Genomic DNA, 46,972 nt, shown 5'->3' with positions numbered 1-46,972 from the left:
CAAGATGCTCCGAAAGCCCGAATAGCGACCTCTGTTCCATCGTCCCGCCTCCAAATCATGACGGCCAGATTGAATCACGAAATCACCAACCGCGCGAGGTTAATGCGGGCGTCCAGCTTGCCGGGTTCGATGGTACCCTTGATGTCCTCCTGGAAATACTGCCACGCCGCGTTGACGGTGATGGCCTTCATTGCGTCCAGCGGATCGATGCGCTGTCCTTCGCCGATTGTGTCGCCGCTGGTGGAAACACGATTCACCGACGACCAGATCATCTGGATACCGTCAATGGGAGTGACCCAGGTGTCGGTGTGGGTGGTTGGGATCAGCTTGTGTTCAAGTGCCCCCTTCATCGGGCTGATATGTTCTGCCCGCGCCTTTCCGAAGAACACGTTCTTGTGTCGGTCGCCCCAGTAGAATGTATGACCGATGAAGAAGCTTGGATTGACGTTCAGCGCCGCCATCTGGACAAGCTGGTCCGGCCGCGTGAACTGCGCATGCTGGATCGTGTGCCTGGCATCATTGCGAGGATAGGTCCGCTGCGCCGCCGAATAGGCATCGAGAATGTCCTGGATGCCCTGATCGCCATTGGCATGCGTCGTCATCTGCCAGCCGTCGCGGTGCAGCCTTTTGACGAAGGAGAAGAAGGCCTTGCGGTCGTCCCAGTAGGAAAAGCCCTTGTAATCGCCGTGGTCATGAGCGCGTTGCGTCATATAGGGCTGGGAGAAATGCGCCGTATAGCCCTGGGGCGAGCCGTCGATGACCAGCTTGAGCGGGCCCTGGTGGATGAGGTTGCGCCCCTCGCTTACATCGGTTCCCGATTTCACCGTGGGGAATTTGCTCGCCGCTTCGATGGTGGTGACGCGCGGCCAATAGGTGAGGCGGACCTTGAAATCGCCGTCGTCGATCGCCTTCTTGTAGGCGTCGATTATGGCCGGATCTCCGAACTGGTCGTTTGCCGTGGTGAAACCGGCAGCCGCCCACATTTCCGAACCCTTTCGGATCGCGGCAAGCTCGTCTTCCTTGGTGTCCTTGGGGATCAGCTTGCGCAGCAGTGCGCCCGCATTGCCTTCCATGACTCCATTCGGTTGGCCATTTGCATCTTTTGCGATGCGGCCCCCATCCGGATCCTTCGTCTCTGCCGTAACGCCGGCCATTTCCAGCGCTTTTGAGTTTCCAACCGTGACGTGGCCGGAAATATGCGTGACAACCACAGGGCGCGTGGTGCTCACCTGATCGAGGTCCTCGCGTGTCGGGTGGCGATTCTCCGCGATCAGCGTGTCGTCATAACGGCTCCCGCGGACCACGGCGGCGTCCGGGTTCGAATCGCCGTGCTCCTTGAGCTTGGCAATCAATCCTGCCATGTCGGTGACTTTCCCCATTGGCGGCGGATTGAGATCCGCCTGGCTCAGCACCGCTGTCCCCGCCGACATCATATGTCCATGCGGATCGATGAAGCCAGGCATGAGCGTCTTGCCCTGCAGGTCGACCCGCTCGGTTGCGTCGTCGGCCAGTGCCTCGATGTCTTCCTTGGAGCCGACAGCTACGATTCGGCCCTCGTCCACCGCAATTGCTTCGGCAAACAGGGCGGAATCTTTCATCGTAACAATGGGGCCGCCAAAATATATCTGCTCTATTGCGATAGCTTGAGAGCAGATCAACGAAGAAACTGCAACGCTGCTGGCAAGCGTTATTATTTGAATTGACTTCCGCATTTCTCCTCCATTGCAAAAGCTTATCCGAACGTAACGATCGAAACGTAATCACCCCCTTTTACGACACAGCCATATTCAGTTCTGGGGACAGCAACTCATATGTCCAGTTTCTGAAATCATTGATTCCAGTTTGCCGATAATTGGTGAGGCCGGATTTTGCGATTTCGGCGCCGGGCCGGGTATCTCGCTGGCAGTCGGGCCGGGCCCCTATATCCGCCGAAAACCCTCGACGATTTCGGCCATGTCCGCCGGCAGCGGAGCCTCGAAGCGCATTATCTCACCGGTGGAGGGGTGGCGGAATGCCAGCAACCTTGCATGAAGCATCTGGCGTGTGAGCCCGGTCACCATCGCCTTCAGCGGTTCGGGCAGGCGGTTTGCCTTGGTGCGGAAGGACAGCCCATAGGCCGGATCGCCGACCAGCGGATGGCCGATATGGGCCATATGCACGCGGATCTGGTGCGTGCGGCCGGTCTCCAGACGGCACTCGACCAGAGCGGCAGGCGCGGAGTCTTTCCCGCCGGCCTGGCCATAGCGTTCGAGCACGGTGTAGTGGGTGAGCGCATGGCGCGCGTCCTCACGCTCGCCCGGCACCACGGCGCGCCGCGTCCGGTCGGCGGCGCGACCCAAAGCGGCATCGATGGTTCCGGTCAGTCGTACCGGAATGTTCCAGACCAGCGCGACATAGGCGCGCTCGAGGTCGCCCTCGCGGCCATGGTCGGCAAAGGCCTCCGACAGGGCGCGATGGGCGCGATCGGTCTTGGCCGCCACCATGACGCCGCTGGTGTCCTTGTCGAGCCGGTGCACGATGCCCGGCCGCTTCACCCCGCCGATGCCCGACAGGCTGTCGCCGCAATGATGGATCAGCGCATTGACCAGCGTGCCGGTCCAGTTGCCGGCGCCGGGATGGACGACAAGCCCGGCCGGCTTGTCGATGACGATCAGATCTTCATCCTCGTAAAGAACAGCAAGCGCGATGGCTTCCGCCTGAGGCTCGGCCGGCTCGGCCTGCGGCAGTTCCAGTTCTATCACGTCGCCGGCGGCCAGCTTGCGCTTCGGCTCGTCCACGACCCTGCCGTTGAGGCGCACCGCACCCTGGCGGATCAGCGCCTGCAGGCGGCTGCGGGAGAAATCTCCGCCGAGTTGTGCGGCCAGCCACTGGTCGAGGCGCGAGCCTGCGGCATCGGCTTCGGCGCGCAGGCCTTTCAAAGAGCTGCCGGCTTCGCTATCAGGTTCGCGCATCATCCCTTCCGGACCAAGGACGCCATGGCCACGCAAATACCAGATGACGCCGACAAGCCGCTCGACCCGGCGGTGGAAAAGGTTCGCCGCAAATTGCTGCGCTTTGCCGTCATCAATATCGGCCTCTTGTTCGTCGCCCTTATGGCGGTGCTGGCGGCCGTTGTCTACAAGACCAGCGGCGATACGCCGGTTGCGGCCAATGGTGCGACCGTACCGTCCTCGGCCGAGGATTCCTTCATCAGCGGCGACATAATGCTGCCGGCCGGCGCGAAGGTGTTGTCGCATGCGCTGGCGGGAAACCGCGTCTCGATCGATGCCGAGCTTGAAGACGGCAGCCGCGCCATCTTCCTTTATGACATGAGCGAGCGGCGTATCGTTGGCAAGCTGACGCTGAAGACGCAGTAAGAAAGACAGCAGCCATGGCAGGCCGGTTTGGGGTTGATCCAACGGATTCAACCGGTAGCGCAGAAAGCCGGTTGCATTTTCCCGATGGCCAGCCTATATCGCGCCTCTCGGCTGCGCCCATCGTCTAGCGGTCAGGACGGCGCCCTCTCACGGCGCAAACAGGGGTTCGATTCCCCTTGGGCGTACCATTCCCGAACAAATGAGAGAACTTTAGGCGGATTTCCTGTCGCACCGTGAGATACAGCGCGTGCCAGGGCTGCTTTTGAGCCTTGTACGGATTTCCTTGCCCTCGACCTAACCTGCTGGACGACGAGCCGGGCATAGGCCAGCTTGAGTTCGGGTGGGTCATTACCCAGCTTATCGAGAAAGCAGGTTCGGTCGGCTGGGTTTCATCGACAAGGACATCGCCCACAGCCGCCTGAAGCGGCTTTGCGGTGAAGCCGCGAATGCGGATCTCCGTTCTGCCTTCATTATCGCAAGGACCGGAAGGATGATCCAAGCATTCGTGCGTTCACCGCATGGCTGCGAGAAGACGCCAGCCGCCGTTCGCGCGCTTGCCCCAGGCACTCCTGAAATGCATCGTGCGCCTCCGCTTCGATCGCGTGGCGTGGATCGATCGCAATCACTTCAGCCATCCGTTCCCTGCCTCTTGATGATCACAAGTCACTGACGAAGGCGCAGCCAAGCCTATTTGGAATCCGGTGCCCAGTTCAGAAAAAAGCCGACATCGCCGGGAATACCACCTGGGAAGGTTACGATCATGGCCTTGAGCTTGAAGCCTTGTGGTTTCCCGAGTTCGAGGAATCGATTATAGAATTCCTTCGCCTTTCCCTGCAGCGTGTCAGCCCATCTTGGATCACCGCTGTTGATGGCTCGTCCGCTATCGGTGCAGAGGTCGGAAGGGAAACTATAAACCATTGCCTCGAACTTGCCGGCCTTGCCGGCGTTCATGACGAGACGGCGAACCACCGCGATCTCGTTTTCCGTGACCTGATTTTTCAGAAAGTCCTCAGTAAAAGCCGCGAGCTTCTCCTGCTCCTTGGCTTTTTGCTTTTCAAACTTGTTCGCTTCCTCCATCTGCTCCTGAAGCAGCATCATCCGAAGCTGCTCGGCGCTCGGCGGCGTATCGGTCTTGTGGATGTCCGGCATTTGAACTTCCTCCGTTGGAAAGAGAGTGGAGCACGGGCTGATCATCGGAACTCGCGTACTCCAGCACCTCCGGCACCACGCGGCGCGGATACGCGTCTTCCACGAAGTCGTCGGGTCGCTTCTGCCGTTTACCCAGCTTAGGCTTCTGGAACTCGACACGTTGATAGGGGATCGAACTGAGCAGATGCGCGATGCAGTTGACCCGGGCTCGCTCCTTGTCATCGGAGGGAACGATCCACCAAGGGGCATGCTCCGTGTCCGTTGCGCGGATCATCTCGTTGTAGGCGCGCGTGTAGTCCCACCAGCGCCGATATGATTCTATGTCCATCGGGCTCAGTTTCCACTGCCGCAGGGGATCATCGATCCGCTGGCGGAAACGCTTCTCTTGCTCCTCTTCGCTCACGTCCAGGAAATATTTGAGCAGGGTTATGCCGCTTTCGACGATGGCAGCCTCGAAACGCGGCGCCAATTCGAGGAAGCGGCGTGCCTTCTTCTCGCTGCAAAAGCCCATCACGCGCTCGACACCGGGCCTGTTGTACCAGGAGCGGTCGAATATCACGACCTCCCCGGCAGCCGGCAGTTGGTGGATGTAGCGCTGCATGTAGATCTGGCTCTTCTCCCGATCCGTGGGCGCCGGCAGCGCGACAACCCGGAACACGCGCGGACTGAGCCGCTCAACGATGCGCTTGATCACCCCGCCTTTCCCGGCCGCATCGCGTCCTTCGAAGATGATCACGATACGCGCCCCGGAGGACTTCACCCAGGCTTGCAGGTAAGCAAGCTCGATCTGCAACTTGGCGAGCTTTTTTCCATACCGGCCACCCGATTTCTTTTTCTTGACCGGCTGCGATTGGGCGTCGGCCTCCGCAACGGCAGAAAGCTCGCGATCGGCACTGCCGTCATCGTGGTGATAGTTGTTCCTTTTGTGCTCTTTGTTGCTGCTCATGTCTCTCTCCCGATCACCTGATGCCGCTGCGGATGCGATCGTCTGTGTCAGCGGTTGATTGCTTGAGCTCAAAGGCCCTCTGGGCATCCTCAAGACTGTCGAAAACCATCGCGGAACCAATCCGCTCGAGCACACCTGCCCGTTCGAGCAGCGCGCGCGCCTCCGCATGGAGTTCCGCCAGGCCGAGGGCTATGCCCTGTCTGCCCAACTCGGCGTGAAAATCCGTAAGCATTGCCGCCGCCGAGCTGTCCACCTGCGGGATCGAACCCGCGTCGATCAGCAGGCAGCGAGTATCGGCCGGCAGCCCGTCGGCGATGGTCCGCAAGCGTGCCTTCACGTAATCGGTGTTGAAGAAGAGAAGGCTGCCCTGGACCAGGCATATGGCCAATCCGGGGATGGGGTGCGCTTCGGCAATTCGATGCAGCTTGTAAAACCCGTCGCGTCCGGGGACGCGACCGAGCATCGCGTCGCGCGGATACATGAGCTTGCGCAGAAGATAGACGAGCGTGGCGCCGATCGCGATGACGACGCCGTTGAGGACGCCGAGACCTATAGGCCCCCACATGGCAATGAGTGCGAAGGCGAACTCCATGCGGCTGATCCGCCAGAGCTGTCTCAAGGCAGCCAGGTCTATGAGATTGAGTGCCGTGGCGGCCAGGATGGCACCCAGCGCTGCGACCGGCAGCACGCGCAACGCGGGCCCCAGGAAAAGCACAGTGGCTACCAGCGCCAAGGCCGCCACGAGGCTTGCCACCTGCGAGCGCCCCCCGATCATCATGTTGACCGCGGTGCGGGAATCAGAGCCGCTCACGGGAAAGGCGGCGAAGAGGCCGGCGGCGATGTTCGCAGCGCCGAATCCGACCAATTCCCGGTTCGGATCGACCGAGTAGCCGCCTCTGGCGCCGAAGCTTCGCGCTGTGACTACGCCAGACCCGAAGCTCACGAGAAAAACTGCCGCCGCCCCCAGCGCGAATGTGTCGGGAGGGAGATTCGCGATCCACGGCCAGGAGAGCGAAGGCAGGTCCGAGGGGATATTGCCGACAACCGCGATGCCCCGACCTTCGAAGTCGAAGGCTGCAGAGAGCGCCACGGAGATGATGACCACCAGGACCGGCCCGGGAACCGGGAAATGCCAGAACCGCGCTGCCTGCAACAGTACGAACATCGACAAACCGACCAGCAGTGTCGGCCAATGTATCGACCCGAGCTTGCCGGCGAGCTCGACGATCGGGCCCACCAAGCCGTCGGACTGGATATCCAGCCCGGTAAACCGGTTGATCTGGCCGATCAGGATCGAAAGCGAGATGCCGGCAAAGAAACCGATAAGGATCGGGCGGGACAGGAAGTTTGCCACGACGCCAAGCCGAAGCAGGCGTGCCAGCAGGCAGAGCAGCCCTACTCCAAGGGCCAGGGCAGCGGCAATCGTAGTCCGGTCTGCAACCGTGGCAGCGGGCAAGCTTGCCATGATGGCTGCCAGGGCCGCTGCCAAAACGGTCATCGTCGCCGCGTCCGGGCCGACAATGAGCTGTCGGGAGGGGCCGAAAAGCGCGTAGGCGACGAGCGGCGAGATGCTGGCGTAGATCCCTGTCTCCGGAGGTAGGCCGGCGATCGCCGGGTAAGCTATTGCGCTTGGCAGTCCGACCGCCGCAATGGCAAAACCCGCAGAGACATCGTTGCGCAACCAGCTTGCCTGATACCCTGCAAGACTTGTCAGCACCGGGAAACGCCACGCGGTACCGTTCACGGCTTTGCTGCTGGTCGATACTGTTTCGGCCTTACTCATTGACCTGACCTGCAGAGCGCTTTTCTTGGGCGCATCCGGCACCGACGTGGCTTATTCGCGGCCCGCTCGGCGTCCCGTCCTTTCAGTCGTTCACGACACTCCAGGCCTCGTCGGGATTGAAGCTTTCGATGTATTTGACGGTCGCTTCTGTCGAGGGGCCGAGATCGGCCTGGTAGACCGTGCCGTTATGGTTGACCAAAAAGGTGCTGACGCCGGTCTCTTCATATGTGACCGGCCAGGCGAGGAGCGCAAAGCCTCCGATCATGTTGCCGTTGATGACGTAGTCGTAACTGCCACCGGCGACGTTGTCGCCTTGTCTGGTCAGAATGCGGAACCTGTATCCGAAGTAGCCTTCGCCTTGCTTTGCCTTGTCGAGCGCTGCCTGGTCTGCGAAGCCACCAGCCGGGCTATCATCTTCATCCGGTCCTGCCGGCCAGTATAATCCGTCAGTCTTGCCTTCGCTGCTGACCAGTTTCTGCGCGTATTCCAGGACACCGTCGCCGTCCCGGTCCTGCGCGGCGTATTCCCTCTGTGCATCGACATATTCGCGCAACGTCGCGATGGCCTGGAGTTCGTTCTCTCCGATGCGCCGGTTGACGATCTCCTCGAGCCCCGCGGCGGTATCGAAGGCCCACTTTCCATCGTCGCCCTTGACTAGCGGAAAGGGAAAGGGCCACAGCTTGGGACCCAGATTAAGCAGCTTGCGATCTTCAAAATCCTGGACCTTGAATTGCTTGGTGGCGGCTTCGCGGATCTGCGCATAAACCGAGATAGTATTCTCGTCGGCCTTGAGCTTCCCGGCATCGAGCCCAAGCAGCCTTGCAAGGGCGTTGACATCGTCAGCGGCAAGCGCTGCCTTGAACGCGTCAATCGCCGCTTCGGAACTGTCGAATGCTGGCGGTTGATCGGTCGCTGCGTAGGAGGAAATGCCGATCGGCTCTCCAGGCGATATATCAGCCTTTTCCTGGGCCGACACCACGGCCGCTGGCAATATCAACGCGACGACAAGACCGGCTACGCCTCGATGCAAAGTCATGAGAGAGCGCCTCATTGTACTGTTTCCCGTTGAAGTCAGCGCCGCCGCCCGCCACCACCACCGCCGCGCATCCCACCGCCGCCGCCAGGACGCCCGCCGCTGCGCATGACATGGCCGCCACCTCGATGGCCGCCGCCCCGATAGCCGCCACCCATGCTCTGGCGCCCGCGGCTCGAGCTTACCTTGGCCACTTTACCGCGGTTCACATTGCCCAGTCCGGAGGGCTTGCTCGGGCGACGATCAACACGGGCGCCGGCTTTCGGCTTTCCGGACGCACGGCTGGCAACTTTCTTTCCGCTCGACCTGGTGGCTTTCTGAGTTCCAGACTTTGAACGAGCTTTCGCCTTGGACTTCTGCACATTGGCCCTGCTCAGATCGCTCGATCTCCTTTGGGGATCGGCCAGTGCGCTTTTGCGTACATCCTTGCCCAGCTCTGCCTTGCGGGACAGATCGCTTGCCCGCTGGTTCCTGACATCCGATGCCTTCGTCCGGATCGAGTTCCGGCCGTCAGCCTTGATGCCATTTCTGATCGACGTGCGATCGAGTTTGGCCAACTGGTCCCTATCGATCTTAAGCTTGGAGCGGTCGACGTTTTTCCAGTCGACATCTTTCCAGTTCACCTTGCCGTTGATGTTGTTGAGACACCCGTTGCAGTCGATGTCGACGTCGCCGTCCCAGTCACCGCCCCAGACGCCCCAGTCGTCCCAGTCGACGATCGCGCCAAAGAAGGCTCCGGTTACCGCGCCAGCCCAGAATCCGGCAGTTGGGTAGTAATAACTTGGATAGGGCTCAGAGTAGTAGGAGATCGGGGCTGGCGCATAGCCGGTCTCATAGAGCATCTCAGGCTCGTAGCGCGGCACATAGATGGTCTCGGCGTTGACCGGCTGTATAACGATGTTGTCGCCGCTCCCGACCACCTTGATCTTGTCGTCGCTCTTGATGATGTCCTTGGCGACGGCTTCCTCGCGCAGCTGCTGGATGGCGATGAGGACGTCCTTTTGCTGATTGGTCAGCGCGTCCGCCAAGGCCTGCGTCCAATCCAGGTCCTCACTCATCATCTTGACGACCTCGGGATAGTTGAGCAGCGAGATCACACTGCCGTCCCAACTGTCCTTGGGTTCCAGCGTCTTGTCCTTTGCCCGCTTCTCCAGGAAGCGTTCAGCCTCCACGATCTGCAGCGGAAACAGCGAGGCCGCGCAGACCAGAGCGACCAGTTCGTCCGGATAGAGCGCAAATCGGGCGACCAGGACTTCAAGTTCGTCATCAGACAGCGGTTCCGGCGCCTTGGCCGGGGATGCGGTCGCCGCAGCGGTGGCCGGCTGCGGCTGCGACTGCGCGGAGGCCGTTGCCGAGATGGCTGCCGTTAGCACGAGTGCGATCGCGACTACTTGGGCTGCGCTCGAGCGGGACATAAGCGACATGACACTTTACACCTACGAGGTAGCGAGCTCGCCGGGGCATATTTGCCACCGCCTGGACGGGTCAGGCATTTTGACGGCGACGGTGACCAGCGCGGATTCCGCAACCAGTTGTTCACTCAGGCCGATTGTCGCCGGTCAGGGACAGAGTTCAAGGGTCTAGGGGTAAGTTACCGTAGCTTGCTCGCCAATCTGCGGCGGAGACGATGGTTCGCTTTGTCCGACTCGGCGCCAGCACAATACTAATGCCCCCCGGACAGTCTGCTGAGGACATTACCAAGTCTCGGGCGTCGATGTCTTGCGGCAGGGTTCGGCGTCAGTCAGAACCTAAACAGGGCACCGCCGAAGACTGCCTGGCCGTCCTCGTATTCGCCATTGCTATCGTCGTAGTCGTGATCTCGCCACAGGAGCCATAGCTTGAGGTTTGCCTTGTCTATGTTCTGGACCGCGGCCAGGCCGAAGGAACGGCTTTCGGAATCGGCGGCTGCGATATCCTTTCCAAGATAATAGTCGATCGAAAAAGCCGTGGAACCGATATCGAAAAAGTCCCTCTCGTAGCCGAGTTTCGCATAGCCGTAATAGCCTGAAGGCGCGTCCGTATCCTCCTGGCCCGCGGCAAGCGTCAGGCTGATCCCGGTCGGTTTGTGCAGTCCGGAAACCGACGCGGCGAGCAGATCGGTATCGCTCGCCTCATTGTGCGACCAGCTGACTGCACCCTCCAGCGCGACAGCGTCAAAATCACCCGTGTAGGTAGCGGCTACATCGTACATCCCTTCCGGATCGTCGGCGAGCCAGTCGACGCCGTAAGAGGTGCGCAGGCCGAACCCGTTGAATGTCGGCGTATCATACCGGATCCGGAACTTGCGTCCCAGCCCATCGAAGTTCGAGAAGGCGTCGCCAACCTGAATGTCCGACAGACCATCATCTTGGAATCGGAAGAAATAGCCTCCAGAAGTATCCGGAATGCTGGAATAGGCGATAATACCCGTTCCCGATTTATCGACTTCGGCGGTGCCGTCGCTGGCCGTGCTTCCCTGACCCAGCCAGATCTTGCCGAAACGCTCATTGGCAAAGGCGATCTCAGCCTTGCGGATATTCCGTTGCCCGAAGTCCCAGTTCGGCCTGTGGTTGAATTGGCTGACGTCGTTTGATGCCAGCGGCTGGTATTCGACCTCGAAGGTGGATTCGAATTTCCAGTCACCTCGGACTGTAAAGAGTTGCAAACGGGCTCGCGTACCGGAGTTGTCATTGTCTACGAAATTGGTGTCGACTTCCTGACCGTCGTCGTATCTGAGCACACCCATATTTATCTGGCCGGACAATCTGATAACCGTCCCGTCGCCGAATGTGTATTCAATCGGCTTTAAACCGTCGGCCATCGCCGATCCGGACGAAAATGCAATCCCTAGCAGAATCAGCCCCGTGATCGCGGGCGACTTCGCGGCGTTATCCCTCATCACCGACTTCCCTCTCTCCGAAATAACTCGGTAGACTCAAGCAGGAACCCCCGTAGCAATTACTATCACCGTTCCCCACAGAGTTAAAAGTATATTGGCAATGGGATATGCCGGTGTGTAGCCCAACACAGCGACCGGGCTTTGCGACTGTGTCTGGACGGCAGCCATTGCCGCCGTCATCGTCAGTGCCCCTGCGATGCCGCCCAGAAGCAGCACAGGGTTCATTCGCAGCACGTAACGGCCAAAGAGCAACCCGACGAGCAGAGGCGTCAGCGTCACCACTGCGCCCCCGAGCAAGAGGCCGATCCCGACCTCCCTGATGGCCGAGATGAAAACCGGCCCGGCATGCAGTCCGGTCATCGCGACGAAAGCTGCCAAGCCTAGCGAAGTCATGAGCGCAATGGCGCCGTCCGGAATTCGCCCGAACAGCGGATGACGGGTCCTGAGGTGCCCGACCACCAAGCCGGCGATCAGGGCGCCGACGCTCGTCCCCAGCGAAACGACGACACCGCCCATCGGAAACCGCAAGAGCGTGCCTACCAGGCCGCCGAGGAAAATTGCCAGTCCAAGTACGATGAAATCCGTCGCCGTCGTCTGAGCGATCACGGAGCCGAGATGCGAGGCGGCACGGGTCACTACAGGCTCGGGGCCGACGAGGGTCAGGATATCGCCCCGCTCCAGCGCCAGGTCCGGCGCGAGCGGCACGTCGACGCCTCCTCGACTGATCGAGCGCAGATAGAGTCCGCGCGCCCAGTCCTGGTTTGCTGCCTCCTTGATGGTCTTGCCAGCCATCTTGGTGAGGAGAATCCGGCTGACGAGGAACGGGACCGTCAGCAGCTCGCTGTCTTCGACCTCCTCGGCGCGGGCTCCTATCAGCCTTACGATCGCTTCATGACGACCGGTCACGGCGACGACGTCATCTGCTTCCAGCACCAGGCCGGGATGGACTTCGATGAGTTCGCCGTGGCGCCTGATGCGCATGATGAAGACGCGGGCCTGTGGAACCAGGTTTTCGGCTTCCGGTACCGACTTGCCCACTGCCATACCGTCAGCTGCCACTCGATAGGCCCGGATCTCGAACTGGCGATAGCCTGATACCGCGCCCGGCGTCTCACGCTCGATGCCGAGCTTGCGCTCAAGCTCCTTGGCCTCCGCCACGAGGTCGACGTTCAACAGCTTCGGACCGACGACGCTGCAAAACCAGATCGCTCCTACGGCGCCGAACAGGTAGCAGACAGCATCCGCCACAGCCACGTGAGCGACGAGCTGGACGCGATCTGCCTCAGCCATCGGAAGGGCGCCGATGGCTTCGGTGGCAGTGCCCATGGCAGCGCTTTGCGTCAGGGCGCCGGAGAGCAGGCCGGCTGCAAATCCGGCGTCAAGATCGAGGACCTGCGCCACTGCAAACGCCGTTGCCAGCCCCGCCAGCGTGCAGACCAGTGCAAGCAGCACCGACTTCAGCCCGTCCCTCCGCAACGTCTGGAGGAACTGGGGGCCGACCGAGTATCCTATTCCGAACAGAAAGAGCAGGAACAGGAAGGACTTCGTCATCGGCGAAGCGGGCACATGGGCAAACTGACCGATGAAGATTCCAGCGAAGAGCGAGCCGGTCACCGGGCCGAATGAGAAGGTCCCGAACTTAATATTGCCGATATAGTAACCGATGGCGATCGCCAGGTAGAGCGCCAGCTCGGGATAGCGGACCAGGAATTGCTCCAGCCAGGGCAGCATCAGAACCTACCACCCGGCCGGAGTGTCGCGCGGTAGGTTCGAAACGGTTCGCTCACTGCTTTGCCGCCGCCGTCTTCGCCGCTTGGTAGGCATCGCGATAGCCGCGCGCGATCGTTCGTACGCCCCGGCCGATTGCGTCGTATGCCTCGTCGGGCAGGTTGGCGAGCGAGACGCGCAACGACCACTGCGGCGCCTCGAACCCGCCACCGTTCAACAGGACGGTGCCATGGTCTTCGGCGAGGCGAAACGCAAGGTCAAGCGGATGGACGTGCTTTTTGAGGTAGTCCACCGCCTCGTCACCGATGTTCTTGCGCGCCCAGAACTCGAAGTCGATCAAGCCATAGTAACCGTTGTAGTGGGCATTTGGCTCCAACTGGAGCCCGAGGCTTTCGATCAGCGACCGGAACCGCTTATGCACGATCTCCATGCACGCCTTCTGGTACCGCTTGTCCACGTCCATCAGCTCGTAAAGCGAAAACATGGTCATCATCACTTGCTGAGGCAGAGACAAGCCGGCGGTATGATTGAGGCCGATGTCGCGGCTATCCGCGACGATCCGATCGATGAATTTGAGTTTGCGTGGTTCCAGTGTGATCGGCCCGTAGCGCTTGTCCAGCGCCTTTACGTATTCGTCCCGCAACTGGGCGATCTTCTCGTCGAAGATGTTGTCCTCGTGGATCGCGATTGCGCCAAGCCGCCAACCGGTGCAGCCGAAATATTTGGAGTAGGAATATACACCGATCGTATTGCGGGGGAGTTCGCCCATAAGCGAGCGGAAATCGTCGACGAAGGTTCCGTATACGTCGTCGGTCAGAAGCATTAGGTCCGGACGCTTTGTTTTGACGAGATCGGCGATTTTCGTGATCGTCTCCCGGTTCATTCCCATACCGGTGGGATTTCCCGGATTCACGATGAAGAACGCCTTCACCTTCGGATCCTCAAGCTTTTTCAGTTCCTGGTCCGTGTATTGGAACCGGTTCTCCTGCGGCGCGGCAATGTTCACCACCTTGAGATTGTAGTCTTCGAGGTGGGTCATCTCGAGATAGGGCGTGAATATCGGCGTACCGAGCGCAATCGTGTCGCCGGGAAACAGCAGGCGATTGGCCTTGAGCGACTTGAAGATGTAGCACATTGCCGCCGTGCCGCCCTCGACGGCGTAGATATCGAACTTGCCGGACGGACGGGGCTGGCCACACATCGCCCACATGAGATACTCGTGCACGATCCGCTCATTGTGGACCAGCATGCGGTCGGGGACGGGATAGTTGTCGCCGATGATGGAATCGACCAGTTCATGCACGAAGGCATCGCGGTCGAACGAGAACTTCTCGATCGCGAAATTCACCATCGCGGACAGGAAGGCAGCACCGGGCATATCGTCATGCTTGGTAAGCCATGCCTCCAGACGCGAGGCGATGCCGTTCACCCGCGGCATACCGCCGATGCCGGGGGCAATATCCATCACGCTCTTGCTCTCGGTGATGGCGAATTGACCAAGCAGGAAGAAACTTTCTCGCGGCTCGGTAGCGATCCAGTTGGGATTGCCGCGGCCTGCGTTCAAGAACGATGACTGGGCGAGACGGGACGCGGCCTTGGCCAAGCCGATCAGTTCGTTCTTGATCTCGAACGGGCCGAGAGTTTCGAATTTGCGAAGGGTCAGCAGTTCAGTCATGGCTCACTCCCTGGGTCCAGTGGGGCATTGACAGGGTGATGATCATCATCAAGCGCGCCGATCAGCGCCTATGTCAGCAGGATGATGATCACCATTCCCCAGATTGTCAGAAGCGTATTCCCGACCGCGTAGGTGACGGTGTAGCCAAGGCCAGGGATCTGGCTCTTGGCACGGTCATTGACCATCCCGAGCGAAGCCGTGGTGGTGCGTGCCCCCGAGACAGCACCCAACAGGATGGCGTCATCGAAGCGGAACAGATATTTGCCGACATACATCGCCAGAACGAGCGGTAGAGTCGTTGCGAAAATACCCCACAGGAACAGGCCAAAGCCGAGTTGCTGAAGCCCGGCGATGAACTTCGGACCGGAGGCGATGCCGACGATAGCGATGAACACGTTGAGACCGACCGAATTCATGAACCATACGGTAGGCGAAGGTATGCGGCCGAACATCGGGCGCACCGAGCGAAGCCATCCGAAGAAGAGGCCGGCAATCAAGGCTCCCCCGGAAGTGGAAAGGGTGAGGGGCACGCCGCCGATATTGTAGACGAGTGCACCCAGGAGAGCGCCGATCGAGATTGCCGCGCCGATGAACATTACGTCAGCGACGTCCGTCGCCCGGTCTGGATAGCCCAGGGCCTTGGTTGCGCGCGTAACGTCCTGGATGCGTCCGACAAGGGTGAGGATGTCGCCGCGGTTGATCTGCGTGTCAGGGAGGATAGGAATATCGGTCGCAGTCGCTCCGCGCGTGATTTTCCGCAGAAAAACACCACGCGCCCAAGGGGTCTGCGCCAACTCGGCCAGCGTCCGCCCGTCAGCTTCCTTGCTCGTAACATAGACGTCGACACCTTCCGTCTGTACCGCCAGCAATTCGCGGTCATCGACTTCCTCGGCTGCCGTACCGATCAGACCAACCAGGATCTCGCGCCGACCGACCGTCGATACGATGTCGCCTTCCTGGATCACAGTGTCCGAAGTTGCGTCCATCACTTCATCGCCGCGCCTGATGCGCTGAAGATAAATCCGCTGTTCGGGCAGGAGCCGCTCCGCCTCAATGACCGTCTTGCCGGCTATTTGTCCGTCCTTCCGCACGCGGTAAGCTCGCAGCTCGAACTGATGCCACGCAGTGCCGGGACCGCCGACCGCCTTCTTTCCGCCGTGACTTTCCTCGTATTTCCTGCATGCGGTTTCGAGATCGATGCCGAGCAGAGCCGGGCCTATCAACGCGATGATGACGGCTGAGCCGATCGTGCCGAAGATGTAAGTGACGGCGTATGCGACCGGCATCGCATCGAGCAGGTTCCTGGTTTGCTCTGCAGGCAGGCCAAGTCGATTGATGGCATCGGTCGCGAGACCCATCGACGCCGAAATCGTCTGGGATCCGGCATAGAGCCCGGCCGCTGAGCCGACGTCGTAACCGGCGAAAATGGCGGCGAGATATGCACCGAGCAGGCAGAACACGCATACGATAACCGCAAAAATCGCCTGCGGCAGTCCATCCTTTGCGATGCCTCGGACGAATTGCGGCCCCACCCCGTAGCCCACGGCGAACAGGAACATCAGGAAGAAGAATGGCTTCAGCGGGCCGGCAACCTCGATTCCAAGTTGCCCGATGATCACGGCGGCGATCAGCGTCGCTGTTACCGCTCCGAGGCCGAGGCCCTTATAAGTAAAAGAACCAAAGTAATATCCCAGGGCCAAAGATAGGAAGATAGCAATTTCGGGATATTGGCGAAGCGTGTTTGCAAACCATTCAAACATGATCCCCTCCTGCGACGAGGCTGCGGCTTGCGTGGGTTTTCGGGTTGCTGGGGTCCATTTTCATCTAACCGTCTTCGCCGCCACGATTTGGGGCTTGATGAGCTTCAAGCCCTTGGTCCGCTCGTAGCCATGGATCTCCTTGACATCGAGCTTGCGCATGAAATCGATCGTTTCGCCGGTGATCACCTGGCCTGGCACCATGATCGGAAAGCCAGGCGGATAGGGGATGACGAAGTTGGCGGAAACCATTTCCGGCCCATCCTTCAGCCGCCGGTCGCACGCCTCGGAGTTCAGCGGCACATATTCGCAGGCGGCCGGGTTGTAGCCGCCATAAAAGGCCGTGCGCATGTCGCCTTCGGGCGTCTTCTTGCCGGCATCGCCCCTGAAAGTCTGGTGAAACCGACTGAAGTTCGGCAGTTCGGGGACATCGTGCATGAGCGACTTCACGCGCTTGTCAAACGCTGCGCGACCGGCCTCGCCACCCTGCGCGAGCTGCGTCTCGATGCCATGGCAAATCTCAAGCAGGACACGGATCAGGTGCGCGATGTCGCTGCGCGTGTTGTTTATGTTGGACTGCAGCAGCACCGAATTGCGGGACGTCTTGTTGAGCTGAATGTCATAGGTGTTTGCCAGCAGCCCCTTGAATTCGGTTCCGTCGAAGCCCGCAGTTCCGCAGACGAGCGTCATGCGGGTGGGATCGAGGCAGAATTCGTCCTCGTGCATGCTGCGCACCTGGTCCACCCAGGTGACGCCTGGGTGCAGGAAGTCGACGAATCCGCTGCTACGGAACTCGGCCGGGATCATTGCGTCGGCGCCGAGCACCTTGAAGTATTTCGAGATCAACGGATGCGAATTTACCTCGCGGCGTATGGCGAGCGCGATTTCAATCGCATTGGCGACGAGGCCGTATCCCTCCAGTTCCATCTGCCGCCGCGCGACGTCCAGGCTCGCGATCAGCTGCTGGTTGGGGCTGGTGGAGGCATGTGTGAAGACGGCCTCGCGAAACTGCGATTCCACGGTAAAGTAGTCGACGTCCTTCACCAGGATCATCGATCCCTGACGCAAGGCCGACATCGATTTGTGCGTTGAGTTCGTCTGATAGACGCGCAGGCGAATCTGCCTCGGATCGGGAATCAAGCGGGTTGCGAGCAGTGTTTCGCGCGACGGCGACTTTCCGAGCCCTGCCTGCTGGCGCTCGTAGTCTTCGACCGATTTCGGATCGCGCATCCAGCTCTCGATCTCGGCCGCAGCGCCCATCGCCGTCCGGGTTCGCAGGAAGGGCGAGAAGCGGGCGAAGCCAAACCATGCCTCATCCCAGAGGAAGATCAGGTCGGGCTTGATTGCCAGACATTCCTCCATGACCCGCCGGGTGTTGTAGATATGCCCGTCAAAGGTGCAGTTGGTTAGGTCAACCATCTTCACGCGATCGAGACGGCCTTCATCCTTCAGGTCGAGCAGCGCTTTCTTGACGCTCGCCAGCGGGACCGCGCCGTACATCGAGTATTCGGTCATGGGGAACGCCTCGACATAGAGAGGCTGCCCGCCGGCCAGCACGAGACCGTAATGATGGGATTTGTGGCAGTTGCGGTCGAGAATGACGATATCGCCGGGCGCGACCAGCGCCTGATGCACCATCTTGTTCGAAGTGCTGGTGCCATTGGTGACGAAGAAGACGCGGTCGGCTCCGAAGGCGCGCGCAGCCATGTCCTGCGCCTGCTTGATATTGCCGGTAGGCTCAAGAAGGCTGTCGAGCCCGCCCGTCGTTGCGCTGCTTTCCGCCAGCAGCAGGTTCAAGCCGTAGAATTCGCCCATGTCGCGGATCCAGTCCGACTTCAGCACCGACTTGCCACGCGCGATCGGCAAGGCGTGAAACGTGCTTATCGGGCGCATCGCGTATTTCTTCAGATTGTCGAAGAAGGGCGTGCGAAACCGTGCTGCTATCCCCTCCATGACGGTGAGGTGGAGCTCCAGCAGTTCTTCCACCGAATAGAGCACGCGGCGCACCGCTGCGGCACGTGGGTCGCCCGCCACCGCTTCCACCCGACGATCCGAGAGCAGATAGATGTCAAGCTCGGGCCGGATGCGTTTCAGGGCGTTCGCCAGTGCAAGAGGCCGGTCCCGCTCGCCCACTTCGGGGGATCCGAAACCCGTGGCGCCAAGAAAGTTGCGCAAGGTCTGCGCGTCATGCAGGGATTTCTGGGCGAAACCTTCGTAGATGGTCACCGCCGCGATCGCCGGATTGATAATTGCTGCGCTTATCGCGTCCTCGAAAGACGCGACCTGTACGGCTTCATAGATGAAGGCGTCTTCTGGCCGCCGCAGCCGCCGCATTTCGTCGGTTAGTGAACTGCGCATCGCGGCTTCGGGCGTAACCAGAAGCATCTCGAAATATGGACGCCGGCTTCCACCGCTCTCTAACGTTTCGACAAACGCGTTCTCCGACGCGGCGGCAGAGTCATCGCTGCGCCAATCGGCTGAATCGTGCTTGTACTGGCGGGTGACGACCGATCTGGAGAGCCGACGGGCAAGTTCGGCAAAAGATTCGGCAGAGCCTGCATGCAGGCGCTCGGCCAGTTTGGACATAAGCCGACGGCCAGGAAAGGCGTGGTACTCCTCGATCGCGCCGAGAGCACTGAGGGCCGCTTCGACCGAAGATCGATTGGCCGCGCCGGCGGACCAATCGTTGGCGATTGCGGTGAGATCCCGCCACCTGTCGGCACGCGCCGCAGGCATTGAGAAGAAATGGTCGATACGCTGCTGGCGATTTTCCGTCTCACGGCCCTTGACCATGACGTGCTCCCTTCCGAGATCGCTCATCGCGCCGTATGTATTGGTGCGGCGTCTGTAGCGGTTCTTTCCTCGCCTTCGCGTCCAAACGGAAACGTGGCGTCAAGGCGAGCCCCGGGCACCGCGGTTCTCGCTGAGAAATGTGTAGGGAGGACCTGACCGGATCAAGAATCAGGAGAGTAAGTTACCGTAGCTTCGGCGCTGTGGCGCTACCAAGGGCATAGCTATGCCTTTCCCTTGCAAGGCCGGCGTCACCGAGCGCTTCTGCGACCCTGTCAGCCAGATCGGGGTGCAGATTGCCACCGCCTAAATCAGGCAACACGTCCTCACCATACTGTGAATCGATGTCGAGAATGCACCTGACCGCATCGGCTGCCTCTTCCCTCCGGTCAAGGCGTACCAGAGAGATGGCTCTCAAGGCGTGACCATAGGCGACAGGCAGAGGAATTTCCCTTGCTGAGGCAAGGGCTTGCTCGAAGCGCTCGGCGACGAAATGATCGAGGCAAAGCCCGGCGCAATGAGTTGCGCCGTGGACAGGGTTCATTAACGATACGTTATCGAGGAGGGGGAGCGCTCGCTCCCACACGCCAAGCAACGACCAATGGAGGCCGAGGTCAGCTGCCACCTCGGCGGCATTTGTGTTGAGCGCAAGAGCGGTCTGGGTTGCCCGAAGGCTCGCTTCCACGTCCTGCTGGAACCAATATGCCAGTCCCAGTGCGTGATAGCCGCAGCTTGAATCGGGCGCTATTTCGATGGCCTTGTGAGCAAGCGCGGTCGCGCGTTGGCGCAGTCCGTCAGACGGTTCTTCCGACGCTAACCCGAACCGATGGCCGTCGGTGTAGAGGTGGGACAAGCAGGCGAATGCCTCGGCGCAATCCGAATCCGAGGCAACAGCGCGTTCAAGGCTCTCGCGAGCCGACCAGTAGAGCTTCCTGCGATACGACCGGCGATACTGGTGGAACAGAACCATGCAGTCGAACGTGGTGAGGGCCGGGCGTTCCCTTCCGACGGCTTGCCGGGCTCTATGGTCGAAGATCACGCCGAAAGGTTGTGCCAACGTCCGCACTATCAGGTTTGCCAGGTCGTCGCGGACGTTCAAGATGCCCTTCGGCTGCAGTTCCCTCTCGAAATTCTGCCCCCAAAGAACACGACCCGTTCTGGCCTCCAGAAGCACTGCATCGACATGCAGCCTGCCGGCTGCCACCGCCTTGCTGCCAGTCAATATGTAATCGACATTCGGCCCTGCCAGCAGCGTCGACTCGTCGAGCGCAAGTCCACTCGGCGAGTGCGACCTTGATCCAAATACGCAGAGGTGCGGGTAACGACAAAGCCCGATCATGAGCTGACGCGTCAGCCCGTGCCCGTAGCTCAGGAATATGGACTGATCGCCTTCGACTTCGAACTGCTTGACCAGGACGGATGCGACATAGTCGCTGCTGTGCGGCGCGGCGGAAGAGTTTTCCACTCCGGCCTCTGCCAAGGCCATCGAATCATGGAACTCCGGCACATATCCGCCTTTGGGCACGGTAATCCTGACCGGGCCATGCTCGCCTTCAGTCAGATAGAAGCGTTCAAGCGAGCGGCGCAGCCGCCTGGCCTCCATGCGCACGACGGGGTCCTGTTGGGGATCGAAATGGACACCGCGCCCGAACACCACGGTCGCGATGGTGTAAGCCTTGATGCGCTCCGACCGGCCCGCCAGTTTTTCCTCGACCACGTATTCGAGGAAGCGCCGATTGCGCTCGGAGGCATTGAACTGGGCCGAGCAGAGGATTCGTTGCACCTCTTTCCGGATTTCCGCCGCCGAAACAGCTTCGAAGGCCGTCGTTTCGGCGCAGATGACCGCTTCAGAGCCATCTCCGGAAGCCGTTATCACGCGAAGTTCTGCACTGGACGTCATGCTGACCCTCAGCAGCGCGATCGAACCAGCGGCGGATACCGCCGTTGACTTGCCTAAGAACAGGCGCAAGCTTAGCCTCGCGGGAGGACTACTCCTATTGGCTAAATGTACGTTGTCCGCCGGGACATTGTACCGACGTACATAGTAACATCGCCAGGGGGCCGATAGAGTGAGAACAATCTTGCTTGATCATGGCCGAATTTAATTCGCTTGCGAACCATTCACGGCTTACGGCGTTCGCAGATAGGTTTGCTGTTGCAAGCTGGAAGCAATCATTCCGACCACGACTAAATGTTGTGAACGGAACGGTCCTCATTTGGATGATCGGCTGCTCCATCGCATTCTTTCCGTCGGCAGTTTCGGCCGCCGAGCCACGAACACGATCAATCCTGGTCCTTGAGCAATCGGATGTGAGGGGGCCGTTCTATGCCTCGATCTTCAACGGCCTGCGCTCGGAGGTAAACGATCCCGCGACGGCGCCGGTCACCCTTTATGTCGAGAATCTGGACCTCAGCCGTTTCAGCGGCGAGGAATATGAGCAAAGCCTGGAGAGGCACTTCAGCGCAAAATATCGAGACAAGCCGATCGGGGTCGTCGTCACGGTTGGAGCTGGAGCACTCCACTACGCTCTCCGCTGGCGTCCGCATCTGTGGCCCGGCGTCCCGGTGGTGTTCGCGTTCGTCGACGAAGCGACGATCGAGAGCTTGTCCCTGCCCGGTGACGTCACCGGCAAGATGACGCGGCTGCGATTGGAGGACATGGTTTTGGCCGCGCGCGCGGTCGTGCCCAATCTCAGGCACGTCGCTGTCGTTGGTGACAGTTTCGAGGACCAGCTGGTATTCAAACACTTTAAGGATGAGGTGCCGGCCGTCGCGCGCGAGCTGGACCTGATCGACCTGACCAGTCTGCCCATGGCGGAGTTGCGCAATCGCGTGGCATCCCTTCCGAAAGATTGTGCCATACTCTACACGGCCGTCTATTCTGACGGGGCCGGAACATATTTTCCTCCAGCCGACGCGCTCGGCATGATCGCTCGAACGGCAAACAGGCCAATTATAGCCCCGGTGGAGAGCTATATCGGCCGGGGGGCCGTTGGTGGATATGTGGCTATCCCGTCGCTTATTGGAAAAGAGGCGGCGCAACTCGCACTTCAGGTTCTCGACGGCCAAAACGTGGCCGGCATCCCTGTCACAATGGGGAACTCGTTGAGGCTCGTCTTCGATTGGAGACAGCTGCAACGCTGGGGCGTGGACGAAAGCCGCCTGCCGGCGGACAGCGATATCCGGAATCGTGTCCTGCCCATCTGGCAGCAATATCCTTGGGAGATCGCGATCACCATCGTCGTGCTTCTATTGCAGAGCGGTCTCATCGCCGGTCTGCTCTATGAGCATTGGTGGCGGCGAAAGGCGGAAGTCGAAGCGCGCGCCCGGTTGAGCGAACTGGCGCATGTGAACCGGCGTGCGACGGCGGGCGAACTGTCCGCATCGATTGCGCACGAGCTCAACCAGCCGCTCGGCGCGGTCCTCGCCAACGCGGAGACAGCCGAATTGCTGCTTCGCTCTTCCACGCCCGATATCGAGGAAATCAAGGAGATACTGGCCGATGTGAGGCGCAACACCGAGCGGGCGAGCGAGGTTATAGCAAGGCTGCGCCGCCTGTTGAAAAAGGCGCAGGTCGAGATGCAGGACGTCGACTTGAACCATGTGGTAGAAGAGGTTCTCAAATTCGTCTCCGTCCAAGCGTCGGCGAGCGATGTGAACCTGATGCAGCACCTTGAGCCGAAACCGCTCAAAATCCGGGGCGATTTGATCGAGCTGCAGCAAGTCGTCCTGAACCTTGTCATGAACGGCATCGAAGCTATCCGCGACGCACGGCAGGGATCGCGGCGCGTCACGGTCGGCACGGCGCGGCTCAACGGGGCGACCGCACAGATTGCGGTTTCAGACTCCGGTTCCGGCATCCCGTCGGATAGGCTGGGCCATGTCTTCGATCCGTTTTATACGACAAAGGTGCACGGAATGGGGATGGGACTGTCGATCGCCCGCACGATCGTCGAGGCCCATGGCGGTTCGATACACGTCGAGAACCAGAGTGGCGGCGGTAGCATATTCCGAGTTCGGCTGCCCTTAGTTCAAGCAGATGGCACAATGTGATGCGCCAATTGATCCACATAGTAGACGATGACCCGTCATTTCGTGCAGCGATCGGCCGCCTGCTGCGGGCGAGCGACTACGAGATTGCCGAGTATCCGTCTGCCGACAGTTTCCTGGAGCAGGTTCGCACCGGCATCGGAACCGGCTGCATATTGCTGGATGTCAGCCTGCCCGGTCTGAGCGGACCTGACCTGCAGGCGCGGCTGGCGGAACTTGGGTCTTCTCTTCCGATCGTCTTCCTCACCGGCCATGGGGACGTTCCGACGATAGTGCGGGCAATAAAGGCAGGCGCCGACGATTTCCTGACAAAGCCGGTATCCGGGTCAGCCTTGGTGGACAGCATCGAGCGCGCGTTCCAGCGCTACTACGCCGACCAGACGCAGCGGGAGTGGCTCAGCGACGCGCGGTCATTGTTTGATAAGCTGACCCCGCGGGAGCGCGAGGTGTTCGATCATGTCGTTCGAGGCAAGTTGAACAAACAGACGGCACACGCGCTTGGAATAACGGAACGGACGATCAAGGCCCACCGACAGCATATCTTTGACAAGCTCGGTGCCAGAACAGTCGCCGAGCTAGTGTCCTTGGCAGAGCGGCTCGGGGTCTTGCTTCACGAGCAGGCGACAGATAACCCGCCTGTCAGCTCGCTTTCGCCCTCAGGCAAGCCGCATCACGGACGTCCTGACCGAGGCTGATACATCGGCCGACATGCCTTGAGGCGTGGCAGCAGCCTGTCCCCCAGGACAATATGCATCGACGAAGATGAGCTTTATCTAATTCCCTGCGAAGGGTGCACTGCTGGTGCGTCATGCGTTCATATGTCGAGGCAGGCGGATCGCCATGTTGGAAGGCAAACTCATCCATGTAGTCGATGACGATAGCGAATTTCTGAAGGGGATCGCGCGCCTGCTAAAGGCACACGGCCTGGAAGTCAGGACCTTTGCGTCGGCGGAAGAGTTTCAGATGGATGCGGAGCCCGCGGAGGCAGATTGCCTGGTCCTGGACATTCATCTCGGAGGCATTTCAGGGATCGAGTTGTTATGCCGGCTGTCCAGCGCCGGAATCCGGGTGCCAGTGGTCTTGGTGACTGCGGATGACAGCGAACCAACACGTGGAGCAGCCGCTGCCGCAGGCTGCAGTGCCTATCTGGAGAAGCCGGTTTCGGGCAAATTGTTGATGGATGCGATCAACGGTGCTGTAGCCTCTGCCGGCATCCAGCCGAGTTGATCCCGACGTCAGCACCTCCAAATATTCCCGAGCAGACAAAGCGATTGCAGGCCCTATTGGCGGGTAGCGTTACGGCCCTTGCCTTGCGGCTCACTGTCATCTGGCCGCACGGTTTGTGGGCATCTTCCGGTTACAGTAACTTACTTGCGCCGGGAGCGGGGAGGTCCATGAATGGATGGACCAACGTGGTCAATGGATTGACGACCCATGGCGGATCCGAAGAACCGGTCAATGCCGCTGACAGCCGCTTTGGCTCGGTTCGTGGACGTTGCTGATCTCATCAAGTCCCGCATGGCCACGGACGACGTTCTGCGTGATCTGTGCGAAGATTATCGCCTCGCGCGCGAAACGCTGACCAGGTTGAAGAAAGAAAGGCCGAAACGTCCGGCCGAGATTGTCGAGTATACCTCTTTTGTCGCGGAACTCGAGGACGAGATCATTCGGTATTTATTGGGTGCGGAGAGCACAGAGGCTGACGGATGATCATTGTAGAATTTCGTCCGGTGTCTTGCGCGGCGAAAAACGGGACTGCCAGTCGTAATTGGCGTAACCCGAAAGATGAGCGGTGATGACGAACGCGATACATCCAGCAGCCCCTCACCATCTTCCTGTGTTCATAACGGCGCCGGGCGAATCAGACGTATTCTTGATCGGCTGCGCAATCTTCCTCGTCCTTGCGATTGTGGGCTTGGGCAGCCTGTACTTCAGGCTGCATGCGCTGCCTGAGCACCTTGCGCATGGCAACGCCAACAAGCTGCAATTCGAAGTCGTGGCCGTGCTGGCATTACTGGCGCTGTTCACCCACAACAACTGGTTCTGGGTTGCGGCCCTGCTTCTCGCACTTGTTCCTATCCCCGACCTCCATGCACCGTTGGCCGGAATGGCCGACTCGCTGGCCAAGATGGCCGGCTGGCGTCGGCCAAGAATTGAGGCAACATCGACCCCGGCGCGGGAGGAGATCGCGTTGGGTATGTCGCCCGCTGGTAGTCTACCGCCCGGCCCGGGCGGGACGGGCGGCAGCCACCACAATGATGCAAGCTATCAAGCGGGCAGCGATAACGAACAGGCGCCAAGCGGGAGTGCCGCCGATAAACGGCCTCATCCGGAGCTCAAGGAGAAACTTGAGTCATGATCGAGCTGCTTCTCTGTTCGGTAATAACGGTCCTTCCCGATTTTCTTTATCGACGCTTCGTCCAGGGAAAGAGGATAGGCCATGAGATCACGCTGTATTCGGTATGGTTCGAACTGCGATACGGGATAACGACGTGCCTCGCCCTCACGATCACGCTCTTCACGCTTATCCTGTATTTCCACCCATCGACGTCGAACGCCGTGTCGTTCTATCGGACCGTGCCGATCCTTCCGGAAGGATCGGGCCGTGTAGAAGAGGTTCTCGTAAAGGTCAGCGACAAGGTCACCGCCGGCCAGCCCATTTTCAAGCTGGACAGTTCGGAACAGGAGGCGGCTCTGGAGACCGCGCGCCGCCGCCTTGCGGAGGTCGACGCTTCGGTGGTGCTTGCCAAGTCGCAACTCGTGGTCTCCGACGCCCAGATAGGGGAGGCGCAGAGCTCATACCAGCAGGCAGTCGACGAACTCGCCATGAAGACCGAACTCATGAGGCGCGATTCCCCTTCCGTCGCTCGGCGCGAGATCGAAAGGCTTCAGAATGTCGTCAATGGAAGGCAAGCCAACCTGTCGGCAGTCATTGCCAACAAGCAGACGATTGAGACCCAGATCTCTTCGATTCTGCCGGCGCAGAAGGCAAGTGCCGAAGCCCAGCTTGCTCAGGCTCAGGTCGAGCTTGACAAGACGACCGTGCGCGCCGGTATCAGCGGCACGCTCGAGCAGTTCACGCTTCGAAAGGGCGACATCGTCAACCCGCTGATGCGTCCGGCGGGTGTCCTGATCCCCTCGGAAGCGGGACGGTGGGGGCTGATAGCTGGCTTCAACCAGTTGGAAGCTCAGGTGATGTCAGTCGGGATGGTGGCCGAAGTCACTTGCATTTCCAAGCCTATGGCCATCATTCCGATGGTCGTGACCAACGTTCAGGGACTGATAGCGACAGGACAGATTCGTGCGTCCGATCAGTTGATCGATGCCCAGCAGGTGGCCCAGCCGGGGACGATCACCGTTTATCTCGAACCGCTGTTCGAGGGCGGCTTCGAAGGCGTTCCGCCCGGCAGCAGCTGCATCGCCAACGCCTACACCAACAATCACGACATACTCGATACGCAGGACTTGAGCACACTGAAGCGATTCTATCTTCATCTCATCGATACAGTCGGAATCGTCCACGCCATCGTCCTCAGGATCCAGGCAATCCTTCTTCCCGTGAAGACGCTGGTCTTCTCGGGAGGCCACTAGCGGGGAGTCTCCGGCCAGCGGCTCGGCATATGGTTTGGCAAATGGACGAGCTGCCCGGCGGGCCGCACAGAGATCAATTGGCGAGGGTGCGGTCAGGGTCAGTTTGACGCTTGCACAGGTATTCGCAGCCAGGATGCCCAAACGGAGATCGCTCGAATGATCACATTGTCTTCCCCGGAAACTGGCCTGGACTGGCTACGGCAGAGATTGACCTCGATTGGTGCCGCCAGTTGCTCGCTTGCCGTTTTGTCTGCGACGCCGGTCTTCACCGAAGACTTGTCATTCAAGGACTTCCCATATCTGATCTACTGCGAGGTTCAGGGCGTCGATCATGCCTTCTACTTCTCCAGGTTGGACGCCAACGGAGTTGCTGTCTATCTCTCGCCGGGCAGACAGGCAGGTATCATTACAATTGACGGCGCAGCCCGCAGAGTTGGCGACGGGCAGTCAGGAACCTGTGCTAACAAGACGCTTGATGACCTGAGAACGTCCGGCCAAGCCTATGATTTATCGAAGTAACCGCACTGCTTCAGGGAGAGCAACGGTTTGCTGCGCGATATCATGTAAAGGCCGTCGCACTGATGCTTGGCCATTGCGTTAACTGCCGGATGGCCGTGAGTACGATGTCCAGTGTGCCGGGATCATGACCGAAAGGTTCGGGTGGTACGGCTGAGGGGTCCGATGCTCGTCGGAACTGGGAGGTTCGATATGATGCATGTCCAGCAGGATATCGGCCGATTGACCCTCACCGTTCTGTTCATCGGCGGGCTGCTCGTCGCAAGTTTCTGGATAATGCAGCCCTTCCTGCCGGCGATCCTGTGGGCGACGACCTTGGTCCTCGCCACGTGGCCGTTGATGCTCTGGGTGCAGCGCCGTGCCGGCAACCGCCGCTGGGCTGCCGTGGTCGTCATGACGCTTACCATCCTTCTGGTGTTGATCGTCCCGCTCTGGCTGGCCTTGAGCACTATCGTAACGAATATCGATGTCATCCGCGGTTTGTTGCGCACAGTCCTTTCCATGCGTGTGCCGCCAGTGCCGGATTGGCTTGCCGGTGTTCCCGTGGTCGGCGCGAGCATTGCGAATGTATGGGCAAAATTCTCCTCGACCGGCATGCAGGAATTGGCGCCCAAGCTGTCACCCTATGCTGGTACGCTGACGCAATGGGTCGCGTCGGCCGTCGGAAGCTTAGGCGGCATGTTGCTGCAATTTGTGCTGACCGCCGCGATAGCGGCGGTCATGTATGCCGGCGGCGAAAGATCCGCGGCCTATCTCATTCGCTTTGGCCGACGGCTCGCTGGCGATCGCGGGGAAAGAGCCGTGTTCCTGGCAGGACAGGCGATCCGCAGCGTGGCGCTTGGTGTCGTCGTTACCGCATTGGCCCAGAGCGTCATCGGCGGGATCGGGTTGGTGATTGTCGGCTTGCCCTTCGCCGGCCTGCTGACTGCGCTGATGTTCGTCCTGTGCCTGATCCAACTCGGCCCCGCTCTCGTCCTGGTTCCTGCTGTGATCTGGATGTACTATACGAACGACATCACGTGGGGGTCCGTGCTGCTTGGATTTACGATAGTAGCCGCAACGATCGACCAGTTCATACGTCCTATCCTCATAAAGAGAGGGGCGGACCTGCCTCTGCTGCTCATTCTGGCTGGCGTTATCGGCGGCTTGATCGCCTTTGGCTTTCTGGGCATCTTCATTGGCCCAACGGTCCTGGCCGTCACCTACACTCTGCTCACCGCCTGGATTTCAGAGGGAACCGAGCAACAAATTCCGCCTCGATAGAGCATGTTGCAGCCAAGTGGAATCACTTGGCGCCACATACATGCGGTAAAATCAACTAGATAGACCATGATGTCGTCCGAAAACCGCTTCCCGCTTTTCGGCATCATGGTCTAGTTGGCCGTCGGTTCACCTTGCGCAGCCTGAGCGGCCTTCTGCTGGGCAAGCGAAACCACGGTGTTCGCCGCCATGGCCGCCTCCTTCTTGTCGCCGCTTCCCACTTGCACCGTGGGTTGCGCAAAGTGAATGCCATTTTCTGCGAACGCCTGCTGGATCATGGTGTAGGCGCGACGCCTGATAACGGACTGATAGCCGGGTTTGGTCATTACGGAGAAGCTCAGCTCCATCCCGAAATCGCCGAACTGTTCAACGCCTTTCATCTTCACCGTCTCGATGATCTGCGGCGCAAGTTCGGGATCGGCGAGCATTTCCGCTCCGATCCCCTTGAGGAGTTTCTTGACAACCCTGACATCCGTGTCGAACGGAACGCGGATCCTGAACTTGTCGATCACCCAATCGCGGCTCATATTCTGCACCGCGCCCAGTTCGCCGAAGGGAACGGTGAATACCGGACCACGATGATGGCGCAAGCGCACCGAACGAAGGCTGAAGGATTCAACAGTGCCCATATAGCTGCCGCTCTGGATGTATTCGCCAACCCGGAACGCATCGTCCAGCATGTAAAAGACACCGCTGATCACGTCCTTGACCAGAGCCTGCGAGCCAAAACCGATGGCGACGCCGAATATGCCTGCCCCGGCGATCAGTGGGCCGATCTGCACGCCAAGCCCCGACAGCACCATCAGCACCGCCACGGTGCCGAGGAGGACGGCCAGCATGTTGCGGAAGATCGGAAGCAAAGTGCGCAGGCGACCCCTGCGCGCTGCCTCGGCAGGGCTGACCGTATCATCGACCGTGGACAGTTCCAGCCTCCGGCCGATATAGGCTTTCGACAAATGCCAGAGAAAGTCGGCCAGCAGCAGGATCACGGCACCCTGCAGGATGCCACGCATGATCCGCGTCATCGGGGTATTGCTTTCGGCCAATGCGCTTGGGTTCATGCGCCAGATCATCGCCAGCCACAGGACCGCAAGCAGGATCACCAGCGCGCGAGCGCCACGGTTGATCATCACGGTCCGAATCGAATTCGCCGACGCGGCTTCCTGTTGCCGCGTAGTTAGAGCCTCCGCTGCCTGGCCTGCTATGATCAAGACTTTCGGCAGCAGCAACGCATAGATGCCGAGCCACAGGAGGCCGCTCAGACCCGCAACCCACAACCCCCAAAGAACGATCAGATAGATGGTAAGGAGCCAGTCCCTAGCGCTCAGTCGCTGCGTTGCAGCCGCCCGGTCCGGACGGCGCCAGACGATCTCGATGGCGAGGAGCAGAAGGCCGATGCCCAGCAGATAGGCTATGAGGCGCGTCGAGGGGGGCGAAAAGCCGAGTGCCGGAAGCAGGCTGGCGGTTGCCCAGCCTGCCATCAGGTAACCGGCGAAGATGGTCAGCCGACGATACCAGAAATGGGCCTCGGCATCGCTTGCCGGAACCAGTCGGAGATGTCCTCGCTCTTCCGACGGGCTGGGGGCGCCCACCGGAGCGAGGAGAATCCTGCCAAACGCCATCACCAGCCGCACGACGATGAAGGCAACCAGATATGTCAGGATGACGAGGCGCAGCAAAGCGGGCCATTGGAACGCCAGGAAGACCCCGGCGCTGACCAGCGAAAAGACGGCGAGCGGCACCAACTCCGCAAGCAGCCGGACGGCACGGCCATCTTTGCTTTCGGTTTCGGCTGCCTGGCCGGTGGTGGGTCTCACCCGCTCTATCGCCCGCTTGAACAGCCATTCGGCCGCGAAGCCAAGGGCGAGCAAGGCCGCGAAGAGACCAACTATCGTGGCAAAGCCGCGATTGTTGATTTCTGATTTCACGGTCCTGGCCGCGTTTGCGGCCTCGCCCGGGATGCGCGGAAACGCATCGCGCATTGCCGCCAGATGGTTGCGGATCGTGCCCTCCCATGTGGCAATCGGGGAAGCGGCCGGCGCATCCGGCTTGTTGGCCGGGGGCACTGCCATGGCTTCCAGCTTTGCGCGGATATCGGGATCGTCGAGCATCTTGATGAATGTCTGGAATTTCTCGTCTACCACCGGCACAGTTGCGGGTTGCGAGGTCTGCGCCATCGAGGCTGCAGACATTGTTGCCACCATGACAGACGCCAAAAGCAGCACATGAACTAAATGGGCTGGGGTGGTGTATCTCATGATTGCCTCGCGCTTTTCCCGCGCCCCCGATCTGGGCAAGCTGGCGTGCCAGGGCAGCGCCAGTTCCGCTTCAACAAGCTCCTCGCACCTGTCGGCAAAGCCTCACTCCGGTCCAGCAATCTGCGGATCGCCAGTTCAAACTGCGAAAATCGGCGCAGTGCCGCCGAAACGCTTCTCGCTTGCCTGTCGCTCCACTTTCCGGGTCATCGCGCGCCTGCCGGTTTCACCAGACTAAGCCCGGGCCGCTGATGGTGCCAGCGAGGGGGTGTAAGTTACGCGGGCAACAATGTAATTGCCGAAGAATACGCGTACAGACGTCGCATCATTTGCTGAACAGCAAGGGGCCGGTGATCCAGCTGGATGCATCCGCCCTTGCGGGGCACGATCTCGTTGGGCGTACCGCCGAAACGGGGGGGCAGGCATCAGCCCTGTACCGCTTGCTTGGCTTTCTCGCGCGCGATCTCGGTCGCCGCCGCTGCCGCCGCGGAAGGCTTGTCGTCGGCCCCCACCTGGACCGTGGGCTGGGCGAATTCGATGCCGTTCTCGATGAAGCTGTCACGGATCATGTTGTAGGCCCGCCGCCTTATGTAGGACTGATAGCCGGGCTTGGTCATGACCGAGAAGCTCAGCTCGATGCCGAAGTCGCCGAACTGCTCGACGCCCTTCATCTTCACCGTCTCGATGATGTAGGAGGAAAGCTCCGGGTCGGCCAGCAACTCGGCGCCAATCTCCTTGACCAGCCGCTTCACCTTCTTGATGTCGGTGTCGAACGGAACGCGGATCAGGAACTTGTCAATAGCCCAGTCGCGGCTCATGTTCTGCACCGCGCCAAGTTCGCCGAACGGGACGGTGAAAACCGGGCCGCGGTGGTGGCGCAGCCTGACCGAGCGAAGGCTGAAGGATTCCACGGTACCCTTGTAACTGCCGCTCTGGATATATTCGCCGACCCGGAACGCATCATCCAGCATGTAGAAGATGCCGCTGATGACGTCCTTGACCAGGGTCTGCGAGCCGAAACCGATGGCGACGCCAAAGATGCCGGCCCCGGCAATCAGCGGCGCGATCTGCACGCCAAGTTCGGCCAGCACCATGAGCGTGGTAACCACGGCGATCAAAACAGCCAGCATGTTGCGGAAGATCGGCAGCAGCGTGCGCAGGCGGCCCCGGCGCGCCGCCTCTGCCGCGCCGATGGTGTCGTCAGCGGCAGCAAGCGCAAGTTTCCGATCGATATAGCTTGCCGCCAGATGCCAGAGCAGGTCGGCTGCAAGCAGGGTGATGATACCGTGCAGGACCCCGCGCATTATCTGTGTAGCCACGGCGCTTTCGGCTGCCAACGTTCCCGGATTGAGCTTGAGCACGACGCTCATCCAGAGCACGGCCAGCAGAATGACCAACGCGCGGGCGCCGCGAACGATCAGTATTGAGTGGACCGGGTTGCCTGGAGTTGAATCCTGCCGCCGCTCGGCAAGTGCCGCCGCTGCCTGTCCAGTCACGACCAAGGCGGGCGGCAGCAGCAAGGCATAGATGCCGAGCCAAAACAGCACGCTGACACCAAGGCCCCACACGCCCCAGAGGATAATGAGATAAAGGGTAAGAAGCCAATTCGATATGTGTGTCCATGGCGTGACACCGGCCGGACGTGGCCGGCGCCAGACGATCTCGATTGCCAGGGCCAGCAATCCGAGCCCCAGCAGGTAAGAGACCAGATGCACCACGTCGGTCGAGAAGCCGAGCCGCGGCAGCAGGCCGACGGTTGCCCAGCCGAAGATCAGAGAACCTGCGAAGACGACCAGTCGCCGGTACCAGAAGCTCGCCGCGGCATCGTCGACGGGGATCAATCTCAGGCTGGCCTGGGGCTTGCCTGTCGTGAAGCTGTCCTTCACGCCGAGCACCACCCTGCCTAGCGCAATCGTGACGCGGAAGATGATGACGGCAGCCAGATAGGTGGCGATAAGGGCGCGCACCAGGACAGGCCATTCGAAGACCAGGAACACGCCGAGACTGAAGACGGAGAATACGAGCAACGGCGCGACTTCCGCCAACAGGCGTGCGGCACGTGCGGCGCCCGGCGTGATCGCGTTCGCCGGCGTGATGCGCCGCCCAAGCTGTATTGCCATCGTACGCCCGAACAACCATTCGGCGCCGAACCCGGCGGCCAGCAAGCCGGCGAAAAGAACGATCAGGGCGCTCAGCCCATGGTTGTCGAGTTCCAGCCGCACATTGCGAAACGCCTCGGCTGCCTGGCGAGGAATATAGGGGAACGCATTGCGCATCGCACGGATATGGTCGCGGAGCGCTTTTTCCCAGCCAAGGGTTTCGGAGCGCGGCACTTCGGAGCGACCGACAGGCGGCCCCCTTGTTTCCAGCCATTTCCGGATATCGGGATCATCAAGAAGCTTGATGATCTGCTGCACCTTTTCCGGGGGCGCAGGCTGCGCCGTCTGGGCGTGGGCGACGTTCCCTTGCAGCAGGCACACAATCGCCAGCACCGTCGCAAGCCTGGCAGCAAAGAGCGAGAATCCTTGTTGCGATATGGTGCTCACTGCCATACGCATGAGCAATCTCCCTCGTCCTGGCTTCCCGGTCGCCTTGCTCCCGACGGGCTTTCAGCCGGCCTATTTTTCCGGGAAGAGCAGGGTTATTCCGGCCCGGAGGCCCCATTGCGGACCGTCTTCGGGCGCTTCCGCGTAGTATCTGACGCCGACCTGAAAGCTGACCGGTTTTGCTCCGACCTGTGTGACCTGCGAAAAGGTCATATTCAGCGGAACGGTCCATTGTTCGCGTTCCCAGTCGTAGGTCGACTCCGCGTTGAGCGAGACAGATCGGCCACCGCCCAGGGCATAGGAAAGAAAGGGCTGCAGGAATGTCTGGTCCACGTCCGGCCGATCGCCTTCCCCCGCGACCGACCAGATATGGTTGGCCAGCACGCCAATCGTCCATGCCTTTTCCTGTACCAGCGCAAGGCCCGTCGGGCCGGCACCGAACTTGCCGGTTCCCAGGAAATCATCCGTCGCCGTGGGCAGCAGGAAGACCGGCCCGACGCCCCAGATCAATCCACCCGGTCCGGGCGCCTTGGGCGAAAAAAACAGGCTCTGCGTCACATCGCCCAAGCCGAATACGTTGTCGCCGGGAAAATAGTCACGAAAGCCGATCGGCAATATCGTCCGGGAAATCAGGTTCCAGTCATCGTTGAGCGAGAAGGGAACGACCGGCTGTGTGTTCAGCGTATAGGCAAACCCGTCTCCATCGGCACCCGCACCGAAATCCAGATTGCTCTGGAAGGGCACGCTGATGAGGCTTGCGACAGGGTTCGACAACTGCTTGGACAGTTCGTCTGCGTCGTGCTCCTGCGCACTAGACCCGGTGGAAAGAAGGACCGTCAGGAGTGCCAACAAGCTTCCCGCAAGGCGATGGCGCTTGCGCAAGGCCGGAACCTGGTTGACGAGACCGGGAAGATTTCGAGCAACCATTGAGCAACCATTGAAATCCTCAAATCGGGCTGCATCTTTACGAATAGCTGTTTTTCCAGCCAGTACGTTACTGTAACAATCGGCAGGTCGCAGCAAGCACCGTGCCATTCCGCCCGGGAACAGCGTTGAAAAAAAGTGCTCGGGGATTATTCCTGGTCGCCCCCGTCAAGGCACATGAAAATGATCTCCTGCTCGATCTCGGCGCAGAGAGCCTCATATTCCGCGATGATTTCCCTGTTTTTCTCCTGACCTTCCTTGCGAAGGCGGTCGAGAGTCGAGCTTGCCTCCTCGAAAGCACCGCAAAGACCGAGGACTTCTTTTCTTCGCGTGCTCAACAATTGAAGCTCGCCCCGCAAGGCAGGCATCTTCAGCATGAGCCTGATCAATCCCCGGCGGTCCCGAGCAGAATCCATCGACATTGCGACGACATTTTCGACAAGCCGTATACGCCAGATCGGTCATGCGGAGACTGGCGTAGCGGCGGAAGGGGCCAGGCGTCCAGTACATCCAGCGATCCCGCGCTTTACGGGCGCGACCTTGCATGCGCTGCCTGCATGGAAAGAATGCTACCGGGCAGACCGGTAGGCTAGCACGTAACGGTAACAATGGCGCGCCCCCACGGGGAGCCGCCGTCCATATCGGCGATGACAGCTGATGACAGGCTCGGACTGTCCATCGCCAGTATAGCAAGCACTCAAGAGCGATCGCAGCCGAATTTACTGTAACGTAACCTGATGTTGCTCGGCCGACGGGTTGCATCGCAGCGGCATCGATTTAGTCTTCCACTTATTCCAACAAGACGGCACGTCGGGCGGCGCCATGAAGCAGCGACGGTTTCCAGTCACATTGACGGCTATCGGCTTACTCTGCTGGCCCCTGGTGGCAGCCGCCGCCGGGCTGGAGGGATTGCAAGGCGCGTGGACGATGGATGGAACGGACTGCGCCGAGACATTTATCAAGGACGGGGCGCAAATCCGTTTCCGGGACCGGGCTTCCAGCACGACCACAGGCATCATCGTCTCCGGCAGCAAGATCATCGGATCGAACATGAGCTGCACCGCAGGCAGTGTCCATCAGGAGAAGGACCACTTCTCCGTGCTGTTGGATTGCTCCGACGCGATGATGTTCCAAAGCATGTCCGCCTCCTTCCGGGTGACCGGACAGGACAGCTTCGAGCGGTTTGCCCCCGGCTTCCCGGACATGTCGTTCAAATATCACAGGTGCCAGCTCTGAGGGACCTGCAAGAAGTGCGTGAGCACTGAAGGCGAAGAGCCGCATGCAAACGAAAACGAACCTGACATCCGATGAGAAGTCGGTCGAGCTGTCGTCTCGCCGAACGGGCATGTCGTTCCAGCGGACACGAATGAGTGCGGACCGGACCTTGATGTCGGTGATCCGTACATCGCTGTCGCTGATCAGTTTCGGGTTCACGATCTTCCAGGTGTTCGAAAAGCTGCGTGAGGCTGGCACGCTCACGCATGCTGCCGCACCGCGCAATTTCGGCCTCACCCTGGCCCTGCTGGGCATCGTCATGCTGGTGATCGGCATCATCTACCATCTGCAATTCATGCAGGGTCTGCGCCATGAGCGCGAAGCGATGCGCCAGGCCGGTCTTGTCCACGCCGAAAGCAGGTTCCCTCCATCGATGACACTGATCACCGCACTCATACTGCTGGTCGTCGGCGTCGCGGCAATCATCAGCATGGCCTTTCAGGTAGGGCCATTCTTCTAGGGTCATGGAGCGAAACATCTGAAACGAAAAAGGATACAAAGATGGCGAAGGAAGATAAGCCCAATATCCTGTTCGTAATGGCCGACGACATCGGCTGGTTCAACCTCAGTTGCTACAATATGGGGATCATGGGCTACCGGACGCCCAACCTCGACCGCATCGCTCGTGAAGGGGCGATGTTCACTGACTTCTACGGCCAACAGAGTTGCACCGCGGGCCGTGCCGCCTTCATCACCGGGCAGTCGCCGATCCGCACGGGCTTGACCAAGGTTGGCATGCCCGGCGCCACGCTCGGCATCAAGGCCGAAGATCCGACGATCGGGCACTTTATGAAGAACTTCGGCTACGCCACGGGTCAGTTCGGCAAGAACCATCTGGGCGACCGCAACGAGCACCTGCCCACCCTGCATGGCTTCGACGAATTCTTCGGCAATCTCTATCACCTCAACGCTGAGGAAGAGCCCGAATATCCGAACTACCCGAAGGATTCCGCCTTCCGCAAAAGGTTCGGTCCGCGCGGCGTCCTGAAATGCAAGGCAACGGATAAGGACGACACCACGGTCGATGAACAATTCGGCAAGGTTGGCAAGCAGGCCATCGAGAATACCGGCCCGCTGACCCGCAAGCGGATGGAGACCGTGGACGAGGAATTTCTCGCTGCCGCCCTCGATTTCATCGACCGCAAGCACAAGGAAGGCGTGCCCTGGCTCTGCTACTTCAACCCGACGCGCATGCATGTGTTTACGCATTTGAAGCCGGCGTCCGTGGGTAAGACCGGGCTTGGCCTTTATCCCGACGGCATGGTCGAACTCGACGGCTATGTCGGCCAGTTGCTCGACAAGCTCGACAAGCTAGGCATTGCCGACAACACCGTCGTCGTCTTCACGACCGACAACGGCGCCGAGGTGCTGTCATGGCCGGATGGTGGAGCCACTCCGTTCCGCGGCGAGAAGGATACGAACTGGGAGGGAGGCTGGCGTGTGCCCTGCGTGATGCGCTGGCCCGGCGTCATCAAGCCCGGTCAGGTCGTGAACGACATCTGCTCGCTGCAGGATTTCATCCCGACCTTCGCCGCCGCAAATGGCGAACCCGAACTCGTGGCGAAGGTGAAGAAGGGATACAAGATCGGCGACGCGACCTTCAAGGTCCATCTGGACGGCTTCAACCTACTGCCCTTCCTGTCCGGCAAGGAAGACAAATCGCCGCGTGACGGCTTCATTTACTGGAGCGACGACGGTGACTGCATGGCAATGCGGCTGGGCCGCTACAAGATCGTCTTCGCCGAACAGCGCAGCAAGGGCCTCGACGTCTGGCGCGAGCCCTTGTCGGTGATGCGGATTCCCAAGATGTTCGATCTGCGCAGCGACCCCTTCGAACGCGGCGAAGAGAGCTTCAAATATAACGACTGGTTCGTCGAGAACCTGTTCCTTCAGTACGCTGGGCCACCGTTCCTCATGAAGTGGCTCGAAAGCTTCAAGGAGTTTCCACCGCGCCAGAAGCCCGCGAGCTTCAGCATCGACCAGGTACTCGAGAAGATGATGCCCAAGAGTTGAGGGCATGGCATTCCGGGTGGCGGGGTTCGCCGCCCGGAGCCGCATTCATGACAGGAGGCAGGAATGGCCAATACATCGAAATCAGGCAAGCCGAACATCCTCGTCATCTGGGGAGATGATATCGGGCAATCGAATCTGAGTTGCTACACGCACGGCCTGATGGGCTACCACACGCCTAATATCGATCGGATCGCCAAGGAGGGCATGCTGTTCACCGATTCCTATGGCGAGCAGTCATGCACCGCCGGCCGGTCGTCCTTCATCACCGGCCAGAGCGTCTACCGCACAGGGCTTTCCAAGGTCGGCATCCCGGCAGCACCGGTCGGCATGAACGAGAAGCTCGTCACGATTGCCGCCCTGCTGAAGGAACAGGGCTATGCCACGGGGCAGTTCGGCAAGAACCATCTCGGCGATCTCAACCATATGCTGCCGACCAACCACGGCTTCGATGAATTCTTCGGCAATCTGTATCACCTGAACGCCGAGGAAGAGCCGGAGATGTACAACTATCCTCCCGAGAAGGACTTCCCCAACTTCAAGAAGAATTTCGGCCCGCGGGGCGTCATCCACTCCTGGGCGACCGACAAGGACGATCCGACCGAAATGCCCCGCTGGGGCAAGGTCGGCAAGCAGAAGATTGAGGACACCGGCCCGCTCACAGCCAAGCGGATGGTGACCTGCGACGACGGATTCGTTGAGGCCGCGAGCGACTTCATCAAGCGCCAGGAAAAGGCCGGCAAGCCGTGGTTCGTATGGCTGAACACCACTCACATGCACCTTTTCACCCACACCAAGAAGGAAAGCCTGGGGCAGGCCGGGCGCTGGCAGTCGCCCTATCACGACACCATGATCGACCACGACAAGAATGTCGGCCAGATGCTCGACCTGCTCGATGAACTCGGCATCGCCGACAACACTTTCGTGCAGTATTCGACCGACAACGGTCCTCACCGCAATACCTGGCCGGACGGCGGCACGACGCCCTTCCGCAGCGAGAAGAACACCAATTGGGAAGGCGCATTCCGCATACCGCTGCTTGTGCGTTGGCCAGGCAAGGTCAAGGCCGGCTCGGTCGCGAACGGCATCGTGCAGCACCATGACTGGTTGCCGACATTCCTCGCCATCGCCGGCGCAACCGACGTCGTCGAAAAGCTGAAGACGGGCTACAAGGCGATCGGGCGCACCTACAAGAACCACATCGACGGCTTCAACCTGCTTCCCTACCTGACAGGCGAGACGGACAAGAGCCCGCGCCAGATCTTTTTCTATTTCAGCGACGATGGCGACGTGCTCGCCCTGCGGTTCGACAACTGGAAGGTCGTGTTCATGGAGCAGCGGCTGAAGGGCACGCTCGGCGTCTGGGCAGAGCCGTTCATCCCCCTGAGACTGCCGAAGCTCTACAATTTGCGCACCGATCCTTACGAGTATGCGGACATCACTTCGAATACCTATTACGACTGGATCCTGTACAACGACTACATCATCCTTACCGCAAACGTACTCGTCATGAAGTTCCTTGAGACGTTCAAGGATTTCCCACCTGTGCAGAAGCCGAACACCTTTACCATCGACCAGGCGATGGAGAAGATGCAGGAAGCTGCAGGGGGCGCGTACCACTGAATATCGCCGCTTGGGCGGCGTGTCGTACGCCGCCTGAGTGACAGGAACGGGGGTTCCACAGGAACGCCATGACGCTGGCCCAGCTTATTCCGTTCGCCATCAATGCAAGCATGTTCCTGATCGTCTTTGCGCTCGGGCTCGCTGCCACGTTTCAGGATGCCACCTATCTGCTGCGGCGACCTTCGCTCCTCCTGCGCTCGATCCTGTCGATGAACATCGTCATGCTTGCGGTCGCGTTTGCGATCGTAGTGTTGATTGACCCGCAGCCCGTCGTGAAGATTGCGCTCATAGCGCTGGCTGTCTCGCCTGTGCCTCCTGTGCTGCCGGCAAAGCAGGAGAAGGCCGGCGGCAGCGAATCCTATACGATCGGACTGCTGGTCGCGACGGCGCTCGTCGCTATCATTCTCGTGCCGACCGTCATCGAGTTGCTGGGGATGTCGACAGGCCGTGATATCCACCAGCCTCCTGCCAATGTCGGCGGAGTGGTCCTTATCTCGGTGATCGTTCCGCTCATCGCCGGCGTTCTGGTCAGGTATTTTGCCCCGGCATTGGCGACGCGCATTGCGCATCCGATCTCGGTGGCGGCGACCGCGTTGCTTGCCGTCGCTGTCGTCCCCGTCCTCGTCACCGCCTGGCCTGCGCTCTGGGCGCTGGTCGGCAATGGAATGGTCGTCGCCCTGGCTGTTTTCACGCTCATCGGCATCGCCGTCGGCCATTTGCTCGGCGGACCGCATCCCGAAGACCGCACCGTCCTGGCACTGGCGAGCGGCACGCGCCATCCAGGTGTCGCCATCGCCATCGCCAGTCTCAATTTCCCGGAAGAGAAGGCCGCCCTGGTGGTGATGCTCAGCCATCTCATCATCGGCGCCATCGTGTCGGTGCCTTACGTGAAATGGCGCACGCACACTCATGCTGCCCAGATTTAAGGTGAACAGATGGCCGATCCTCTCCCCTCATGGAATGATATTGAAGCCAGAGATACAGGCAAAACCGATACGCGCTTTCGGGACATGGTGTGGATCGAGGGCGGCGAATTCCTGATGGGCTCGGACAGTCACTATCCGGAGGAAGCACCGGCTCACCGCGTCCGTGTCGGGGACTTCTGGATGGACAGGTTCACCGTGACCAATCGCGACTTCGAACGCTTTGTGGCCGCCACCGGCTATGTCACGCTTGCCGAAAAGCCTGCCGATCCCGCCGACTATCCCGGCGCGCTGCCTGAGATGCTGGCGCCATCCTCCACGATCTTCAGAGCTCCACAAGGCCCGGTCGATCTCCGCAATCACTACAATTGGTGGGTCTATGTGATAGGCGCGAACTGGCGCCACCCGCGCGGGCCGGCCAGCAGCATCAAGAAGCTGCAGGACCATCCGGTTGTCCATGTCGCCTATGAGGATGTCGAGGCCTATGCCCGCTGGGTGGGCAAGGAACTGCCGAGCGAAGCCGAATGGGAATTCGCCGCGCGCGGCGGGTTGGATGCGGCCGAATATGTCTGGGGTGACGAACTGACACCCGGCGGCCGCCATATGGCCAACACATGGCAGGGCGAGTTTCCCCATCGCAACACACTCGATGACGGCTTCGAATACACCGCACCGGTCGGTTCTTTTCCCCCCAATGCCTATGGCCTCCACGACATGGCCGGCAATGTCTGGCAGTGGACCTGCGACTGGTATCAGGACCACAGCAGGATCGACAGCCCCTGCTGCACGGTGGCCAACCCGCGCGGCGGTCTTCGCGAGAACAGCTACCACCCATCCGAACAGGAGGTGAGAATCCCGCGCAAGGTCACAAAGGGCGGTTCGCACCTTTGTGCGCCGAACTATTGCCGCCGCTATCGGCCCGCTGCCAGAATGGCGCAGCCGATCGACACCTCCATCTCGCATCTGGGCTTTCGCTGCATTCTGCGCCCCGACAGCACGAGATAGCATGCGATGCTCAGGGAATGGCTGCTGCGACTGACCGAACTGGCCGTCCCGGCTATCGACCTCATAGCGTTGTTCGTCATCGTCGCCGGCACGGTCGAAGCTGTCTTCAGGATCGCAGCAGTGCTCATCTCGAATCATGAGAGCGAGCATGAGGTTCGGGCCGTCTGGATACGGTATTCCCGCTGGCTGGTGGCAGGCCTCACATTCCAGCTCGCCGCAGACATCATCGAGACGTCGAGCACACCGACCTGGGACGATATCGGCCGGATCGCTGCAATCGCCGTCATCCGAACCTTCCTCAATTTCTTCCTGGAACGTGACCAGCGCGAAGTGCGCGAACTGCAGGAAGAGGCCGAGACGCCGAGAACGGAATAAGCCCGATGGAGAAAGCGATGCGAGGCATGGTGGCCTGGTTACAGCGACTGCTTATCTGCATCACCCTCGTCCTGGCCGCCAGCGCCATGGCGTCTGCGGACCCGTTGCCTTCCTGGGATGACAGCGCGGCCAAACAGAGCATCATTGCCTTCGTCGATGCGGTCACGACGCTTGGCGAGGATTATGTCGTACCGGAGGAGCGGATCGCGGTATTCGACAATGACGGCACGCTCTGGTGCGAACAGCCGATCTATTTCCAGTTCATTTTCGCGATCGATCGGGTCAAGGCACTGGCACCCGAGCATCCGGATTGGAAGGACCGGCAGCCTTTTGCAGCATTGCTGGCGGATGACATGAAAGGTCTCCTGGCTTCGGGTGAAAAGGGTCTGGGGGAGATCATGGCCGCGACACATGCGGGGTCCACGACCGAGGCTTTCGCCGCGACCGTCTCCGACTGGCTGTCCACCGCGCGGCATCCGCGCTTCAACCGCCCCTATACCGACCTTGCCTATCAGCCCATGCTCGAATTGCTGGCCTATCTGAGGGCAAACGACTTCAAGACCTTCATCGTGTCGGGCGGTGGCGTCGAATTCATGCGAGGCTTTGCCGAACATACCTACGGCATCCCGCCCGAGCAGGTCGTCGGCTCGTCCGGCGCAACGAAATTCCAGCTTGGGCCGGACGGGAAGCCCGAGATCGTGAAGGAAGCCAAGGTCGAGTTTGTTGATGACGGCCCCGGCAAGCCTGTCGGAATCAACCGTTTCATCGGCAGGCGACCGATCTTCGCCTTCGGCAATTCCGATGGCGACCAGCAGATGCTCGAATGGACCGCCGCCGGCGACGGCCGTCGCTTTGTTGGCCTCGTCCATCACACCGACGGTGTGCGTGAATATGCCTATGACCGGACCTCACCCATAGGCAAGCTGGACAAGGCGCTGGACGAGGCCAACACCAGGGACTGGACCGTCGTCGACATGAAAGTTGACTGGCGCAAGATTTTTCCCTTTGACTAGAGCGCCGTGCGTCCAATTGGACGCACTAAGGACGCTCTAGCACTTTGATTGAGCATCGGAATATTCCGAAAACCGGGGTCCACTTTTCGGTCCGATGCTCTAAGGGCAAGCGACGTTGTGCCGGCCTAGCGCGCAACGGATGCCGGGGGCCGGGAGAGAACGGGGACCATCGGCATGATGTCGCTAATTCAAGGAACGAAGTGGTTCGTCCTGCTGGGCTGTCTTGGTCTGACCGCCTGCGGCAGCGCTCCGGCCAACGTGTTTCAGCCGGTAGGCGAGGCGGCGGTTCCGGCCTCGGCCTCTAAGGTCTCGATGCTGGTTGCGACGAGCCGCCAACCCTCCCAAGATCCGGGAACCTTGTTCACTGGAGAGCGCAGCCCGATCCTGTCGCTGACCACCATAGATATCTCGATCCCTCCCGATAGTGCCCGGGAATCGGGAACGGTCCAGTGGCCTACGAAAGTTCCGCCCAACCCCGAAAAGGAGTTCGCGGTCATTGCCGTCAAACGGCAAACGACGGACGAGGCGCGCAGATGGATTCGTCAAGGTGCGGCCCGTAGCGGCCGCGTGCTTGTCTTCGTGCATGGTTTCAACAATCGTTTCGCCGATGCGGTGCTCCGCTTTGCCCAGATCGTCCATGACTCGAACGCGGACGCCGTGCCGATCCTGTTCACCTGGCCGTCACGCGGCAGCGTGTTCGACTATGTCTACGACAAGGAAAGCGCCAATTTCTCCCGCGTCGCCCTGGAACGCTCGCTCCAGGTGCTCGCCTCGGATCGCTCGGTCAGTGACATCACCGTGCTGGCCCATTCGATGGGGACCTGGTTGACAGTTGAAGCGCTGAGGCAGATGGGCATCCGTAACGGCCGGATTCCCGCCAAGATCAAGAATGTGATCCTTGCCTCCCCGGACCTCGACGTAAACGTCTTCGCACGCCAATGGGCGGAAATGGGCGATAGCCATCCCCGGTTCACGATCTTCGTTTCGCAGGACGACAAGGCGCTTGCCATGTCGAAGCTGATTTCCGGCGGCGTGAAGCGGGTTGGTGCGATAAATCCGGCCGAGGAGCCCTACCGCAGCGCCCTCGAACAGGCCGGCATCACCGTGATCGATCTTTCCAATCTGCGGACAGGCGACCGGCTGAGCCATGCCAAATTCGCGGAAAGCCCGGAGATCGTGCACCTGATCGGCGAGCGGCTGGTTGCCGGACAAGCCCTGACTTCGACCGACGTCAACCTCGGTGAAGGCATCAGCGCAGTCCTTTTGGGCACCGCAAACACAGTCGGGAGCATCGCTGCGACCACTGTATCGGCACCGGTCAACGTGCTCCAGCCTCGCCCCCAGCCCGCAAGACCTGCGGCAGTCGGTGAAATCTTGCAGAACCAGGCCGAAGCGAAAGTGCCGCCCGGCGGCTAGGACCAATCGACATTCAGGATTCGGGAAAAAGACATGCGCAAAAACGACCTAAAGCGGGACAAGCGAATCTGAAAGATCGCGACGCGCTTTAGGTCGTGAGCTCATCTGACCTGTCCGGCGGCCCCCTTTCCTTTCGAGGGAGGGGTATCCATCAGCGCACCGATGCGCGAGGCGATGGTCTGGGCGACTTGATCTTCGACGGCGATCGTGGATCCGCCCGTTGCATCGAGGTCCATGAAATCCGCCTGGATGATTTCGCCGGTCGTGGCGTCGGACAGCCGCCAGACAACCCGCAACGTATCGCGGTCAATTCGAAGCGTGGACGCGACATCGTATGTCTTGCCCGCGCCAAACTCATCGGAGGGCGTCGCCAGCGCAGGAGCATTCGGCGGCACCCATATGATGCGCGCTCCACGGATGCGGGTCAGCGCAAGTTGCAGGGATTGCGTGAGACCCTGGGCGCCGAGGCTTTCCGTGGCTTGGCTGGTAACCGCAACCGTGGGGCTTATGCGAATGGTGGTCTGAGGCTCGGGCGAGGATCGACTGGGAAAACCGCGAAGAAAGAGCATCCCGAATACGACGCTGGCAAGCACGATGGCGGCCATCGACCAAACGGCATAGTGCCGCAATCCGCGCGCTGACCGCGCCCTGCCAAGGGCCAGCAGCGGCTTAAGCGGCTCGAACTGCGATGGTGCGGGGTCCTCGTCGGCTGGCGTTGCCTCGAAGGCGGGCACATAGCGGCCCTTGGGCAGGCTGATGCGGATCGTCTCCTCCCTGCCGGGACCGGAGTAATAGGTGTCAAGTGCGGCCCGCAACCGCGTCGCCTCGATCCGGACGATGGGATCGGTTTCGGCATCGAAGTCGACGCTTCGCCCAAACACTTCTACGGCGATGATGTAGGATTTTATCCTGTCGCCTCGTCCCGCAAGCGCTTCCTCGAGGACGAAGCGAAGGAAACGGCGGTTTCGCTCGGATGCACGGAAGCGGGAATCCGCAAGCAAACGCTCCAGGGCGGTGCGTACCTCTTCGTCCGGCACCCTTGAGGTGAATTCGTCTTCGTCGGGCTTGCTGGGTTGCGCAACATTGTGCATCGCCTCATCCCTCACGAAAGGCGCGCCCAAGAAACGTATGCTTCGCCAGCTGGCGGCTAGCAGGTCGACAATCCTTCGTCTTGTTATATTCGGTGAAACCCTGCCGGCATTCCGTATCCTTCGGACGATAACTAGTAAGCCGCCGCCCAGATCGACTTTTTGCAAGTTAAATTGTCCGTACGGTCCCAGCTATGCAGTTTGTGCCAAAAATGGTATTTGGAAGGTGTGGCCTGGGGGGCAACGAGCGGGTGTTGGCATGCCCGAGCATAGCCGCCAGGCCGACCTGGAAGACGATCATTCAAGGTTGCACATATGTGGCGACCGATCCGCACCCGTCAGTGCACCTTCCACTGGGCTTAGTGTCCACTCCTTCGAACTGCGCGGCGCAGAAGATCTTCGAGAGGCAACGCACGGAGCAGATCTCAGCATCGTGCAACTGGCGCCAGGTTTGCTCACCGGCCATCTGATGCATGTCCGGCTCGGATCCCTGGCTCTCAGCGCCAGCGACTTCAGCCCCGACATAAGAGCGCGGGGCGTCATGAACGCGCAATCGATAACGATCGGTATGATGCTGGAAAGCAGCGGCGAGGTCTCGCAATGGGACTATGACGTGATCCCCGGCGACGTCATCGTGTTTCCGAAATCGGTCGAGCAGGAAGGCCATTTTACCGGGCACTCGCGCTACGCAACGATCACACTCGGCGAAGACGAAATTGTCGCACATATGGCCGGCGAACCCGCACTGGAGAATCCGCAGTTCTGGGCCAGCATCTACCGGTTCCGCCCCACACCGTCGATTCGACAGGCAACCCGCGCGGCGATCACGACGCAGGTTCGCCAATTGTGCGAGGGAACTGTGCCGCGCTCCCCGGCTGGCTCGACTTCATCGGACGATCGCTTATCGAAGCGTTTCTCGCCGGGATTGTCTGCGAAATATCGCAACATGGCGAAAGACGAGACCGCAACGGCGCAAGGCTGGTCCGCGACGTGGAAGACTATGTCGATGCGCTTGGCATGGCCCGTCCGGTGCACATCTCGGAACTGTGCTCGGCGCTCATGGTCTCACGGCGCACGCTTCATCGTGCATTTTTCGAAACGCTTGGCACCGGCCCGATGACCTATCTGCGCCTGAGGCGCCTTTCGGCTGTCCACCGTGCCCTGCGGATGCCCGGATCGTCCCAGGCAAGCGTCACGCACACGGCACTCGATCACGGTTTTTCGGATCTCGGGCGATTTGCCGTCTACTATCGCAGTATTTTTGGAGAAAGCCCGTCCCAGACACGGCGGCGAGCGGTCGCTTCCTCCGAAGATTTCAGGTCGCATGAAGACGATTTCGACGACGTTTCCGCGAAACAGTGGTCCAATTCCGGGGGATTCGCGTCTGCGCTCCCGTGATGGCCGGCTTTCTTGCCGTTCGACGGCGGTCGGGAATCGCATTTCGCCACAAGGGCGACAGAATCCCATGCTGTCGTCCCGCCCGTTCGGGCCGTTTGTTGACCGACGGCCTCGCCGATGCGGTGTGGAGGGGACTGGGCAATGAGCGGTTTGGTGCGGACGATGCTGACGGGCTTCGCGTGTTGCGGACTGCTCGGTGCGGCGGGTTGTACGAAGACCTCGGACGGCTCGATCGAGTTCCAGCGACAATATATGATGCCCGGCCTGTTCGGCATTCAGCCCAAACAGGCTGCAAGTTCCGTTCCGGCGGCGTTCCCGCCGCCGCCAGCGCCTCCTGAGCAAAAAATCGTAGTCAGGAAAAAGCCGCCGACCAGAACGGTTCGCCGCAAGACGCCTCCCGCCGCCCTGGCGCAAGCGAAATCCGAGCCGGCGCGGCCATTGATCTGCCAAAACGAAACCCAGTCGGGCGGACGGGTCAAATTCGTCTGCCGCTAGGTGACCGACTCATAAGTTCGCAGCCATATGCGGATTGACGCGAGCTGGACGGATGCGAGGAAATTGTCGTCACGCTTGTCGTATCTTGTGGCCACCGCCCTGAAGTGTTTGAGT

Annotated in this window: 38 protein-coding genes, 1 tRNA gene and 2 pseudogenes; 22 read left to right on the top strand and 19 right to left on the bottom strand. The window is 60.3% G+C overall.

What is annotated here, in order from left to right:
- Window positions 1-74: 74 nt before the first annotated feature.
- Window positions 75-1,598 (bottom strand): amidohydrolase, encoded by a 1,524-nt coding sequence (locus EET67_RS22155; protein ID WP_165899997.1) that lies wholly within the window; start codon window positions 1,596-1,598, stop codon window positions 75-77.
- Window positions 1,599-1,919: 321 nt separating this feature from the next.
- Window positions 1,920-2,951 (bottom strand): RluA family pseudouridine synthase, encoded by a 1,032-nt coding sequence (locus EET67_RS22150; protein WP_128628396.1) that lies wholly within the window; start codon window positions 2,949-2,951, stop codon window positions 1,920-1,922.
- A gap of 24 nt (window positions 2,952-2,975) precedes the next feature.
- Between EET67_RS22150 and EET67_RS22145 the strand changes: the two genes are divergently transcribed.
- Window positions 2,976-3,356, top strand: a complete 381-nt coding sequence (locus EET67_RS22145; protein ID WP_128628395.1) for a fimbrial protein — start codon at window positions 2,976-2,978, stop codon at window positions 3,354-3,356.
- 113 nt (window positions 3,357-3,469) lie between these two features.
- Window positions 3,470-3,544: transfer RNA gene (locus EET67_RS22140), tRNA-Glu, on the top strand.
- Between the two features lie 499 nt (window positions 3,545-4,043).
- Here the strand turns inward: EET67_RS22140 and EET67_RS22135 are convergent.
- The 11 genes and pseudogenes from EET67_RS22135 to EET67_RS22085 form a co-directional block, all read right to left on the bottom strand.
- Entirely contained in the window at window positions 4,044-4,505 is a 462-nt protein-coding gene (locus EET67_RS22135; protein WP_128628394.1) for a histidine kinase, read from the bottom strand.
- A 64-nt stretch (window positions 4,506-4,569) separates the two neighbouring features.
- Window positions 4,570-5,451: pseudogene (gene ppk2, locus EET67_RS22130) on the bottom strand (polyphosphate kinase 2); the annotation flags it as partial.
- 13 nt (window positions 5,452-5,464) lie between these two features.
- Window positions 5,465-7,234, bottom strand: a complete 1,770-nt coding sequence (locus EET67_RS22125) for a SulP family inorganic anion transporter (protein ID WP_128628392.1) — start codon at window positions 7,232-7,234, stop codon at window positions 5,465-5,467.
- A gap of 82 nt (window positions 7,235-7,316) precedes the next feature.
- A complete protein-coding gene (locus EET67_RS22120; RefSeq protein ID WP_425359541.1) occupies window positions 7,317-8,285 on the bottom strand; it encodes a DUF2950 domain-containing protein in 969 nt (322 codons plus the stop codon).
- Between the two features lie 20 nt (window positions 8,286-8,305).
- Window positions 8,306-9,682, bottom strand: a complete 1,377-nt coding sequence (locus tag EET67_RS22115; RefSeq protein WP_128628402.1) for a DUF3300 domain-containing protein — start codon at window positions 9,680-9,682, stop codon at window positions 8,306-8,308.
- Window positions 9,683-10,008: 326 nt separating this feature from the next.
- Window positions 10,009-11,145, bottom strand: a complete 1,137-nt coding sequence (locus tag EET67_RS22110; protein WP_128628390.1) for a porin — start codon at window positions 11,143-11,145, stop codon at window positions 10,009-10,011.
- Window positions 11,146-11,181: 36 nt separating this feature from the next.
- Window positions 11,182-12,876, bottom strand: coding sequence for an aspartate-alanine antiporter (gene aspT / locus EET67_RS22105; RefSeq protein WP_128628389.1), 1,695 nt, complete (start codon window positions 12,874-12,876; stop codon window positions 11,182-11,184).
- Window positions 12,877-12,928: 52 nt separating this feature from the next.
- Window positions 12,929-14,548, bottom strand: coding sequence for a bifunctional aspartate transaminase/aspartate 4-decarboxylase (locus EET67_RS22100; protein ID WP_128628388.1), 1,620 nt, complete (start codon window positions 14,546-14,548; stop codon window positions 12,929-12,931).
- 68 nt (window positions 14,549-14,616) lie between these two features.
- Window positions 14,617-16,308, bottom strand: coding sequence for an aspartate-alanine antiporter (aspT, locus tag EET67_RS22095; protein ID WP_128628387.1), 1,692 nt, complete (start codon window positions 16,306-16,308; stop codon window positions 14,617-14,619).
- A 60-nt stretch (window positions 16,309-16,368) separates the two neighbouring features.
- Window positions 16,369-19,098, bottom strand: coding sequence for a decarboxylase (locus EET67_RS22090; RefSeq protein WP_128628386.1), 2,730 nt, complete (start codon window positions 19,096-19,098; stop codon window positions 16,369-16,371).
- 181 nt (window positions 19,099-19,279) lie between these two features.
- A complete protein-coding gene (locus tag EET67_RS22085) occupies window positions 19,280-20,995 on the bottom strand; it encodes a tetratricopeptide repeat protein (protein ID WP_128628385.1) in 1,716 nt (571 codons plus the stop codon).
- A gap of 296 nt (window positions 20,996-21,291) precedes the next feature.
- On the opposite strand from EET67_RS22085, the gene EET67_RS22080 reads away from it, so the two are divergent.
- The 8 genes from EET67_RS22080 to ydiK all read left to right on the top strand — a co-directional run bounded on the left by EET67_RS22080 (window position 21,292) and on the right by ydiK (window position 28,515).
- Entirely contained in the window at window positions 21,292-23,148 is a 1,857-nt protein-coding gene (locus tag EET67_RS22080) for a sensor histidine kinase (protein WP_210211151.1), read from the top strand.
- Window positions 23,148-23,840, top strand: a complete 693-nt coding sequence (locus tag EET67_RS22075) for a response regulator transcription factor (protein WP_128628383.1) — start codon at window positions 23,148-23,150, stop codon at window positions 23,838-23,840. The genes EET67_RS22080 and EET67_RS22075 overlap by 1 nt, the downstream gene beginning before the upstream one ends.
- A gap of 145 nt (window positions 23,841-23,985) precedes the next feature.
- The gene (locus tag EET67_RS22070) at window positions 23,986-24,372 is read left to right on the top strand and encodes a response regulator transcription factor (protein WP_128628382.1); all 387 of its coding nucleotides are present in this window, start codon (window positions 23,986-23,988) and stop codon (window positions 24,370-24,372) included.
- A 207-nt stretch (window positions 24,373-24,579) separates the two neighbouring features.
- On the top strand, window positions 24,580-24,855 hold the full coding sequence (locus EET67_RS22065) for a hypothetical protein (RefSeq protein ID WP_128628381.1): 276 nt from the start codon (window positions 24,580-24,582) through the stop codon (window positions 24,853-24,855).
- Between the two features lie 85 nt (window positions 24,856-24,940).
- Window positions 24,941-25,504, top strand: a complete 564-nt coding sequence (locus EET67_RS22060) for a hypothetical protein (protein ID WP_128628380.1) — start codon at window positions 24,941-24,943, stop codon at window positions 25,502-25,504.
- Window positions 25,501-26,736, top strand: a complete 1,236-nt coding sequence (locus EET67_RS22055; RefSeq protein WP_128628379.1) for an HlyD family secretion protein — start codon at window positions 25,501-25,503, stop codon at window positions 26,734-26,736. Before EET67_RS22060 ends, EET67_RS22055 begins: the two co-directional genes overlap by 4 nt.
- A 156-nt stretch (window positions 26,737-26,892) precedes the next feature.
- Entirely contained in the window at window positions 26,893-27,255 is a 363-nt protein-coding gene (locus EET67_RS22050; RefSeq protein WP_128628378.1) for a hypothetical protein, read from the top strand.
- 189 nt (window positions 27,256-27,444) lie between these two features.
- Window positions 27,445-28,515, top strand: a complete 1,071-nt coding sequence (gene ydiK, locus EET67_RS22045) for an AI-2E family transporter YdiK (RefSeq protein WP_128628377.1) — start codon at window positions 27,445-27,447, stop codon at window positions 28,513-28,515.
- 110 nt (window positions 28,516-28,625) lie between these two features.
- Here ydiK and EET67_RS22040 read toward each other — a convergent pair whose 3' ends face one another.
- The 4 genes from EET67_RS22040 to EET67_RS22025 all read right to left on the bottom strand — a co-directional run bounded on the left by EET67_RS22040 (window position 28,626) and on the right by EET67_RS22025 (window position 34,614).
- The gene (locus EET67_RS22040; RefSeq protein ID WP_245451141.1) at window positions 28,626-30,704 is read right to left on the bottom strand and encodes a mechanosensitive ion channel family protein; all 2,079 of its coding nucleotides are present in this window, start codon (window positions 30,702-30,704) and stop codon (window positions 28,626-28,628) included.
- Window positions 30,705-31,192: 488 nt separating this feature from the next.
- Entirely contained in the window at window positions 31,193-33,325 is a 2,133-nt protein-coding gene (locus tag EET67_RS22035; protein ID WP_245451139.1) for a mechanosensitive ion channel family protein, read from the bottom strand.
- 60 nt (window positions 33,326-33,385) lie between these two features.
- Window positions 33,386-34,240, bottom strand: a complete 855-nt coding sequence (locus EET67_RS22030; protein WP_245451137.1) for a transporter — start codon at window positions 34,238-34,240, stop codon at window positions 33,386-33,388.
- 146 nt (window positions 34,241-34,386) lie between these two features.
- Entirely contained in the window at window positions 34,387-34,614 is a 228-nt protein-coding gene (locus EET67_RS22025; protein ID WP_245451135.1) for a hypothetical protein, read from the bottom strand.
- Between the two features lie 379 nt (window positions 34,615-34,993).
- Here EET67_RS22025 and EET67_RS22020 point away from each other — a divergent pair, with 379 nt between their 5' ends.
- The 9 genes from EET67_RS22020 (at window position 34,994) to EET67_RS21980 (ending at window position 43,877) form a co-directional block, all read left to right on the top strand.
- The gene (locus EET67_RS22020; RefSeq protein WP_128628374.1) at window positions 34,994-35,473 is read left to right on the top strand and encodes a hypothetical protein; all 480 of its coding nucleotides are present in this window, start codon (window positions 34,994-34,996) and stop codon (window positions 35,471-35,473) included.
- Window positions 35,474-35,516: 43 nt separating this feature from the next.
- On the top strand, window positions 35,517-35,972 hold the full coding sequence (locus tag EET67_RS22015; RefSeq protein WP_245451133.1) for a YidH family protein: 456 nt from the start codon (window positions 35,517-35,519) through the stop codon (window positions 35,970-35,972).
- A gap of 41 nt (window positions 35,973-36,013) precedes the next feature.
- Window positions 36,014-37,525 (top strand): arylsulfatase, encoded by a 1,512-nt coding sequence (locus EET67_RS22010; RefSeq protein WP_128628373.1) that lies wholly within the window; start codon window positions 36,014-36,016, stop codon window positions 37,523-37,525.
- A 63-nt stretch (window positions 37,526-37,588) separates the two neighbouring features.
- Window positions 37,589-39,145 (top strand): arylsulfatase, encoded by a 1,557-nt coding sequence (locus EET67_RS22005; protein ID WP_128628372.1) that lies wholly within the window; start codon window positions 37,589-37,591, stop codon window positions 39,143-39,145.
- 68 nt (window positions 39,146-39,213) lie between these two features.
- Entirely contained in the window at window positions 39,214-40,071 is an 858-nt protein-coding gene (locus EET67_RS22000) for a bile acid:sodium symporter family protein (protein WP_128628371.1), read from the top strand.
- A gap of 84 nt (window positions 40,072-40,155) precedes the next feature.
- Window positions 40,156-41,073, top strand: a complete 918-nt coding sequence (locus EET67_RS21995; RefSeq protein ID WP_128628398.1) for a formylglycine-generating enzyme family protein — start codon at window positions 40,156-40,158, stop codon at window positions 41,071-41,073.
- A 6-nt stretch (window positions 41,074-41,079) separates the two neighbouring features.
- The gene (locus EET67_RS21990) at window positions 41,080-41,448 is read left to right on the top strand and encodes a DUF1622 domain-containing protein (protein ID WP_128628370.1); all 369 of its coding nucleotides are present in this window, start codon (window positions 41,080-41,082) and stop codon (window positions 41,446-41,448) included.
- 17 nt (window positions 41,449-41,465) lie between these two features.
- A complete protein-coding gene (locus EET67_RS21985) occupies window positions 41,466-42,461 on the top strand; it encodes an HAD family hydrolase (protein ID WP_128628369.1) in 996 nt (331 codons plus the stop codon).
- Between the two features lie 174 nt (window positions 42,462-42,635).
- Window positions 42,636-43,877: an alpha/beta hydrolase gene (locus EET67_RS21980; protein WP_128628368.1), complete on the top strand. Its 1,242-nt coding sequence runs from the start codon at window positions 42,636-42,638 to the stop codon at window positions 43,875-43,877.
- Between the two features lie 101 nt (window positions 43,878-43,978).
- On the opposite strand, the gene EET67_RS21975 is transcribed toward EET67_RS21980, so the two are convergent.
- Window positions 43,979-44,968, bottom strand: coding sequence for a hypothetical protein (locus tag EET67_RS21975; RefSeq protein WP_128628367.1), 990 nt, complete (start codon window positions 44,966-44,968; stop codon window positions 43,979-43,981).
- 565 nt (window positions 44,969-45,533) lie between these two features.
- Between EET67_RS21975 and EET67_RS26145 the strand changes: the two genes are divergently transcribed.
- From EET67_RS26145 to EET67_RS21965, 3 genes are all read left to right on the top strand, one after another.
- Window positions 45,534-46,085, top strand: coding sequence for a hypothetical protein (locus EET67_RS26145; RefSeq protein WP_245451124.1), 552 nt, complete (start codon window positions 45,534-45,536; stop codon window positions 46,083-46,085).
- Window positions 45,983-46,363, top strand: a complete 381-nt coding sequence (locus EET67_RS26665; RefSeq protein ID WP_425359542.1) for a helix-turn-helix transcriptional regulator — start codon at window positions 45,983-45,985, stop codon at window positions 46,361-46,363. Before EET67_RS26145 ends, EET67_RS26665 begins: the two co-directional genes overlap by 103 nt.
- Window positions 46,364-46,504: 141 nt before the next feature.
- On the top strand, window positions 46,505-46,858 hold the full coding sequence (locus tag EET67_RS21965) for a hypothetical protein (RefSeq protein WP_128628365.1): 354 nt from the start codon (window positions 46,505-46,507) through the stop codon (window positions 46,856-46,858).
- Here the strand turns inward: EET67_RS21965 and EET67_RS21960 are convergent.
- Window positions 46,855-46,972 (bottom strand): annotated as a pseudogene (locus EET67_RS21960) (IS5/IS1182 family transposase); the annotation flags it as partial. The gene EET67_RS21965 and the pseudogene EET67_RS21960 overlap by 4 nt on opposite strands.

Origin of the sequence: Borborobacter arsenicus, from assembly GCF_003934165.1 — a bacterium.
GTDB lineage: Bacteria > Pseudomonadota > Alphaproteobacteria > Rhizobiales > Rhizobiaceae > Pseudaminobacter > Pseudaminobacter arsenicus.
Note: the sequence above shows the minus strand (reverse complement) of the source record. Positions and strands in the feature narration are given on the sequence as shown.

Excerpts from the sequence above, each read along its gene's own strand:
- EET67_RS22065 (WP_128628381.1), top strand. The coding sequence starts at position 24,580 with ATGGCGGATCCGAAGAACCGGTCAATGCCGCTGACAGCCGCTTTGGCT.
- EET67_RS22060 (WP_128628380.1), top strand. The coding sequence starts at position 24,941 with ATGACGAACGCGATACATCCAGCAGCCCCTCACCATCTTCCTGTGTTC.
- EET67_RS22075 (WP_128628383.1), top strand. The coding sequence starts at position 23,148 with ATGCGCCAATTGATCCACATAGTAGACGATGACCCGTCATTTCGTGCA.
- EET67_RS22145 (WP_128628395.1), top strand. The coding sequence starts at position 2,976 with ATGGCCACGCAAATACCAGATGACGCCGACAAGCCGCTCGACCCGGCG.
- EET67_RS22035 (WP_245451139.1), bottom strand. The coding sequence starts at position 33,325 with ATGCGTATGGCAGTGAGCACCATATCGCAACAAGGATTCTCGCTCTTT.
- EET67_RS22135 (WP_128628394.1), bottom strand. The coding sequence starts at position 4,505 with ATGCCGGACATCCACAAGACCGATACGCCGCCGAGCGCCGAGCAGCTT.
- EET67_RS22125 (WP_128628392.1), bottom strand. The coding sequence starts at position 7,234 with ATGAGTAAGGCCGAAACAGTATCGACCAGCAGCAAAGCCGTGAACGGT.
- EET67_RS22015 (WP_245451133.1), top strand. The coding sequence starts at position 35,517 with ATGCAAACGAAAACGAACCTGACATCCGATGAGAAGTCGGTCGAGCTG.
- EET67_RS22050 (WP_128628378.1), top strand. The coding sequence starts at position 26,893 with ATGATCACATTGTCTTCCCCGGAAACTGGCCTGGACTGGCTACGGCAG.
- EET67_RS22025 (WP_245451135.1), bottom strand. The coding sequence starts at position 34,614 with ATGCTGAAGATGCCTGCCTTGCGGGGCGAGCTTCAATTGTTGAGCACG.
- aspT (WP_128628387.1), bottom strand. The coding sequence starts at position 16,308 with ATGTTTGAATGGTTTGCAAACACGCTTCGCCAATATCCCGAAATTGCT.
- ydiK (WP_128628377.1), top strand. The coding sequence starts at position 27,445 with ATGATGCATGTCCAGCAGGATATCGGCCGATTGACCCTCACCGTTCTG.
- EET67_RS22030 (WP_245451137.1), bottom strand. The coding sequence starts at position 34,240 with ATGGTTGCTCGAAATCTTCCCGGTCTCGTCAACCAGGTTCCGGCCTTG.
- EET67_RS26665 (WP_425359542.1), top strand. The coding sequence starts at position 45,983 with ATGGCCCGTCCGGTGCACATCTCGGAACTGTGCTCGGCGCTCATGGTC.
- EET67_RS21985 (WP_128628369.1), top strand. The coding sequence starts at position 41,466 with ATGCGAGGCATGGTGGCCTGGTTACAGCGACTGCTTATCTGCATCACC.
- EET67_RS21975 (WP_128628367.1), bottom strand. The coding sequence starts at position 44,968 with ATGCACAATGTTGCGCAACCCAGCAAGCCCGACGAAGACGAATTCACC.
- EET67_RS22110 (WP_128628390.1), bottom strand. The coding sequence starts at position 11,145 with ATGAGGGATAACGCCGCGAAGTCGCCCGCGATCACGGGGCTGATTCTG.
- EET67_RS22000 (WP_128628371.1), top strand. The coding sequence starts at position 39,214 with ATGACGCTGGCCCAGCTTATTCCGTTCGCCATCAATGCAAGCATGTTC.
- EET67_RS21995 (WP_128628398.1), top strand. The coding sequence starts at position 40,156 with ATGGTGTGGATCGAGGGCGGCGAATTCCTGATGGGCTCGGACAGTCAC.
- EET67_RS22090 (WP_128628386.1), bottom strand. The coding sequence starts at position 19,098 with ATGGTCAAGGGCCGTGAGACGGAAAATCGCCAGCAGCGTATCGACCAT.
- EET67_RS21965 (WP_128628365.1), top strand. The coding sequence starts at position 46,505 with ATGAGCGGTTTGGTGCGGACGATGCTGACGGGCTTCGCGTGTTGCGGA.
- EET67_RS21990 (WP_128628370.1), top strand. The coding sequence starts at position 41,080 with ATGCTCAGGGAATGGCTGCTGCGACTGACCGAACTGGCCGTCCCGGCT.
- aspT (WP_128628389.1), bottom strand. The coding sequence starts at position 12,876 with ATGCTGCCCTGGCTGGAGCAATTCCTGGTCCGCTATCCCGAGCTGGCG.
- EET67_RS22155 (WP_165899997.1), bottom strand. The coding sequence starts at position 1,598 with ATGAAAGATTCCGCCCTGTTTGCCGAAGCAATTGCGGTGGACGAGGGC.
- EET67_RS21980 (WP_128628368.1), top strand. The coding sequence starts at position 42,636 with ATGATGTCGCTAATTCAAGGAACGAAGTGGTTCGTCCTGCTGGGCTGT.
- EET67_RS22055 (WP_128628379.1), top strand. The coding sequence starts at position 25,501 with ATGATCGAGCTGCTTCTCTGTTCGGTAATAACGGTCCTTCCCGATTTT.
- EET67_RS26145 (WP_245451124.1), top strand. The coding sequence starts at position 45,534 with ATGATGCTGGAAAGCAGCGGCGAGGTCTCGCAATGGGACTATGACGTG.
- EET67_RS22100 (WP_128628388.1), bottom strand. The coding sequence starts at position 14,548 with ATGACTGAACTGCTGACCCTTCGCAAATTCGAAACTCTCGGCCCGTTC.
- EET67_RS22115 (WP_128628402.1), bottom strand. The coding sequence starts at position 9,682 with ATGTCCCGCTCGAGCGCAGCCCAAGTAGTCGCGATCGCACTCGTGCTA.
- EET67_RS22085 (WP_128628385.1), bottom strand. The coding sequence starts at position 20,995 with ATGACGTCCAGTGCAGAACTTCGCGTGATAACGGCTTCCGGAGATGGC.
- EET67_RS22010 (WP_128628373.1), top strand. The coding sequence starts at position 36,014 with ATGGCGAAGGAAGATAAGCCCAATATCCTGTTCGTAATGGCCGACGAC.
- EET67_RS22120 (WP_425359541.1), bottom strand. The coding sequence starts at position 8,285 with ATGAGGCGCTCTCTCATGACTTTGCATCGAGGCGTAGCCGGTCTTGTC.
- EET67_RS22040 (WP_245451141.1), bottom strand. The coding sequence starts at position 30,704 with ATGTCTGCAGCCTCGATGGCGCAGACCTCGCAACCCGCAACTGTGCCG.
- EET67_RS22070 (WP_128628382.1), top strand. The coding sequence starts at position 23,986 with ATGTTGGAAGGCAAACTCATCCATGTAGTCGATGACGATAGCGAATTT.
- EET67_RS22150 (WP_128628396.1), bottom strand. The coding sequence starts at position 2,951 with ATGCGCGAACCTGATAGCGAAGCCGGCAGCTCTTTGAAAGGCCTGCGC.
- EET67_RS22005 (WP_128628372.1), top strand. The coding sequence starts at position 37,589 with ATGGCCAATACATCGAAATCAGGCAAGCCGAACATCCTCGTCATCTGG.